Origin of the sequence: Gulosibacter molinativorax, from assembly GCF_003010915.2 — a bacterium.
Classification (GTDB): domain Bacteria; phylum Actinomycetota; class Actinomycetes; order Actinomycetales; family Microbacteriaceae; genus Gulosibacter; species Gulosibacter molinativorax.
Map to the genome: position 1 here is coordinate 3,377,735 of NZ_CP028426.1, position 56,662 is coordinate 3,434,396.

Genomic DNA, 56,662 nt, shown 5'->3' on the forward strand with positions numbered 1-56,662 from the left:
GCCGGGTGCGATGGCCTCGGCCACGAGGTCGCGTATTTCGCCGTCAAGCGGCGCCGCCGACTGCGACAGGATTCGGGTGCTCTCCGGTACGATCGCCGCGGCTTGCGCGAATGGTGCGACGGTGGCTCGGCACCGGACCGCCGTCGAGGTGACGAGAGCCACAGGGGCGTAGGACTCGAGGATGGGAACGATCTGCGCCGACTGTGCCTGGCCACGCGCGGTCAACGGCCGGGTCTCATCCTCGCCGGTCCACGCGTGGCTCGCGACCGCCTTAGCGTGCCGAAGCAGAATCACGGGAAAGGTGCGTGCCCGGCCAAGGCGGGCGAGCTCGCGAAACTCGCCGATAAGTTCACGATCGCGCACATAGGTGAGCTCTTGTTCGGCACGATCAAGCGACATCCATTCGAGCCGATCGACCTCGTCATTCGGCTCGAACTTGTGGCCTTCCCACTGGTCGCGAGTTACCTCGCAGGCCCAGTAGTGGACCTCCTTTGGTCGGCCGCCCGGAAGCTCGTATTCGACGAGGCTCAGCGGCACGCCGAGTGCCACGCGGAAGCCGGTCTCCTCCCACACCTCCCGGGCCGCTGTCTCCGGGAGCGTTTCATCGTCATCCACCTTCCCCTTTGGCAGCGAGTAGTCGCCGTGGAAGGAGCGGTGGATGACGAGCGTTTCGATCTCATCCCCGTCTTGCCGCCAGACGAGCGCGCCGGCGGCGTAGACGGGGGAGTCGTGGGTCTGCGAGGAAGTCACCCTGTGATTATTGCAGCGCGGTGACTAGCGGAGCGTGTACCGGCGCGGACGTGCGGCGGTGCGGCGCATGACCTCGTTGTGGACGTCGGTGAGCGGCTCGCCCTGGTCGCTGACGTGGTGACGCGTCCAAGTCTCGTCCGAGTTGAGGTGCCAGGTCGCGGAATCATCGGACATACCGAGGTCGAACAGCTCCGTGACGGTCCGGAGGTGGTCCGGGTCCGTCAGCCGGACGAGGGCCTCGATACGACGGTCGAGGTTGCGGTGCATCATGTCCGCCGAGCCGATGTAGATCTGCGTGTCGCCGCCGTTGTGAAAGCTGAACAGGCGCGAGTGCTCGAGGTTGCGACCAACGACGGAGCGGACGCGGATGTTCTCGCTCAGGCCAGGGACGCCGGGGCGCACGCTGCAGATACCGCGGACCCAGATGTCGACCGGCACGCCCGCCTGGCTTGCTTCGTAGAGCGCGTCCGTCAGCTCCTCATCCACCATCGAGTTGACCTTGATGCGGATGCGGCTGGGCTCTCCCCGAAGCGCGGCGTCGCGTTCGTTGCGGATGAGTTGGAGCAGGCCCGGGCGCAGGTGCAGGGGCGCGACGAGGAGGCGCTTGAAGTCGCGCTCGATCGCATACCCCGAGAGCTGGTTGAACAGGCGGGTGATGTCGCCCGAGACCTCTTCGTCATCGGTGAAGAGCCCGAGGTCCTCGTAGATGCGCGAGGTCTTCGGGTTGTAGTTACCCGTGCCGATGTGGTTGTAGATGTGGAGGTGGCCTTCCTCCTTGCGAATCACCTGCAGCAGCTTGCAGTGCGTCTTGAGCCCGACGAGACCGTAGACAACGTGCACGCCAGCCTTTTCGAGCTTGCGCGCCCAGACGATGTTGTTCTGCTCGTCGAAGCGGGCCTTGATCTCGACGAGGGCGAGGACCTGCTTGCCCGACTCCGCTGCCTTGATCAGCGACGCGATGATCGGGGAGTCACCCGATGTGCGGTACAGCGTCTGCTTGATCGCGAGCACGTCGGGGTCGTTGGCGGCCTGCTCGATGAATGCCTGCACGCTCGTCGAGAACGATTCGTACGGGTGGTGCACAAGGACGTCACGCTCGGCGATCGCGCGGAAGATGTCGGGCTCTTCGTCGGAGTCCGAGGTGCGGAACTCCGCGACGGTAACGGGGATCTGCGGCGTGTACTTCAGGTCGGGGCGGTTGACCTTCCCCAGCGCGAAGAGCGCGCTGAGGTCGAGCGGGCCGGGGAGGATCGTGACCTCGTCATTGGTGATGTCGAGCTCGGCCTTGAGGATCTCGAGCGTCTCGTCGTCCATGTCGTCCGAGGCCTCGAGCCGGATTGGCGGACCAAAGCGGCGGCGCAGGAGCTCCTTCTCGAGCGCCTGCAGCAGGTTCTCCGTCTCGTCCTCTTCGATCAGCATGTCCTCGTTACGGGTCACGCGGAAGGCGTGGTGGTCCACGACCTCCATGCCGGGGAACAGCGAGTCGAGGTGCTGGGCGATGAGGTCCTCGAGCAGGATGTACCAGGTCTCACCATCGGGCGCGTCGAGCTCGTAGAGACGGGGGAGCACCGGCGGCACCTTGAGGCGGGCGAATTCGATCTTGCCGCTGAGCGGGTTCTTCACCCGCACGGAGAAGTTGAGCGACAGGCCCGAAATATAGGGGAACGGGTGGGCGGGGTCGACCGCGAGCGGCATGAGGACCGGGAAGATCTGCGTCGAGAAGATATCGGTCAGACGCTCCTGCTGGCTGCCGTCGAGCTCATCCCAACCGAGGATGTGGATTCCCTCGTTCGCGAGCGCCGGGCGAACCTCGTTGCTGAACACCCGCGCGTGACGCAGTTGCAGGTCGCGTGCCTTGGATCGAATCTGGCGCAGGATCTCGCGTGCGGGCACACCCGCGGGAGTGGGCTGGTCGAGCCCGGTGTCAATGCGGCGCTTGAGGCCCGCGACACGCACCATGAACCACTCGTCGAGGTTCGAGGGGAAGATGGCGAGGAAGTTGGTTCGTTCGAGCAGAGGTACCTCCGCCGCTTCACCGAGCTCGAGGACGCGCTGGTTGAAGGCGAGCCAGCTGAGCTCGCGGTCAATGTAGCGGTCTAGCCCAAATTCGGTGACGGGGGTGATCGAGGCCTGGTCCATGGCGGGGATCCTTTCAAGCACGCGACGAGTTGGCGTGAAGGTTGGCAATGACACGAATGCGGACCCTATTCTCGACTAAGTCGCGAGTAGTTCACAGACTCTGGAATAGCGGATGCAGATTAACGGTTGGCGCGGTACTGCACGTCGACCGTTCGCTCGGAATAGCCGAGACGGCGGTAGAGGGCGACGGCGCGTTCATTCTCACCGTCCACGTAGAGCGCGACTGTCGCTACACCGCGCTCGCGAAGGCGGCGCTCACCAGCCTGCATGAGCGCCGTACCGTAGCCGTGACCCGCTGCCTTTGCAGCGACACCGATGACGTAAATCTCGCCCTCCTCCGGAGTGACCTTGAGCCAGTTGTAGCCCAGCATCTCGCCGCGCTCCGATTCGAGGATGAGAAAGTTCTCCGTGTCGAACCAGTCTTGAGCGATGCGCGCGTCGAGATCTGCCAACTGCAGTGCGCCCTGCTCGGGGTGAGTCGCGAATACCTGTGCGTTCAGCGCGATCCAGTCTTCGCCGTCCCGCGCCCGCTCGAAGGGGCGGATGCGTTCGCCGTTTTCGAGCGTTGGCTCGGCGATGTCCTCGTTGAGCGGTTTCTCGAGCTGGTACAGCGTTCGGACATTCGCGAAGCCCTGCGCGCCCGCGAGCTGTTGAGCGCCGGGGAGGTTGCCGTGCGCCCAAAGCTGGAGCGCGCCATTGCCGCTTTCGCGCGCGTAATTGCGGAGAGTCTGCAGCAACTGGCTGCCGAGGCCGCGGCCGCGAAGTTGAGGATGCACGGCCAGCTCGCTCTCGAGTGTCCCGTCCTCGAGTCGGTGGCTCAGTGCCAATGCGGCAAGCTGGTCTTCGATCTCGATCGTGTGGGCCTCGCGCTTGTCGAGGTTGAGCGCCGTGTCCTCGTTAAACGCGGCCACGCCATCCGTCAGCTCGACCGCTCGGGCGAATTCCGGGAACTCGCGGGTGATCGTTCCGCCGTCTACTGCTTTTACAGGCATTGCCGCATCCTCTCGTCGACATCCCTGCGCTGGGACGTTCGCTCCCAACCTTACAAAGGAGCGCATCCACAATGGCTCCGATGCGGCATACTGGTCGAATGACCCGCGAACGGCTGAGCATTGGTGTGATCTGGCTCGCGGCAGCGGTCGCTGCTGTGGGCATCGGGTTGCTCGCGGATCCGGATCGCCAACTCGCGTGGGTGCCGATCGCCATGCTGATGCTCGTATTCGCCACGGCACTCATTCAGCTCGGGAGCGCCGAGCCGCGAGGATTCATCCACCGTATGTCGCTGAGCCTGAGCGGTGCCGCAGTGATTCTCGCCATCGCGTCACTCGTGTTTTTCCTCCTCGGCGGGCACGCGGTCATTACGCTCTAGCGCTCGAGCTGCCGCGCGGGCTACGGCACGGGCACGCGCAAACCTTCCGCGAAATCCGGGTAAGGTGGTGGCCATGGAAATGTTTTTCGAGATCCTGTTCATGGGCCTTCTCGGTGCCGCCATGGTTGGCATCCTCGGTACGGCCGTCGTCGTTCTTCGCCGACTCTTCAAGGGCCAGGCCTAGCCTCACTGCCCGGGGAGTTTCCCTTGGTATTCGCCTCGCATGATTGAGATCCCGGTCGGCCTGCAGCCCGAACTCGTGCCGATGTATTGGCTCATCGGTACGTGGGAGGGCACGGGCATGGTCGAATACGCCGTCGATGGCGAGATGCGCAAGCATCCCTTTCGCCAGCGAGTCACGTTCCGGCATGACGACCTTCCGTTCCTCGAGTACCAGTCCAACGTCTGGCTGCTTGACGAAGAGACGGACGAGGCGTCGCCGCTGACTTCCGAGACGGGGTTCTGGCGACTGTCGCGTCCGCGAGACGCGGGCGACGTTGGGCCGGGCTTCTTGCCACCGACCGAGCCGCCGACGTTTAATAATGCGGATGCCGTCGAAACGCTTCGCAATGATCAAGACGGCTTCGATCTTGAGGTCTCGCTCGTCCATCCGACCGGGGTGGCCGAGCACTACTACGGCGTTATTCGCGGGCCGCGCGTCGATCTGGCCACCGATGGCATCCTGAGCTCGAAGAACGCGGAAGACTATCGGGCCGCGACGCGCATGTATGGTCTTGTCAACGGCAAGATGTTCTGGCTCTGGAACATTAAGGCGCTCGGCCAGGAGCTCGCGACGCACGCATCCGCTGAGCTCGCGCGCGTCGAGCCAGCAGCGAGCTGAGCGTAGTGTCGAGCCCACAGCGAGCTGAGCGCAAGTAGGCGCCCGCGGGTCGGGCGCAGATTGAGAGTGTGGCTGTGAAGATTTCCGAATCCCCCTTCCTCGGGCTGCCTGGCGCGGTTGCCGCGGCCGCACCAGATGCGGGCGTCGCCGCACACTACGGCGGAACACCGCTTCGCGAACAGCGACAGCTTGCCCGCGGGCTCGCGATCGTCGACTGCTCGCACCTCGGCATCATCGAGGTGTCGGGCGAAGACCGGCTCACGTGGATCGACTCGCTCACGACCCAGTCGATCGCGAACATCCAGCCCGGCGAAAGCGCGGAAAACCTGCTCTTGAGCCCCCAAGGGCGGATCGAGTTCGCCTTCGGCATGCTTGACGATGGCGCCTCCACGTGGCTCATTTCCGAGCCCGATCTCGCTGCGGGGCTCGCCGAATGGCTGCACAAGATGCGCTTCCGGATGCGCGTGGTCGTCACGGATCGCTCGGCGGATCTCTTCGCGATCGGGACGCTTGGCGCGCAGGACCTCGGGGCAGTCGCCCCGGGTGGCGTGCCGCTCGTGTGGCACGACCCGTGGACCACCGGAGTCGAGGGTGCCGTGAGCTACGCCGCGATCGACCCGGCCGAGCATCCCGGTCACGATTTCGGGCTGTCGCTGCACCTTGTGGATGCGGCAGGTCGCGAGGCGCTCGTCGAACGGGTGCGATCGGGCGAGCTCGAGGCCGCCGGAGCGATGGCGCTCAACGGCCTGCGGGTTGCAGCATGGCGGCCGCGGCAGGCGTACGAGTTCGACGATCGGATCATCCCACACGAGCTCGACCTCTTGCGCTCTGCCGTGCATCTGAATAAGGGCTGCTATCGCGGCCAGGAAACCATCGCGAAGGTCCACAACCTCGGCCACCCGCCACGTCGGCTCGTGCAGCTCGACCTCGAGGGCACGGACGGGCGGCTGCCCGCGAAGGGCGCGCTCGTGCACCTCGGGAGCGACCCCGATGGGAAGCCGGTCGGGCGGGTGACGAGCGCCGTCATGCACTACGAGTCGGGGCCAATTGCGCTCGCGCTGCTAAAGCGCGCCGTGGACCCGACGGCCGAGCTCGTCGTTGAACTCAGCGAAAACGTTTCGCCCGTCGAGGACGTGCAGCCGGATGCGGTCGAGGAGTCACCGATCGAGCGGCTCGCGGCCTTCCAGACCGTGATCGTGAGCCCCGAATCGGGGCGCGCCGTGAGCATCCCGCGAGGCCTGCGCCGCAAGTAGCGTCGGCGCCGCCTTTCGATACGTCGCTTCGCGACTACTCAAGGCGCGTGCGCGCTTTCGCTCGTTGAGTAGCGCCCGCAGGGCGCGCATCGAAATGAGCAAAGTGCGGGCCAAATGTCATGCGGTTTCCATGACATTTGGCCGAGGCAAACATGGCATCCGCGGGCCATGCTTGAGGTATGAACACGCCAGTCGTCCAAGTCACCTCAGTCGAGAAGGCGTTCAACGGCACGGGGCCAAACCCCGTCCACGCCGTTGCCGGTGTCGACCTCACAATCCACCGCGGCGAAATTATCGCGCTCCTGGGCAGCAATGGCGCGGGCAAGACCACGCTGCTCGACATGATCCTGGGCCTCACCACACCGACAAAGGGCGAAATCTCGCTCTTCGGCGCCTCGCCGGGCGACGCCGTGGCCGCGGGCCAGATCGCCGCGGTGCTGCAATCGGGCGGCCTCCTCGGCGACCTCACGGTGGGGGAGACGGTCCGGATGATTTCGCACCTCTACCCACACTCCCTCGCGCCCGAAGAGGCCATGAAACGGGCGGGAATCCGCGAGCTCGCGAATCGCCGAGTGTCCAAGTGCTCGGGCGGCGAGCAGCAGCGCCTGCGCTTCGCGCTCGCGCTCTTGCCCGAACCGGAACTGCTCGTGCTCGACGAACCAACCGCCGGGATGGACGTCAACGCGCGGCGGGACTTCTGGGCCACCATGAGCAAAGAGGCGCGCGACGGTCGCACGATCATCTTCGCGACGCACTATCTCCAAGAAGCGGATGACTTCGCCGAGCGAATCGTGATGGTGCACCACGGGGTCATCGTCGCCGACGGCCCGGTCGCACAGATCCGCGCGCTGACGGGAAGAAAGCATGTCTCCGTCGAGTGGCCGGATGCCTCCGACGCCGATCTCGCGGGAATTCCGGGCACCGAGGAACTGAAGCGCTCCGGGTCGCGCATCCAATTTGTGACGAGTGACTCGGACACTGCCGCGCGATTCCTCCTGAACACCAGCGCCCGAAACCTCGAAATCACCGCGGCAGGCCTCGACAGCGTATTCACCAACCTCACCACGGAAGAAGCACGATCATGAGCAGCGCACCCACAACGAGCCGCGCATCCACGCCGAACAATCTCTCACGGACGGTGAACCTGGCCTACACCGGGTTCGATTTACGGCGAAACGTACGCATGTACGGCAACCTCGTTTTCATCGTCGGCCTCCCGGTCGCGATGTTCGTGATCTTCGGCGGCATGCAGTCCTACTCGGAAATTGAGCTGTGGAATGGTCGCGGTAACGTTTCGGCCCAGATCATGGTGGCGATGGCGGCCTACGGCGCGGTTATGGCGACCTCGGGACTGGCAGGCACCGCGGCCGTCGAGCTCCAACAGGGCTGGGGGCGGCAGCTCGGGCTCACGCCATTTACTCGTGGCGGTTACGTGCTGAGCAAGACGATCGTCGCGCTCGCGCTCGCGGTCCTCCCCATCCTGTCGGTCTACCTTGCGGGCGTTCTGCTTAACGCGCGGATGGACGGCTGGCTGTGGCCTGCCACCGCCCCGCTCATCCTCGTGGGCGGCATCGTATTTGCCCTCTACGGACTCGCGTTCGGGCTCTTCTTCCGCAGTGAAAGTGCGGTTGGCGCGTCAAGCGGGCTGATTGTCATCCTGATGTTCCTCGGAAACGCGTTCGTGCCGCTGTCGGGCTTCCTCCTCGATCTTGCGCCGTTCACCCCGGTTTGGGGCGTCATGCAGCTCGCTCTGTGGCCGCTCAACGAGGGGATGGGGATGGACCCGGATGCGGCCAGCGGCGTGATCGAATACGCGCTGTGGCAGCCACTGCTGAATATCGCGGTGTGGTCGGCGATCTTTGGTGTCGTCGCCCTGATCGGGGCGCGTCGGGGCACCTCGCGACGTTAGATTGGCGATATGGGCACGACACCGGGCATGACACCGGGCGCAACACGCGGTGCGACAGCCGGCGCGACACGGGTCACGGAGACTGAGCGGGGTGAGCAGCGCAATGCTCGCCTCGCCAGCCTTCGTTATTCGAGCGTCTGGCTCGTCTTTCTTGCTATCCCGGCCATTCTTGTCGCTCTCACCTCCGATGCGGGGCCGTTCTGGGACTGGATCGCATACGGAGCGCTTGCTGCCTTCGGCGCGGTCTACCTCTGCGGCTTCGTGTTCGTTCCCCGCGAGGAAATGCTGAGCGAGTCGAATCCTTGGCCGCGCTGGGGATGGTTCGTGTTGATTCTGCTGGCGCTTGTCGCACTGGCGGCGCTGATGCTGCCCGCTCTGGGCCTCAACGTGTTTGCGCTCTCGCCCTATTTCGCGGGATACGGCCTGTTCCTCTTACCGCTGCGGCCGGGGTTGGTCTGGTTCGCGCTGGTGGCCGTGGTGACAGGGGGGCTCGTATGGCTCATCCTCGGACATGTCGACTTCGGTGCTGTGACGGGGCCCGTGATCGCGAATAGCTTCGTCGTGATCGTGCGCCTGGTGTTCGCGTGGACCGCGACGGAAGAACGCACTCGGGTCGAGCTCGCCGCGGTGCAGGAGCGCGCAGAGGTGTCTCGCGACGTGCACGACATCCTGGGCCACACGCTCACCGTGATCGCGCTGAAAACGCAGCTCGCGAGACGCACCCTTCGCGAAGATCCGGCGCGGGCGGAAACCGAACTGGATGAGGTGCTCGCGCACACCCAGACCGCGCTCGACGAGGTGCGGGCCACCGTCGGCCGACTGCGTACTCCCGAGCTCGCAGCGCAGCTGGCCGCGGCCAAGACGGCACTCGCGACGAAGGACATCCGCCTCGTCGTTCGCGGCAGCAGCGACGACGTGGCGGTCGAACACCGAGCGCTCTTCGCGTGGGCGATTCGCGAGGGCGTGACCAATATCGTGCGGCATTCCGGGGCAACCACGTGCACCGTGACGCTGTCGCGACATGCGCTCGTGGTTCACGACGATGGCATCGGCATGGCGGCGGCCGAGGGTAACGGGCTCTCGGGGCTCCGACGGAGGACCGAAGATGCGGGAGGGAAACTGACGCTCGAGGGCGTGGATGGCCGGGGAACGACGCTGGAGGTGAGGTTCGCGTGACCGATACCATTCGCATTCTGATTGCTGACGACCAGGACCTCGTGCGAGGAGCGCTCGCCGCCCTCCTGTCGATGGAGCCCGATCTCGAGGTGGTAGCGCAAGCGGGGCGCGGGGACGAGGTGCTCGCGCTCGTGCGCGAATTTGACGTCGATGTTGCGCTGCTCGATATCGAGATGCCGGGGGCGAACGGTATCGACGTTGCCGAGGCGCTCCGTGACGCGGGGATCCCCACCCGTGCCCTCATCGTCACCACGTTCGGTCGGCCCGGGTACCTCCGGCGTGCCATGGCGGCCGGGGCGGCGGGATTCGTGGTCAAGGACACTCCCGCCGAACAGCTCGCGGATGCGGTGCGTGCCGTCTTCCGGGGAGAGCGCGTGGTCGATCCCGCGCTCGCCGCCGAGACACTTGATTTCGGGGTGAATCCGCTGACGGGCAGGGAGATGGATGTGCTGAACGCTGCGCGCGACGGCAGCTCGGTGCGAGAGATCGCCAAGAAGCTCATGCTCTCGGGCGGAACCGTGCGCAATCACCTCTCCTCGGCGATGGGCAAGACCGGGGCGGCGAACCGCGCGGAGGCCGTCCACATCGCGCTCGAACGCGGCTGGCTGCTCGAATAGGGCCGGGGAGTTCGGCCCTCGCTTCCGAGGAATTCATTTACCTAGTGCCGTCTAAGCTGGTGGCATGAACGCACCGCTGACGCTCATCCTGGTTCGCCACGGCCAGAGCGAATGGAATGAAAAGAACCTGTTCACCGGATGGGTGGACGTAGACCTGACTGAAAAGGGCCGTGCCGAAGCGGTTCGTGCTGGGGAGCTCCTGCGCGAAGCGGGTCTCGCCCCGGACATCCTCTACACCTCCCGACTCACCCGCGCGATTGATACCGCGAACATCGCGCTCAAGACCGCAGGCCGCGGCTGGATCGACGTCAAGCGCGACTGGCGACTCAACGAACGCCACTACGGCGCCCTGCAGGGCAAGGACAAGGCCCAGATCCGCGATGAGTTCGGCGAAGAGCAATTCATGACCTGGCGCCGTTCCTACGACACACCGCCGCCGCAGCTCGCCGATGACAGCGAGTGGTCGCAGGTGAACGACCCGCGCTACGCCGGCCTTGGCGACGAGCTGCCCCGCACCGAGTGCCTCAAGGACGTGCTCGAGCGCCTGCTGCCGTACTGGGAGTCTGACATTTCGCAGGATCTTCGCGCTGGCAAGACCGTCCTCGTGGCGGCGCACGGCAACTCGCTGCGCGCACTCGTGAAGCACCTCGACGGCATTTCAGACGACGACATCTCGAGCCTCAACATCCCTACCGGTATTCCGCTCGTGTACAAGCTCGACGCGGAGACGCTCCAGCCGGTCGAGCCTGCAGCGTACCTCGACCCCGAGGCTGCCGCGGCCGGCGCCGCAGCCGTCGCGAGCCAGGGCGAGAAGAAGTAGCCACTGAAGTACAAGCACCACCCTAGCTAGCAACGTAGAACGCCCCAGCCAATTGGCTGGGGCGTTCTACGTGTGTCGACGGAGCGTCGAGTGACTACTCGCCCGGCTCGATGTCCTCGATTGAGCCTTCCTGCATGTAGCGCATGCGGCGGGCGATGCTCACCGCGTGGTCCGAGAAGCGCTCGAAGTAGCGGTTCGCGAGGGTCGCGTCAACGATCTGGGATGCGGGGATGTCGCCAGCCTGCTCGTGCTGGGTGAGAAACTCGAGCACCTCCTTGTGGATGGCGTCGACCGCGTCGTCTGCTTCGATGATTTCGTCGATGAGGTCCGACTCTTCGGTCTCGAGCAGGCGGACAACGCGCTCGGCCTGAGCGACGTCGAGCTCGCCGACGCGGGTGAACCGGTCGCGGAGGTCCGCGGGTGCCGAGGCCTCGGGGTAGCGGAGGCGGGCGAGCTGAGCGATGTGGGCGGCGAGGTCACCCATACGCTCGAGGGCAGCGGTGATTCGCATGGTCGCGACGATGAAGCGCAGGTCGCGCGCTACGGGCGACTGCATGAGGAGGATCTCCACGCCGAGGTCGTCGACTCGGAGCGTCGACTCGTCGATCTTGAGGTCATCACTGATGACCTGGTCGGCGAGCCCCACATCCGAGTGGTTGAAAGCCGCGGTCGCACGCGTAATTGCCGAGTGCACATCCTTTGAAATTGCAACGAGGCCGGACTGAACGTCGGCAAGTTCTTGCTGGAATACTTCGCGCATTGGCATCCTTTAGATATTTGCTGGGTGGAACTTAACAGCTTCCTTGAACCCTAGCGGTGAAGAACCGGGAATGTATCAGTGTGAGAACGTACGCGCGGGAGCTTTCCTCACGGTGTCCGGGCGGTAACCACTCGTTAACCTTCGTACGGCAATCGGCGGGCGTGGCCCTCATCTAGAGTTGCGTTATGACTTCGACAGCGGCCATTTATGCAAGTGTTGGTCTGGGCATTGTGGTCGGTCTCGTCATCGCGACGTTGGTCTATGTCATTCAACGTGCGCGCTCGGAGGCGGCCGCGAGCTCCCAGCCCGCGCTATCCAAAGACGTCGAAGAGGTTCTCGCCGCACTCCCGCAGATCGCGATCGTGTCCGATCCCTCGCATCAGGTGATCCGGGCGAGTTTTGGCGCGACTAACGCGGGGCTTGTGACCCGCAACGGGCGGCTCGCCTCGACCATCGTGCCGGTTGCGGCGAAAGCCTGGGAGAGTGAGCATCCGGTCGAGGCGACGAAGAAAGTGCCGCGCGGACCGTTCGGTTCAGCGGGGCTCGAGTACCGCCTCCGCTCGACGCGTCTCGCGCCCAGATTCATCCTGACGTTGGCCCAGGACGTGACCGAGTCGGTTCGGGTCGAGGCCGTTCGCCGCGATTTCGTGGCCAACGTATCGCACGAGCTGAAGACCCCGATCGGAGCGATCACGCTGCTCGCCGAGGCGGTGCAGGAAGCGGCGGACGACACCGAGCAGGTGCGCTATTTCGCGGGCCGGATGCTCATCGAAAGCGATCGACTGGGTCGCCTGACGCGTGAGCTCATCGACCTGAGCCGCTTGCAAGCCATGGACACCCTCGAAAACGCTGAGGTCGTGGACATGTCCGACGTCGTGCAGCAGGCGATCGACCTGACTCAGGTCCCCGCAAATGCCAAGAACATCCGGGTGCGTGCCAAGACGGTGTCGAACGCGCAGGTCTGGGGCGATGAGTCGTTCCTGCTGATGTGTGTGCAGAACCTGATCACGAATGCCATTACCTACTCTCCCGAGAATTCGAGCGTGGGCCTCGGGATGCGCATCGCCGACGACGCCATCGAAATCTCGGTGGCCGACCAGGGGATCGGCATCAGCCAGGAAGATCAACAGCGGATCTTCGAGCGCTTCTACCGGGTGGATGCTGCGCGCTCGCGCAATACCGGCGGCACGGGTCTCGGACTGAGCATCGTGCGGCACATCGTCGAGAACCACGGCGGCGAGATTCAGGTGTGGTCGAAGCCCGGTCAGGGATCGACCTTCACCGTCCGGCTGCCGCTACTCGAACCGACCCGGCAGGCGAGTGCGCTGCATGAATCGCAACAGACCGCGGCGATTCAGCTCCCGAAGAATTCGTCTGATCGGCGCTAAAGACTCCGTCCGTTCACCATTCGTTAGCCGTTCGTATGCACAATGGAATGGTGACCCGAATCTTGATTGTTGAGGATGAGTCCTCGCTCCACGAACCACTGGCCTTCCTCCTGAACCGTGAAGGGTACGAGACTGCGGTTGCGGAAAATGGCAACGACGCGGTTGAGCTATTTGAACGCGACGGCGCTGATTTGATCCTCCTCGACCTGATGCTTCCGGGTATGCCGGGCACCGAGGTCTGCAAACGAATCCGCGCGATCTCGGCCGTGCCGATCATCATGCTGACGGCGAAGGACTCGGAGGTCGACATCATTGTCGGGCTTGAACTTGGGGCGGACGATTACGTCACCAAGCCCTATTCGACCCGGGAACTGTTGGCGCGCATCCGGGCGGTGCTTCGTCGGGCCGAACAGGTCGAAGAAGACGAGGACGACGGCATCGTCGAGGTAAATGACATCCGGATGGATGTCGACCGGCACACCGTAGTGGTCCGTGGCCAGCTCACCCAGATGCCGCTGAAGGAATTCGAACTGCTCGAGTTTCTGATGCGCAACTCGGGCCGCGTGCTCACGCGCGGGCAGCTCATCGATCGGGTCTGGGGACCGGACTACTACGGGGACACGAAGACCCTCGACGTGCACATTAAGCGCATCCGCTCGCGCATCGAGGTCGCGCCGTCATCGCCGAAGCTGCTCGTGACCGTACGCGGGCTCGGGTACCGCTTCGAGGGTTAGCCGGATCCGCCGGTGCTGGCGCGTTTCAGGCGCTGGCACCGGATGCACACCTTGAGTTCGGTCAGGAGAACCGGGTGTGCGGAAACGAAAGCGGGCGGACATCCAATTGGAAGCCCGCCCGCCTGCTTACTAAACCTATTCCGCTGGCTGTGCGGGGTCGCCCTCGACAGTACCTTCGTCGACACCGGCATCCGGCGTTGCGACCGGAGTTTCGGTTGCGTTCTCCGCGGGGGCGGGCTCAGGCATCAGGGTTGCGTACTCCTCGAGCACACCGTCCTGCTGGTCAGAGCCGAGGACGGGAACCATCACGACTTCCTCGGCCGTCTGCGACGCGCCTTCGGAGTCGGTGTAGGTCGACGAGAACGTCACTGCGACGGTCGTACCGCTGACGAACTCAGTGCCGGAGACGAGTTCGGGGCCCGCATCGCCGTAGCCAACCTTGAGGACGTTCTTGTCCATGTTGGCGCTGATCGGGTTCTCCACGGTCGAGGAGCCGACCTGTGCGGTGACGGTGGCGTCCTCGGTGCTGCGGTTCACCGCTGTGAAGACCAGGTTGGCGTCCGATGCTTCGTCGGTGGTGAAGAGCATGGCGTTCTGCACGCTGACGCCGCCGAGGTCAGCGCTGATGCCGTCGCTCGCGTCGTACTTCAACTCGGTGCGCTGGGGGCTAATCATGTTGCAACCAGTCAGCCCAACGCCGATGGCGAGGGCAATCGCGGCTGCGGCAACGGCGCGGATCTTCACTGCAGGGGCCTCCTGGTCACGGTGCGAATTGCCTGTGAAAACAATTCGCGGTTACAAACCTGGGTCAAGCCTAGCCGATTGCATTCGTTGCATTCGCACATCGGGCCGATTTCGCGGAGCGATTCTCGAGCGGCGCGAAATCCTAGCACTGATCCGTGCTAAAATAGACAAATCTGCGTAAGTGAGGGGAACTATTTATGAAGCTTGAGGTCGGAGAGACCGTCGTTTACCCACACCACGGTGCGGCAACGATCGAAGAGGTCAAGACCCGGGTGATTCGGGGCGAAGAGAAAATGTACCTGAAGCTCAACGTGGCTCAGGGCGACCTCACCATTGAAGTTCCGGCTGACAACGTCGAACTCGTCGGTGTACGCGACGTTATTGATGAGAAGGGCCTCGAAGAGGTATTCGACGTGCTACGTGCGCCGATCACCGAAGAGCCGACCAACTGGTCGCGCCGTTACAAGTCCAACATGGAGAAGCTCGCGTCGGGTGACGTCATCAAGGTGTCGGAAGTCGTCCGCGACCTGTGGCGTCGTGACCAGGACAAGGGCCTCTCGGCCGGCGAGAAGCGGATGCTCTCGAAGGCCCGCCAGGTGCTCGTCTCGGAGCTCGCGCTCGCGGAAGAAACCAGCGAAGACGCTGCCAACGAACACCTCGATCAGGTTCTCGCGTCTTAGTCACGCAAGCCGGATCGATCCACCCTCGAAGCCCGTCCCAATGTCGCCCTGCGCGACGGGGACGGGCTTCGTCGTTTCCCAGGGCAGGTCAGGGCCTTGGCGCGCGCCACGTGTGCCAAGCTTGCCGTCATGAGTGAGCGCGTACCCTGCACCGGGGTGGTCATCGTGGCGGCAGGTTCCGGCACCAGACTCGGGATGGGGATTCCGAAGGCCTTCGTGCCAGTCGCGGGGGCGTCGATACTGACCCACGCATTGCGCGGGCTTGTTGATCTTCCTGGACGGGTCGCCGTGGTGATCGTCGGCCCACCGGGCGACGACGAACGGCGCGCAATTGCCGAGGATGCGCTCGATCACGAGCTGTGGATATTCGGGGAACGGCTCGTCGGCGCGACCGTAGTGGACGGCGGGGCGAGCCGCCACGCCTCGGTCCGTGCCGGTCTCGGGGCGCTGCCGGCGGCGTGCGACGTCGTGCTCGTGCATGACGCGGCCCGCGCGCTCACCCCGCCCGAGCAATTCACTCGCGTCGCGGGGGCCGTGCGCGCAACCGGGCACGGTGTGGTCCCCGGGCTGCCAGTGGTCGACACCATCAAGCGGGTGGATGCATCCGCATATGTCCTCGACACCGTCGACCGCGAGGCGCTTCGTGCGATGCAAACGCCCCAGGGGTTCCCGTTCGCCGGTCTCGTGCGGGCATACGACAGCGGGGCGGGTGAGGCGACCGACGATGCGGGGACGTTCGCGGCGGGCGGCGGCGTGGTCGAGGTCATCGCGGGGGATCCGGATGCGTTCAAGATCACGACGCTGGAGGACCTGGCGGCGGCCGAGCGACTCATCGCGCGCCGTGCCTTATGCGCAGATCCAGCGCCGCGCCAGCACGAGCTGCGCGTGGGTGTGGGCACCGACGTCCACGCCTTCGACGAGATCTCCCCGTGCTGGCTCGCGGGAATTCACTTCCCGGGAGAGCGGGGCCTGTCGGGGCACAGCGACGGCGATGCGGCGAGCCACGCGATCGTGGATGCCCTGCTCGGCGCCGCGGGGCTCGGCAGCATCGGCTCGGTGTTCGGTACCGCGGACCCGCGCTATCGGAATGCCCACGGCGCCGAGTTCCTGCGCGGGACGCGGCAGTTGCTCGCCGACCGCGGCTGCACTGTGCAGAACGTGAGCGTGCAGGTGGTGTGTCGACGTCCGCGGTTCGGCGATCGCGCTCTCGAAGCGGGCGAGGTGCTCAGCGAGGCGCTCGGTGCCCCCGTCTCCGTCTCGGCGACGACCTCGGACGGGCTCGGATTCACCGGCGACGCGAACGAGGGCGTGTTCGCGGTCGCGACGGCGCTGGTCGCGGTGCCCGCCACCGCAATTTGAGGGCGGCGGCTCTCGGGAAGAAGTAGCGAGGGATCAGCACCTGCGCCGCGCACGACCCTAGAATGAGACGCGTGACTCAGCGCCTCTACGACACTCGCCAGCAGACGAACGTCGATTTCACCCCGCTCCGTGCTGGTGAGATCTCCATGTACGTGTGCGGGCCGACCGTGCAATCCTCACCTCACGTGGGGCATCTTCGTTCCGCGCTCGTCTATGACCAGATCCGCCGCTGGTTCACTCACGAGGGGTACCGGGTCACGCTCGTTCGCAATGTGACCGACATCGACGACAAGACGCTCGCGAACGCCACCGAGCACGAGCCATGGTGGGCGCTCGCGTATCGCATCGAACGCGAGTTCAACGCGGCTTACGCGACCCTGCGCATCCAGCCGCCGACCTATGAGCCTCGCGCGACCGGTGCGATCCCCGAGATGCAGGCGATCATCGCCCGGCTCATTGACCGGGGCCATGCTTATGTGGCCGACGATGGCGTGTACTTCGACACCGCATCCTGGGCCGACTACGGCGAGCTGACCCATCAGCAGCCGAGAGACATGGTTGCGGCCGAGGACGGCGCCCCGCGCGCGAAGCGATCGGCGCAGGACTTCGCGCTGTGGAAGGGCAAGAAAACGGTCGAGCCCGAATCGGCGGCGTGGGATTCGCCGTGGGGCCCGGGTCGCCCGGGCTGGCACATCGAGTGCTCGGCGATGTCGACGAAATACCTCGGCACCGAGTTCGATATCCACGGTGGCGGCCGCGATCTTCGATTCCCGCACCACGAGAACGAACTCGCGCAATCGCGCGCGGCGGGGGATGCATTTGCTCGCCACTGGCTGCACAACGGCCTGGTCTCGCTCGGCGGCACGAAAATGTCGAAATCAATCGGCAACGTCGTCTCGGCGGGGGAGCTGCTCGAGAACCGGCGCGCGATTGTGGTGCGCTACCTCTTCGGCTCGGCGCACTACCGCTCGACGATCGAGCTGAGCGATGAGGCCTACGCCGAGTCGGCCGCGGCCTTCGAGCGCATTGAGAACTTCCTCGAGCGCGCCGCTCGGCTGGTCGGGGAGCCGGCGAGCCCGGCGGTCGAATTGCCCGATGCGTTCGTTGCCGCGATGCGCGACGACTTCGGCGTGCCGCAAGCGCTCGCGGTCGTGCACGAGAGCGTCACCGCCGGAAACCAGGCGCTCGAGGCGGCGGATGCGACTGTGGTCGGGGAGATCGCCTCGTCGGTTCGCGGAATGCTCGGTATCCTTGGGGTAGACCCGCAGGCCGATGAATGGGCAGATTCTTCCGCGAGCGATTCGGCGCTCGAACCCGCCCTGGATTCCCTCATCACCGGACTCCTCGAACAGCGAGCCGCCGCACGAGCAGCTCGCGATTGGGAAGCCGCCGACCGCATCCGCGACGCACTGGCCGCAGCGGGAATTTCGATTGAAGATACCCCGCAGGGGTCGCACTGGAGTGTATGAGTATGAGTACTGGTGGAAAGCGCCCCTCGGGCAACCGCAAGAAGAAGGGCGCGCTTAAGGGCACTGGCGGCCACGGGCGCAAGGCGCTTGAGGGCAAGGGGCCGACCCCGAAGGCGGCCGATCGGCACTGGGCCAAGGATCGTCGTCGCCGCGCGGCAGCCGCAGCCGACGCCGCCGGGAAGCCGGCGCCGCAGCGCCGCTCCCCGTCGCGCCGACCCTCGCAGATCAGCGATGTCGAGCTCGTCACCGGCCGGAACTCGGCGCTCGAGGCGCTGCGTGCCGGCATCCCCGCGACGACGGTCTATGTCGCCCAGGGCGCCGACCTCGACGATCGGATGCGCGAGATCATCCAGCTGGCCGCGAAGCGGAACATCCCGATGCTCGAGGTGACGCGCCAGGAGCTCGACCGCATGGTGCCGTTCGACGCGGTGCACCAGGGCATCGCGCTCAAGGTCCCGGCCTACGAATACGCTGACCCGATCGAGCTGCTCGAGAAGACGATTTCGCGCGCACAGGTGCCCCTGTTCGTGGCGCTCGACGGCATCACCGACCCGCGCAACCTCGGCGCGATCGTGCGCTCGGTTGCCGCGTTTGGCGGCCACGGCGTGATCGTGCCGCAGCGTCGCGCGGCTGGGATGACCGCATCCGCGTGGAAGACTTCGGCGGGCGCCGCCGCACGCCTGCCGGTCGCGCTGGCGACCAACCTCACCAACACCGTCAAGGCATTCAAGGATGCGGGGGTGTTCGTGATCGGGCTCGACGGCGACGGCGACGTGTCGCTTCCCGGGCTCGAACTCGCGACCTCGCCGCTGCTGGTGGTCGTTGGGTCGGAGGGAAAGGGGTTGTCTCGCCTGGTCGCTGAGCACTGCGACGCGATCGTGTCGATCCCGATCGACTCGGCAACCGAGTCGCTCAACGCTGGAATCGCCGCGTCGGTCACGCTCTACGAGGTCTCTAAGCTCCGCGCCGAGGCCGACGCGAGCTAGCCCTAGAAACCGGACCTTGAGTAGCGCCGAAGGCGCGTATCGAAAGGCCTCGTGCCTCTTTTCGATCCTTTCGATACACGGTGCTTCGCACCGCACTCAAGGATCGAAACGAGGCACTAGCTGAGGCGGTCGCCGGTAGCGGGGTCGAAGGCGTGCAGACGCTGGGTGTCGGCGCGCACCGTGACGGTATCGCCGATCTGCGCGTGATGCCGTCCGTCGACGCGAACCGTGAGCTGCAGCTCTTGGCCCGCGATCGGCGCGCGCCCGTAGAGGTAGCCGTCGCTGCCGAGCTCCTCGACGAGGTCGACGTGCATCCGCAGACCCGGCTCGCCGTTCTTGGCGATCGAGAAATCCTCGGCCCGCAGCCCAACGCGAACCTCGCGTTCGCCCGCGAGTGACGCGACCGACTCGGGAACCGGCACCTTCGCATCGCCCAGGTCGAGCATCCCGGCGTCGAGACGGGTCGACCAGATCGTCATCGCGGGTGAGCCAATGAAGCTCGCGACAAACTCGTTCGCGGGCGCGTCGTAAAGCTCCTGCGGCGCCCCGACTTGCTGCAGCTTGCCGTGGTTGAGTACGGCGATCCGGTCGCCCATCGTCATCGCCTCGGTCTGATCGTGTGTGACGTAGACGGTTGTCACACCCAAGCGATTCTGCAGGGATGCGATCTGGGTGCGGGTCTGGACACGCAGTTTCGCATCGAGGTTCGAGAGCGGCTCGTCCATGAGGAACACCTCGGGCTCGCGCACGATCGCGCGGCCCATCGCGACGCGCTGCCGCTGCCCTCCAGAGAGCTCACCCGGACGGCGGTGCAGGAGCTCGCGCAGGTCGAGGAGGTCGACCGCCTCGCGCACCTTCGCGGCGCGCTCGCGCTTCGGCACGCCGCTCGTTCGCAGCGGGAAGCCAATGTTCTGCTCCACCGTCATGTGAGGGTAGAGCCCGTAGCTCTGGAACACCATCGCCATGTCACGATCCTTCGAGGGCACGTTGGTGACGTCCCGCTCGCCGATGAGGATCTGGCCTTCGTCCACGGGCTCGAGCCCCGCGAGCATCCGCAGCGTCGTCGTCTTGCCGCATCCCGAGGGCCCCACGAGGACGAGGAACTCGCCATCACCGATTTCGAGATCGAAGTGGTCGACGGCATTGCGCGTTGCGCCGTGGAAACGACGGGTCACGCCTCGGAAGGTCACTGCAGCCATGGTGTTCCATCGTAGTCCGCGGCCAGGCTGGCGCTTGCCGCGCCACGGGCCGGGAATCGATGCCCGACGGATTGGAACTCGGTCGGGGTTTGCCCGTAGGATGGTCGTCGCGCCGCCTTAGCTCAGCTGGTAGAGCATCTGTCTTGTAAACAGAAGGTCATCGGTTCGAACCCGATAGGCGGCTCCAAGAAAACACCTGGTCATAGGCGCATTCACGAAAATGCAAACCTTCTGTTTTTCCGCACTGGGATTCCAGTGGGATTTCAGGATTTCGTTGGTGTGGGATTCCGGGGCGGGATTTCACCCCCAGAACCCCGCCCCGAAATCCCACACTCTCGCTATGCGCGGCAGTCTGACGCAGACACCCCGCCGAGCGCATCGCAACGGGACGAACCGCAGGCGTCGCGCGAGCAGCCGTGCTGTGGGAGGGACCCTAAGCCTCCGCTGCGGCTCAGGCGCGCGAGAAAAACGCCCACGAAACCCCATTTTGGGATTCCGCGGGCGTTTTGTGCTGTGGGAGCGATCCTAAGCGCGAATCGGGAACCTCACCGGGGCGATTCCCCGCCCCGGTCGAGGGCAATCACTGCATCTACCACGGCCTGGCGCGCCTCGGTCAGCCGTTCCGCCTCCTGCCAATTCTCCGCCGCCGCGTCTTCCCACCCCGGCAGTCGCTCCGCCTCGATGCGTTCACGGGCTGCCGCAAGCCGGCCAAGCACGGCACACGCAGAGTCGCCGTGCGTCGCGATCGCCTCGCGGTCTCCGCTGCAGATACGCGCAAGCGTCCGCGCAATCTCGCGCCGAAGCTCGGAGGCATCCGTGAGCCATTCGCCGGGCCGCTCATGCCCGGCGTCCACCAGTGCGGCGGCGATCGCGAATACCGCGATATTTTTGCTCGCACCATGCCAGCCGGGCGGCGATTGCGCGAGCGTGACGGCCACGGCCCGGATCAGCGCATCGAGCGCGTCACCCTCGCCAAGCTCCGCCTCGACCCGCCGCATCGCGAGGTCTACCGGCGCCCAAACTTGCGGGTCCGGGATGCAGGATCGCGTCCAATCGCGGTGCGTGTCAGTCACGCCCTTGGTGCCATTGTGGAGCACTACCGGCAACACATGCGCCGCGGATGGGCCGTCATGCACGAGCTCGAACCCAGGGTCCCGTAAGCTCCATGTGTGCAGCCGGGCGAGGCTGGCTGGAGTGGTGCGCATGTGAGGGAATTCGGGATCATCTTGCCTGAGGGTCACACGGCCGGGGTCTACGGGCTCGGACCGGCTAAGGGTGAGCGAGAACCCATCCTCGCTGTGGTGCATGCTGTAAATCGGCACGTCGTTAGCCTCGCGCAATCTCTGCGAGCGCGGCCATATCTGCGGCGGTGAGCCCTTCCCCGGGGTGCGGTGACAGTGTGAGGACCCCGGCCGCTTCAGCTGCGGCGCGGGTGCCAGGGGAGAGTTCGAGTTGATCGTCAATCCACACGACTGGCTCGCCGTGGATCGCCCCGGGTTAAATAGAGAGTAGGAAACAGGAAAACGAGGAACTCTCTCTCATACCCACGAAATACTCCGACGGACTGAAAGCCCGCGCGGTCGAACTCGTCCTTCACGCCCAATCCGATCCCGCGACCTCGCCGGGCGCGGTGCGCCGCATCGCGGAAGAACTCGGCCTCAACAGTGAGACCCTGCGCGGATGGGTCGGTGCTCATAAACGCGCCAGCGGCGGTACCCCAGCCGATACCGTGGACCTCGCTGCCGAGAACCGCAGGCTTCGGGCAGAGCTTGCAGAAACCAAACGCGCGAACGAGATCCTGAAGAAGGCTTCAGCTTTTTTCGCAGCGGAGCCAGGCCGCCCTTCGAAGTGATCGTCCGCTTCATCGACGAACACCGCCCGGAATATGGTGTCGAGCCAATCGTCCGCGCGCTTCAGGCCACGCCCGCGCGTATTGCCGCCAGCTCCTACTACGCGTTCAAACAACGCCCCGATAGTGCCCGCAAACAGCGTGACGCGCGATTGAAAGTGAACCTGCAGCGGATCTGGGAAGAGAACTATTCCTGCTACGGCGCCCGCAAGCTCTGGCACGCGATCAACCGCGAACCCGGCATGGAGCCCGTCGCGCGCTGCACCGTGGAACGACTGATGCGCGAGATGGGAATCCGAGGAATACAACGCCGCAGCAAACGGCCGGCGACGAAGTCTGCTGATCCGGAGGCGTGCCCGACAGTTCTGGTGGAACGGGAGTTCACCGCGACCGAGCCGAATACCCTCTGGGTCGCCGGCATTACGTATGTTCAGACGATCGCGGGCTGGGTCTACGCCGCATTCGTCTTGGACGTGTGCACCCGCGAGATCGTGGGCTGGCAAGTCACGAACCACCTACGAGCATCGTTGGCTGCGGACGCGCTGCACATGGCGTTAGCGGCGCGGTTACGTGCCGGAGAATCCGTGACCGGCCTCACCCATCACAGCGATCGCGGAGTGCATTATCGTGCGATTCGCTACGCCGAAACCCTCGCGGAAAATGACGTGGTCGCGTCCGTGGGATCGAAAGGTGATTCCTACGATAACGCGATGGCCGAGGCCCTAAACTCGGTGTTCAAGGCCGAACTCATCGACCGGCAGCAATGGTCAGGCCTGATCGACGTCATGGCAGCGACTTCAGAATGGGTGGGCTGGTACAACCAGCGCCGCCTCCACTCCAGCATCGACTACCTCACCCCGAACGAAGTCCACGCACAGCACCAACCAATGGTGCTTGCCGCATAGAAAACCAAGAAAAGAACTCTCTACCAAACCCGGGGCTTGACACCAGCGAGGTCGACTCGTCTGCCCGCCGCGCGGGACCAGAAACACCCGCCTCCAGAAACGACACCAAATCCCCGGTCGCGAACCGGCCATACGTGGCCGCCTCGCCAAGCGCCTCATCAACCCTGGCCACCCCACTGATCTTCGCGAGGGCCACAGCCTCGGCCATCTTCTGCCGCATCCGGGAGGTGCCCACCGCGGCGGCTTCCAACAGCCACGCCTCCGCGCCCGCGCCGATCCCGAGGAACTCGACCTCAGCCGCAGTACGCGGCCGAACCGTGTAGTCACCCGGCGTTTTCTGTGGCTGGTCAGGGAAATGCGCATCATCAACCCGCGGGCTGCCCGGCGTGGCCCGCTCATGCCGAGCGACTTCCACAGGTCCCCGGTCACTGACATGCACCACGATGACCTGCTCGCCCTCGCCGGCACCATGGCTGCGGACGAACACCTCCGCACCCAGTAACCCCGCGGGCACCGAGTATTGACCATTCTCGAACGTGATCATCGGCGTGTTCGCTGGCACCCGGCGCGATACCCCGAACGCGACCGTGTGCGCCCGATCCGGAACCCGATGCAACCGCGCCTGTTCCTCACCAAGCATGTCCACCGGCCGCCTACGCGTGGCTCGATGCTCGCGCTGATTGACCTCGGCCATGAACCGGTCACAGGCCGCTTCGACCTCACCGAACGACGCGTACTCGGGCAGCAGGTTCGTGTCCTTCGGCACGATATCGGCCTTCGCGAGTTTCACCGATGCTTCCACCCCGCCCTTGGACGCGGGATCCGCGGGCTGACACGTCAACACCGTGACCCCGTAATGCCGCGCGAACTCCACCGTCTGCACGTTCCGGACCGGCACGCCCGCGATATGCGACACCGTCACTGTTTTCTCGTTATCCGTCAGCACATACGTCGGCGCGCCACCCAGAATCCGAAACGTCCGATCCAACGCCGCGAACACCGACGACGCGGTACGATCCCGCAACGCGATCACGATCCGGAACCGGCTCCACGCCAGCCACGCCACGAACAAGACCGTCTTCACCTTGTCGATCACCGGCCCATCGCCGAAGTCGTACTGCAACCACATGCCGGGTTCCGTGATCCACGGCCGATGCACCCGTACGCGGCCCGCGCGATACGCGGCACGAACCTCAGCGACCGCGCGCCGGGTCGAGCGTTCCGATCCCGCATAGCCAAGCGCGACCAGTTTCGCGTGGGCCTTATCGGCGCGGATCTTGCCCTGGGACGCCTCGACCCATTCCTCGATCTTCGGCAGGAATGGATCAGTCACGCGTTCTCGCGGTTCGACCGCGCCCACGGGACGGCCAGCGTCCCTCGCGGCGACGTGGTGCGCGACGGTGTGATGCGAACAGCCCGCCAACTCGGCGGCAGCACGCAACGATCCCGTCAGATCATATGCAGCAAGCATTTCCATAATTTCTCCGTCAGACTTCATACGAGCCTCTTCCCGGGTAACAGTGATGCGACTTCAACATCGCCATCCAACCCGGGAAGGGGCTCCCCGCGATTACGTCACCGCGGGGATTCACTATTCGAAGTGGGCAGATCTTGTGGCCACCAGTGGGCAGTCCGGTTGGCCGTCAGCGGGCAATTCCCTGGCCGCCTATGGGCAGTTTTCCATGGCCGCTAACAATGCGCTCAACACTGCCCCAAGACATACGCTGCTGTTGTCCACAAAGTGTTGAGACATCGTGTGTCCACGAAGCGATGAGACATAACATGCGAAGTCGTGAGACTCATTGTCTACGAAGTCCCGAGCTTCAGTGTCCACGAAGTGACGAGATTACACGCCCGGTCGACCCACACGTGCTATGGAATATTCGTAGGTTTGGGGACCACTCAGTGTTGCCTTCGGGGGCCACCGATATTGCCGTTGGGGGCCAGCGACCGTTGACGCTCGGGGCCACTGACCCCCACCGGCGATTCCTTACTGAACTATCGCGGTATGTTCACGCATATTGTGCGTGCCTGTATCAATCCAGATCGTGTTGTGCACGATCCGGTCCATGATCGCGTCGGCGTGCACCCCAGAGCCCAGCCGTTGATGCCAGTCCTTCTTCAGGTACTGCGTACAGAACACCGTCGACGTACTGCCGCACCGGCGCTCGAGTAATTCCAGCAGCATGCTGCGCATCGCCTCATCCGGGTGATCAAGCAGCCATTCATCGATCACCAACAGCGTGAACGCCGCATACTTCTTCAAGAACTTCGTCGTGCCCTGCGGCTTGTCCTTCGCCAACGCCCAAGCCTCTTCCAGATCGGGCATCCGAATATAGTGCGCACGGATCCGATGCTGACAGGCCTGCTTCGCCAGCGCGCACCCCAGAAACGATTTCCCCGACCCCGTGAACCCTTGGAACACGATATTCTGTTGTCGATCGATAAACGAACACGTCGCCAGCTGCGCCAACACTGCCGGGTCCAGGCCACGTTCCTCGACCCGATCAATCCGGCGCAGGTCCGCGTCGGGATAGCGCAGTCCGGCACGCCGGATCAGCCCCTCGACCTTGCCATGGTTGAACACCGAGTGCGCCTCGTCGACCACGAGCTGGAGTCGTTGCTCGAACGTCATCCCGAACGTGAGGTCCTCGTCCTGCACCTCGATCGCTTCCAACAGTGCGCCCGCGCCCATCTCCCGCAGCTTCCGCTTCGTCTCAATATCGATACCGCTCACTTCGCACCACCCGAATAGTAGGTCGCACCGCGCACGTAGCCGCCATGCTCCACCGGCTCTTCCCGCTGCTGAATATTCGCCTGGTTGGGGCCCACCGATCGTGTGGACGGGAGCCACTTCAGTGATTGGCTGATTTTGCGCTTGGGAGCCACATGTGACGTGAGCGGGCCCCATGCTGGCTCGGTGTTCTTCCCACTGACGTTGTGCTCACCCTCGATGTGAACGAGCACTGCACGGGTGAGCAGTGCGACAGGATCGCAGCTCGCTCATCAGCGCAAGACAATTGATCAAGAAATTACTTGACATGCCGTTCTGAAAGTCAGATGCCGAGTTCCTTTCCTAATCAGTTTGCTGGCTCAAGGTCGTACGTTACCCAAGGAGTCTGGCGCGCCACCCGTTCGTATAGTCCCCTCGCCGTCGCGTTGTCAGCTGCGGTGATCCAGCGAACGAGCGTGGCGCGTTCGTCGCGGGCGATCTCAGCGAGGCGCTTCAGCATGACTTCAGCTACACCTTTGCCTCTAGATTCGGGTGCCGTGAATAAATCATCAAGATAGAGTCCACGCGCGGCATCGATGGGGCGCGCAAAGGTGCGATAGTGACCAAGCCCGACAGGCTCACCATTGCGAATTGCGAGAAGACCGCGGGTTTCGTGACGCGAATCCAAGAGCCATGACCACACGATATCGAGCACCGCGGGATCGTGTGGTTTCCCGTAGAAATCCCGATACCCCCGGTAGAGAATCGACCACGCGTCTCGATCATTCGCCTCAACCGAACGTACCTCGACTGATCGGCTCATGTAAGTCGCTCGATCTCGATGAAGACGATTTCGGAGTCGGAGTTCCGATTTTCTACTTGGTGTTCGGAGCCCGCGGGTCTCGTATAACTTTGGCCCTCGACTAGGTCGTTGACAAGCTCGCTGCCATTAGCCTGCACCACATGCATGCGCTGCGTTATCATCGGCACGACGACGTATGCGTGCTCGTGGCGGTGCATGGGTATAGCGCCATTGGGCTCGATCGTCCATTTCACTGCTCGAAAGTGTTCGTTCTCGAATTGCAGCTCGCTCTGAGATCCAGCGTTCATGATCCTCCTCGATCATTCCTGTGCCGCTGAGGGAAAGTCAGCTCACACGATGCTCACTGTATCGGACGGTGCGGGGATGATTAGCATGACCCATTGGGCTGACGGCGAAATCCTGTCCCTGAGCCATCAGACTGAGGATTGCACAAAACGTATGAATTGCGACACTCGTCCAGTACTGGAGACCCAATTCAATGACACCTGTCGCCTTCTCATGCGGTTAACGCGGCTGATCAGCCAACACCTCGCGAAAACACTGGCCATTGTCGACAGCGAGGAATGTGGCAAGGCAGCAACTCGCCGCAACACGGCTGTCGACTAGCGGTTGGCTCACATTGCCCTCTGTAACTCGGGAAGCTGAAGCGGCTACGTCGGCGCTTCCCCGTCCGGCTTTGTTACGACGTTGCCAATGAGTGCCGGGTAGAGCGCGAGGATTAGGTTGGCGGTCGCGGATGCTGAAGCCAGGGGTTCACCAATTGAGTCTTCGACGCGGGCGAGGCGATACCTCACGGTGTTTGGGTGGACGAATAGAGCTTCGGCTGTACGAGAAATGCTTTGGTCAGAGGCGAAATAAGCAAGTAGCGTCTCACGAATTTGGTGTGAATCTATTGGTGAGAGTGTGCGTTCAATACGGGCCTTGAGTTGGTGCCGGTCGGCCTGAGAAAGGAGCCAGGTTGAGAGATCGATACGGTCAATGAACGCTGGGGCTGGTCGTACTAGCGGATCACTGGAGGCAGACCAGGAGCGAGCAATATCGAGCGCGGTTTCTGCCTCGCGAACACTTTGCGGAATTTGCGAGAGAGCGGTTGTTGGCTCGGAAACACCGACGAGGAAGGACTCAGCGGCTTGCTTCAGCCATTGCTCTCCAGCTGGTGAATCGGAGATGAGCGCCGAGACCGTGGCCGGGGCATCAATCGTGGCGCGGCGCAGCATTGCGAGCAGAGGGAGATTCTCGGTTCGGGCTCGTCCGACAAGCTCTGAGATGTGATCTTCCGTAGCGCTACTGGTATCAAACGGGTCGAGCTCGACCGAGCGAACAGGCGCGTATGCGGGAAAGCGGAACTGGGAAATTCTGCCCCAGAATCGATGTTCGCGCGCGGGGACCATGCCGTCGTGGAGCGCGGCGAGGAGTTGCTCGTTGTCGCGACGGTCGCGCTGACTGGCCCCATAGCGAATTCCGTGCACCGCCCCCAACAGGCGCTCGGAGGAATCGAGAAGCAGTTCTCCAATGCGGGCCAGGGTCTCAGGGCCACGACTCGAGATAGCGATTACATGGACGCTGTCCTGGAGGGAGACTCGCCTTGTCAGTACGTGCCAGCGGCCGACTTCAAATTCGAGGTCGTTGAGATTGGTGTTCGTGACTTCCTGCCAGATTAGGTGTGTCGGGGCCTCACCGGAACTTGCGACGATGGCGCCTTCGGAGCTGTAAATCGTGGCAGAACCCTGGCAAAGGACGCTGAGGCGGGAAGCGAGTGCTGGGAGCGGGTCCGTTGAGGAGATTGCAGAGATCAACGAATGGGTGATGTCGAGTGCAGAACGGAGACGTTCGAACTCTGCGCTGGGGGGCAGGGGGACGGTCATCGTGATCCAAGGTTCAGGTAGTCGGTAGCGTGCCGGTAGGTGGTTGAAGAATGCTCGCACTTTGTGGGAACAGAGGGAAAACTTCCCTGAATCTGACCCGCGGTTGTAGATACTACAAATCGTAGCGTGGAAACCTTCGATATCTCTATTGCTCGTAGCCATGGGAGCGCCGAGTCTGGGATGCATTCCGAAGCTCAATGACGATTTTTTTGGAGGACTTATGAGCAACATTCGTGTTGCAGTGGACGTCGGCGGGACGTTCACCGACGTGTGCATTTTCGACGATGCAACGCAACAAATGCGGGTAACTAAAGTGCCCTCGACACCGAGCGATCCGATGATCGCAGTGATGAACGGAGTCGAGCGCGGCGAGATTGATCTCAATGAAGTCGCGCAGTTCTCGCATGGCACTACGGTGGCCACGAACGCCCTCATCACCCGAAACTTCCCGGCCGCGGCTCTCGTGACCACACGTGGATTCCGCGATGTACTCGAGATCCGTGACGGAACGAAGGACGACCTATGGGACGCGTACAACGATGTCTCAGAACCCTATATTCGCCGTCGGGACCGATTCGAAGTGACCGAGCGTATTGACTACGCAGGGAATACCGTCACTCCACTAGATGAGGCGGAAGCGCGCAAGCTTGCGGATCTAATCAAACGCCGTGGTGTGAAGACCATTGCGGTGTGCTTTCTCAACTCTTATGCGAATGCAGCGCACGAAACACGCATGCGTGAGATCCTCGAAGAGGTGATACCCGACGCTACAGTCTCAACATCGGCGGAAGTACTCCCAGAGATCTTCGAGTACCCGAGGTTCAACACAGCAGTATCGAACGCGGTGCTCGCGCCACTGGTTTCTGGATACGTGAACCGGCTCTCGGATCAATTGCGGGATGGTGGATATCAAGGCGACCTCCTCCTATTGCATTCGGGTGGTGGCTCAATGACCCCGCGTCTGGTCGAGAAGTTTCCGGTACGACTCGCAGCCTCGGGCATCGCGGCTGGTGCTATCTCGGCAAGGCACATCGCACAGCAATGCGGTTATGACAATGCCGTCAGTCTTGATATGGGAGGGACTTCGACTGACATTTCGCTCGTGGCCAACGGAGAACTCCGGGTCACACAATCATGGGAGGTCGAGTTTGGTCACCCGATCATTTTCCCGTCAATCGAGGTGCTTACGATCGGCGCCGGTGGCGGATCGCTCGCCCACATCGACATCGCCGGATCGCTACGCAACGGGCCCCAGTCCGCTGGTGCTGACCCTGGACCGGCCTGCTACGACACCGGCGGTGTGCAGCCAACGAATACCGATGCGAACGTCGTCCTTGGACGCCTCGGGACCTCGCTTGCGGGGGGCGTGAAACAGCTCGATAAGACACGTGCCGAAGACGCAATCAACAGTGTCATCGCTGGGCCACTCGGTATGGAGACCGCAGAGGCAGCGCAAGCGATTATCTCGGTTGCCAACGCCAACATGGCCGATGCGGTGCGGCTCGTCTCAATCCGTCGGGGGTACGACCCTCGAGACTTCGCCCTTCTCGCATTCGGCGGTGCTGGCGCCCTGCATGGAGCAGATGTGGCTCGAGAATTGGGTATCCCGAGTGTGGTCGTGCCTCCGAACCCGGGCGTCACATCCGCGATGGGTTGCCTACTCGTTGATATCCAGCATGACTTCGCTCAAATGTATACAGGCCTGGCTTCGAATGCTGACGAAGAAGCAATCGAGCAGGTATTCGTCGAACTTGAGACAGAAGCCTCGGCGAGGCTCCGCCACGAAGGTGTCGCTGATTCGGATGGGATTTTGCAACGAAAGATTTCGATGCGATACCGGGGGCAGTGGCGGTCGCTGCAAGTCTCGATCGGTTCGGGCCCAGGAGCACTAGAAGATGCCGTGCAGACGTTCCACGAGCAGTATGAGCGGGAGTTCGCATTTCGCCAGGATGACGCGCCTGTCGAGGTCTACCAGCTGCACTTGAGCGCTGTGGGCAAGATTCCGAAGCCCTCGTTCAAACCTAGTGTTCCCGTGCCTCAGGCGCCTGGCGTTCCAGATTCACGACGCCCCGTTTACTTTGGAGCCGACGGATGGCTCGACACGCCGGTTTACGACCGCGACTCACTGGCCGCGGGCACGGCATTCGTTGGTCCGGCCATCATCAATCAGCTCGACTCGACCACAGTCGTTCCGCCACATACTCGGGCGGAGATCGATGAATGGCTTAATATCCGCATCCACCTCGAGGAGGTTAACTGATGAATGTAACACTTACTCCCAGTACCACTGTTGATCGTCATACGTCCCTAGACCCAGTCACGTTTGAGGTGCTGAAAAACGCATTTGCGACGAGCGTTGACCTCATGAGCGAGCAGATCCTGCGCACCTGCTATTCATTCGTCATCTACTCACGTGATTTCTCGTCGGCCTTGTGCGATGCTCAGGGCAATACCGTCATGCAGGGCTCGGGTGACATCGCTGTGCATGTTGGTACCTTGCATTTTCAGTGCAAGGCCGTGATCGAGGAATTCGGCGACGATATTCACCCAGGTGATGTGTTCGCGGTAAACGACCCATACAAGGGCGGCACTCACATTAACGATGTGTCATTCATCCGCCCGATTTTCTCTGAGGGAAGGATTATTGCGTACGCCCAGAATAAGGGGCACTGGGCCGACATCGGCGGGCCTGTACCTGGATCTTTCAATGTCGCAGCTACCGAGCATTTTGGCGAGGGATTGCGTATCACTCCGATCCGCATCTGGTCCAAGGGCGTTTACTTGCAGGACATCGCGAAACTGCTCGTCGGCAATACCAGAGCCCCCGAGCAAGCCATGGGAGACCTCCACGCCCAGTCGGAGGCAACCGCTGTATGTGAGCGCGAGATCCTTCGGCTTGCAGAGCGATACGGCACCGACACGGTTGAGAACGCTATGCAAGAGACCCAGAACTATGTCGAGCGCACGGTGCTTCGTCGGCTGAAAGGGTTACCCCAAGGTACTTGGGAGACCACGGACTACTTGGACCTCGATCCCGGTGCGCCAGAAGGCCTCGTGCCGATTAATATCAAGATGACACTTGACGGTGAGGGTATTCATTACACTCTTGAGGGTGGGCCTGCGATTAAGGCGTTCTTGAACTCGGGCTATGGTACGACGTTCTCGGCGATCTACGCGGGGACGAAGACGTTCTTCCCCGATGTGCCGCTTAACTCTGGTTTTTATGCGGCAGTGACTGCGGAGATCGGTCCTGAGGGAACGGTGATTAACGCGGGCTGGCCACTTGCTGTCACCGGCACGGTCTCCGGCCCCTACGAGAAGATCATGAATGGCATTTTCGAGATTTGGTCGAAAGTGATGCCCGAACGTGCAATGGCTTGTGCCTTCAATCTTGAGTACCTGCTTGTCGGCGGGCGAGACGCCCGGGGCGCGGACGCACCGTACTTCATGTGGTACGACTGGATGGCCGGTGGGTGGGGCGGCAGAGTCTCCAAGGACGGGTCGAGTGCTACTGCGCCCGTATTCGGTGTCGGACTTGCAGTGCAAGCTTGCGAGGGGCAGGAACGGCTGACCCCGGTGCTGACCACCATGCACCAAATTGGCACCGATTCTGGAGGCCCTGGCCGATACCGAGGCGGCTGTGGTGTCGAGAAGGGTGGCCTACTCACCGATGCTGATTCTTCAGTCATGAGCTACTGTTGCGACCGCGCACGATCAATCACTTGGGGGATCGAAGGTGGGCTGCCCTCGATACCCCACGGAGTCTGGTTGAACCGCGACACCGAAGAGGAGCGATTCCTTGGTTCAATCTTCTCTTCGGTGCCCGTTCAGCCAGGTGATTCCTTCTTCCGCCCGTCAGCGGGCGGTGGCGGGCTCGGTGATCCGCTTGAGCGCACGCCTGAGGAAGTGCTTGAGGATGTGATTGACGACTATGTCTCCGTAGCGCGCGCCGCTGAGGACTACGGCGTAGTGATCCATTCAATCGATCCTGACCTCGACGAGTACAAGATTGACGTTCAGGCCACTAGTGCGAAGCGTGACTGGATCCGAGAGCGCCGCGCTGACTGGCTACTGGTAGATCCGCGCGAAGTGGCGGAGAAATACCAGTCAGGAGAGATTGACCTTCTTGATGTTATCCGGCGCTACGGTGTGATCCTTGACTGGGGAACGGGAGAACTCTTTGAGGAAACCACGCGCCAGCATCGCGAACAAATGATGCGACGCTCCGCTGGCCACTGGAAGTCGTAGTCGGTATCCACGTGAGCTCGGGCACGGCATGCGTCAAGTCCGAGCTCACGGCCGGCGTGCAATTCCTCGGCCCCAACTTTGGGACCGATGTTCATCTGAATCCCGAAGGCCCTCGATCCCAGAGTTTATGCAAATGACAAAGATGTCAGTGTAAATTCCGGCGATTGCACAGTACGCATTAGTGGTTGAAGTCACAAAAATGAGTACTCGACGCGCTCATTTTTCGCGTCGCCCAAGGTTTTGCCGGATCTCCCGGCATTAACGGAACCTTGCAAAGGGAAAAGCCGCGCAATGCAGTTTGCGCTGGCGGCCAAGCAGGTCGATTTCTATACCAATGGAGGTATGAAAAGTGAGTTTCAATCTCACCGGCAGTAATTCAGACGTTGAAGCAACAGACGCTTTAGCTCGGGAGGGTAACGACGAAGACCAGATGTCGCGGGGGTCTCTCGCCCTCGCCTGGTCTGGTGTGGCGAGTGCGTTTTTCTTCGTTTACATTGGCGCAGCCATGGCGAGCGCATATGGCACCGCTAACGCAATTATCGGGATCATTCTGACTATCCTCGCTTACGGCGCAATCAACGCAGTCCTCTCGAAATACGCGCTGGAAAACCGAACGACTGTTGCCCAATTCTCGCGTACTATCTTGGGCACGGCGGGTTCTTCGATTGCCACCGTCATATTCGCGCTGGTGGCAATTTACTACGCGGTGTTTGAAGGATCCATCGTCGCTTACGCATTCATGGCGGCCTTCGGCGGCGAGATGTGGATGTGGAGCCTCATAGTCGTCATCTACTCAACCCCGTTGATTCTCGGTGGTGTTCGTCGTTTTCTTGATAAACTCAACGGCTGGCTGATGCCGCTCTACTTCTTCGGGCTCATCGCAGCCGTGATCTGGGCAGGAGCCGTGTACGGCTTCAGTGATGCCTGGCTGACACACGCCCCCGAGGTTGAATTGCCCTTTACCGCAGGCGGGCCTGGCTGGCTGGCAACGTTCGCCGGCTACATGGGCGTCTGGATCATGATGATGTTCACAATGGACTACGCAGCGCTCGGCAAGCGGAAGGACGTGAAGTTTCACCAGCGCATCACATTCGGTCCGCTCTTCTACGTGCTCGCGTACGGTTTCTCGGCATTCGTGGGAATCTTTCTCACCTTTACGATTCCTGGCGTCGAAGTAACCGAGACCGGTCTCGCTGGCGGCATCGTGAGCCTCATGGGTGTCCTTGGGCTCATCGTGATCATTGCGTCGCAAACTCGCATTAATACGGCGAACTATTACCTTGCGGCTGCAAACCTGCGGGCCTTTGGCGAACGGGTATTTCGAGTCCAGATGCCCAACATCGCGTGGGTTCTCATCTCTTCGGTGATTATCTACCTATTGATGCTTCTGCCGATTGTGGAGTACCTCCTGTTGGCGCTTGCTTGGCAGGGTGTGCTGGTGACGGCCTGGGTCGCTATCGCACTGACCCACATATTGTTGGCCCGCGGCAAGAACCAGGAGCACGCGGCCATCGCCGACGAACACTATCGCGCGTTCAATAACAACGGACTGATTGCTTGGTTGGTCGGTACCGTGATCGGTTTCGTGATGATGATCCTCGGCGCTATAAACCCCGAACTTGCTGGTATCGGATCGACTTGGGGTCCAATCCTTACAGCTGTTGCTTCTTCCGTGGTATACGCGATTTTGTGGAAGACCAACCCGGTGAGTCGGACCGCCCTTGTAAAGGTGGATGCTCGATAGCAATGTGCGCCTGCCGCGAGCCCGAGCTTCATGCTTTGATGTTCGGGCTCGCTGTCGGCCACGCGCGAGAACGATCGGCCAAACTAGTACGGTTCAAGTTCAACGAGTCGAAGAGCCATGAGGCAAGTTGCCTTACCGTCTAATGTGTCGAGAGGGATGCCAAGGATTTCCTCGATGCGGTGTAGGCGATAGCTCAGCGAATTTCTGTGTATGAATAGTTGCTCACAGGTGCGTGAAGGCTGTGCGTCGTGCCTGAGCCATGTCCGGAGTGTGGGGAGCAGCTCGGTGCTACGTTGCTCATCTTGCTCGATGAGCGGTTGAAGAAACTTCTTCGCCGACTCTCGTGCTCCTCGACCGGCCGCAGCGGCGACTACGGCGCTAAGCCCGAGTGCAGGGGCTATGACAGGTCCTTCTGTGTGCCCTATGAGGTCAAGTGCATGTACGAGCGCGATCCGGAGTTCATCGATAGTGTGTGTGGGTCCGCGAAACACTAGTGGCAGATTCGGATCAACTTGTAGTAAGTGCTCTGTGTCGGTGGGGAGATCGTGACGCGGAATCTGCATGAGTGCGATGAGCCGGTCCTCGACTTCGATTACACGAACCTCATAGAACGCGTCATGGAGAGCGACTCGAAGTTTCCAGACTGAGGCCGCGTTCTTACCGCCTAGATCAGCGACTAATAGCGAGGTTTCGGCCGTCCGGTTCAGCCCAAGTTCCTGGAAAGCGCTCGCCACTTCGCTGCGCGTGGAATCCGACCATGACGTTGAGCGGTTGAGAAAGCGGAGCATGTCAGTGTGACTGCTGGCGTCCACCCTTGCTGCTCTATTGAGCTGCAATGCGAGGATTGAGCTAACGGGGGCCAGAAGAGCTTCGAACTCGTGAGGAGATCGGTGCCGCTGTACGGCTAATTGACATGGCTTATTGAGTCCCATTGGCAGGGCCATGAGAAATGCTTGAGACTTACCGTTGTGATCGATGCCCGTCTGCCACGTGGCTGAAGAGGGATATTTCGCGATCAGGAGGTCATGCGCGTCGTATACCGCAACGGGTACCTCAAGGACCGCATAGATTGCGGCGAGTAGAGTCGAAATCTCTGCGCCGTTATTTGCGAGCCTCGCGCACTCGTCAGCCAGCTGCCAGCCTCGGTCGGTGAGCTCGATCCGTTCGGTCTGAAGCATGTATTCAACGTATTGGTTGACTTTGAAAAGAGGTACTTCATTTGGTGCCTCGATTAGGGGAACGTCATAGCGCGCACAAGCGTCAATCAATCCGGCGGGCAGTGTTTGGTGAGCGATGCCGACCGCGAACACGAGTGCGGAAATTGGCACTCGCTTGAGACGTTCGACGTAGGCATCCCAAATTAGTGGTTCAGTAAAATTCATGCCGATTCCCGATGTGAGGACCAGTGCATTCGGTTCAAGGTACGGCGTCGGGTCTAGGTATTCTGCGGGGGCGCAACGAGCTACCTCGCGACTTAGCCGCTTTTTGGACGAAGGTGTCTCCAGGCGCAACTGCAAGGAGGGCTCGGCGAGCAGGTCCGAAATCAGCATCGTTTTCTTTCTTGCAGTTGCACAAATAGCATAGGAACATTCTTGCGCATGCATAGTAACGCTTTCTGCCTCGAACGCGTAATTTCGTGCCTATGGCTACACAACGACGTGAATCAGTAACAGTCAATTCGGATCTGGGCGAGGCCTTCGGATTGCACACCTTCGGCAACGATTCTGCCCTTATGGGCTTGATCGACATCGCAAATGTCGCGTGTGGATTCCACGCTGGTGACCCTGGCGTAATGGAAGAGACCGTCTCGTTCGCCAAGCAGCAAGGAGTGCGCGTGGGTGCCCACCCTGGCCTACCAGACCTTGTTGGGTTTGGTCGTCGTGAGATGAAACTGACGCCGGAGGAAGTCGAGAATCTCATTCGCTATCAGGTCGGTGCGCTAAATGGCTTCCTGGCGAAGTACGGGATTCCCTTAAACCACATCAAACCGCACGGGTCGCTCTATGGAATGCTCGCTCGCGACGAAGGACTAATGCTTTCGGCCGTGCGAGTCGCTCAGGACTACCAAGTTCCCGTGTTCGGAATCCCTGGATCAGCACATCAGAGAGTCGCTGAGCGCGAAGGCGTCCGGTTTGTGGGTGAGCTGTATGTGGATCTCGACTACAACGATGACGGCGGACTAATTATTCTGAGACAACCACACGCAACTGATCCCGAGCGAGCCGCAGAGAAGGCGCAGCGGGCAATTGAGGACGGAACTATCGTCACAGTTGGCGGCCACGAGCTACCCATCGAATTTGACAGTATCTGCATCCATTCGGATACACCCAATGCTGCAGATGTCGCTGTCGCAGTGCGCGCTGTGATCGCGTAGCTGATCGAACTTTATTTTCACCCAAACCATTTCATTTACGGAGAGGAACCACCCATATGAGCGCAGAGATCATCGCCCCTATTCCAGGAATATTTTACCGTCGCCCCGCGCCAGACAAGAGTCCGTTTGCCGAGGTTGGTGATGAGGTCGAGGCAGGTCAGACCATTGGCGTCATCGAGATCATGAAGCAATTCACCGAAGTGCGTAGTGACGTGGCGGGCGTGATCGCGTCATTCGATATCGAGGACAACGGCATGGTAGGGCCCGGCGACATCGTCGCAAGGATCAGCTAAGTCACCCATAACGATAGAGCTGAAAGGAGCAAATAGTGAAGAAACTGCTAGTCGCCAACCGTGGCGAGATAGCGGTTCGAGTGATTCGTGCCGCGCGAGAGATGGGAATCGCCACTGTCGCGGTGGTGAGTGAGGCCGACAGAAACTCGAACTTTGGCCGACTTGCTGATGAATCAGTAGAGATTGGTCCTGCAGCGGCAAGCCTTAGTTATCTCAACCAAGACGCAGTCATGGCCGCTGCCGCGCAGACCGGGGCTGACGCAGTGCATCCGGGTTACGGCTTCCTCTCGGAGAATGCAGAGTTTGCGCAGAAGGTCATCGACGCGAACCTCATTTGGGTGGGGCCGATGCCCGAGACCATTATTCTAATGGGTGACAAGTCGCGCGCACGACAAGCCGCGATCGAGGCTGGTGTGCCCGTCCTCGCAGGAACCAATGGCTGGTTGGATACTGCTGAGGACATTGAAGCGATCGCTGATGATATCGGCTATCCGTTGGTGGTGAAGGCCGCGGCGGGCGGTGGAGGCCGCGGGATTCGGCGGATAAACAAACGTGAACACGTTCGCCGCACAGTGGAAGTTGCGCAGTCAGAGGCACTCGCGGCATTCAACTCGAGCGAGGTTTATTTCGAACGATTTGTTACCCGAGCACGTCATGTGGAGGTGCAAGTCCTCGGTGATGGGGAGACCTGGGTGCATCTGGGGGACCGCGACTGCTCGATGCAACGCAGACAGCAGAAGATCATCGAGGAAGCTCCTGCGCCGGGGATTCCAGATGAGCTGCGGCAGCGGATGCGGGAGACAGCTGTTGAATTGGCTCGACAATCAAAATACTCGGGTGCCGGCACTGTTGAATTTCTCTATGACCCGGACCGGCAAGAGATCGCGTTTATTGAGATGAATACGCGCCTGCAAGTAGAACACCCGATCAGCGAGGTGATCACTGGTATCGATCTGGTCCGTGAACAGCTGCGTATTGCCGCAGGCGAGAAGCTTGGATACTCGCAGAGGGACGTTCATTTCGAGGGCCACGCATTCGAATTTCGAATCAATGCCGAAGACCCGAGCAACAACTTCATGCCGAGTCCAGGACTCATCGAGACACTTGATCTTTCGGGCGGACCCGGTGTCCGTTCTGATTTCGGTTTCTCCGTGGGGCAGACCGTGATGCCGTTCTACGACTCGATGCTCGGCAAACTCATCGTCTGGGACAGCAATCGTGAGCGCGCACTCTCTCGAGCAGGGCGTGCGCTTAACGAAGTACAGATCACAGGTATCAAAACCACAGTGCCGCTTATGCGGGAACTTGTTGCACTCAAGGAGTTTGCCGAGGCGCAGCATCACACGACCCTTCTTGAATCAATATCCGAAAAGTTGGGAATGACTTTATGACCCTTCCAGAACACGCCCGTTATACCTGGGGCGGTGACGAATTCCTCGTCGTAGAGATCGCCCCAGACATGTCGCTGGAGGCGAACTTCGTCGCTAACTCGATCGCGACACGTATCGAGGAACGAGAGCTGCCAGGGATAGTGGATATTTGCCCTGCGAACGCGTCGCTGCTTATTCGCTTCAACCCAGATGAGCTGCCCTACATGGACCTCGAGCGCCACGTTCGCGATGTCGATGTCGAGGTTCGAAAAGCAACCGAAGGTGTCCTTGAGACCCGGGTGTTCGAAGTCCCAGTCTGGTACGACGACCCCTATACCCGGGCGACCGGAGCGAAGTTTCGAGAGGGCTACCATCAAGATCCCTCGGGCACCGACCTTGAGTATGCGGCACATGTAAATGGGCTTGCGGACGCGCAGGAGTTCGTTCGCCGTCACCACGAGCGGCCCTGGATCGTCTCCATGGTGGGCTTTGTCGCCGGACTCCCGTTTCTGTACCAGCTGGCCCCGTTGAGTGAGCAGCTCGAGGTGCCGAAATACCTGAGCCCGCGCACAGACACTCCTCCGCTGACGGTGGGCATCGGAGGCTGCTTCACCGCGCATTATTCAGTTCGCGGCGCGGGCGGATATCAGATGTTGGGAATCGCCCCGGCGCCTATATACGATCCAGAGCAGAAGCTCGCCGACTTCACTGATTTCTCAGTCTTGTTCAAGACTGGAGATATTGTGAAGTACCGTCCGGTCAATGAAGCTGAGTACCGTGAAATTGAGGAGCAAGTGCAAGCGGGCACTTATCGCTACAAGCAGGCGTCCGTCACATTTTCGCTCACGGAAGCTCTCGACGATATCGACGGTCACAATCGCAAACTTTTGGAGGCACTAAATGTCGCTTGAGATAATCAAGCCCGGGCTATCGACAACGGTTCAGGACCGGGGTCGCTTCGGCTATTATCGGTATGGGATTCCTCAGGGCGGCGCAATGGATCAGTACGCTGCGGCACTGGCGAATCGCATCGTTGGCAACACGGCCGATGACGCGTTGCTTGAGTGCTCCTATCTTGGTCCCAAGATCAGTATAGATTCCGATGCCCTCATTTCCGTCACTGGAGCACCGATCGATGTGCTCGTCAATGGTGTGGAGGTCGAGCAGAATGCGCGCCTTGAACTCGAAGCGGGAGACGAACTTTCCTTTGGTGTGATCAAGGGCGGAACGAAATTTTTCATCGCTGTGGCGGGAGGTATCGATGTCCCGGAAGCGCTCGGCTCTCGCTCAACCTATCCCATCGGCCGGATCGGCGGACTTGAGGGACGCGCGCTTATTGCCGGCGATACATTACCGGTGGGCTTACCTCACCCGGAGTCGTTGCCTCGACTTGAACGAGTGCCCAAGGACATGCTGCCCGAATATAGTAGGAGCATGCGCGTGCGTGTGATGGTTGGCCTCTACGATCACAAGCTCACCGACGAGGGACTCAGGAACCTCACCGAAGCCGAGTGGACGCTCACGCCCGTCGCAGACCGCATGGGACTGCGGTTCGACGGGCCGGGAGTCGAGTGGAAAGACGAACCCCAGCCCTTCGGAGCAGGCCAGGACCCTTCGAATATCACGGACGCCGGGTACCCGGTGGGTTCCATCCAAATCCCTGGCGGCACCCAACCGATCGTGCTGCACTACGACGCGGTGTCAGGTGGTGGGTACGCTCAAGCGGGCACAGTCATCAGCGCAGATATGGATCTTTTTGCTCGCATGTCTCCCGGAACGAAAGTCCGCTTCGTGCCAGTAGATATGGAAGAAGCACTGGCAGCACGCGCTGAGGCTCGAGCCCGTTTTGATCGAATCTGGTCGTAGAAGGGAATATTATGCCATTCGTGAATGTCAAGTTATTTGAGCACCGGTTGCAGCAGGATCCGGAACTCTCGAAGCGGCTTGCAATCGCCATCGACAAGGTTGTGGCCGAGTATTGCACCGGTTCCGACGGTAGACGACCAGAAACCTGGGTGACTGTCGAAGGTGTCCCTCGAGAGCAATGGACCTTCAATGGGGAGCTTCGATAGCTTGATTGATTGAGGCCTTGAGTGGTCACGGTCACTTTGATGGCGGTGACCACTCCTGGGGCTCGGGCTGTCACCTATTGGAGTCGTCTTGACCGTTGCTCGCGTGACGTTACTCGCTGACCCCAGACCGGTTGACCTCGGTTTCGCTGACCACCCACAGCAACACACTTGGTCCTTGATGCGCTTCGTGTGAATTCTGCGGTTCATCGCAAGACTGCGTCGTTGGGTGTGCTGAAGGATTGACTGAGATCGGAGGTTCAGCGGGCAGATCGGCTTCGTCGCACCCTTTGAACTCTAAGCGCTGCTATCGCGTCGTCAGCAGATAGTAGGGCCAGAGTTCTCAACAACTTTTCGCCACCGGTTATTTGACTGCATGAACGTACGTGGCCGGTCGCCGCTGAACCTGGTCCATATACGGGGCTCGTATTCACTTCGGGGATGCGTTCCGCTCACGCGATTCGATTCGCCGGTCGTGCCGGAATTGGACTGATTTGGTATGACGTCTATGGAGGAACTCTCGAAGGTGTGGAGGAGCAAAGGAACTGCTTTCGCGAGTACGGGTGTCGAGGAAACGGCGGCAATCCGCATAGATGCCTCGCCTCATGATCGGGGATCTGCATGGTGAATACCAGGCGCCGCTTGTCTAAATGGATGGAGATATTGACCGCTGGAGATTCTGCGGACATCGAGCGTGACGAGGAATTGGAATCTCGACACCGCGCATAGCCCCGCAATGACCCACATTCTGCACCCTGATGGAATCTCGCGCATAGGGGCATCCATGACAGCCCACAGCAAGACACCCGCGCCCATACCCGCCTCGCTCCTCACGATCGAGCAAGCCGCAGACTTCCTACAGGTGAGCACGAAGACGATCCGCCGCTGGATTGCTACCGGCGACTTGCCCGCCCGCCGCTTCGGGGGCCGCGCTATCCGCATCCGCCGCGCTGACATCGAGGCGATGGGCGAACCGCTGACGGCTCGTTCCGCCTGACCGTGAATGAAAACCCCGCCTTTGCCCGGGTGGGGTTTTCTCAGGCCTCCTTGCGGACCTCGGTGATCTGCACCACCTCGCCGCCCTCGGTCTTCTTCTTCTCCTTCTCTTTGGCGGGCACCTCGGGAAGCGCCGGCATGCGGTCGGCCAACTCCGCCTCCCGCCCGGTCAATGCCTGATAGGTCATCGCCGCGGCCACCGTCGAATGTCCCAGAAACGCTTGCGTTTCCTTGAGCGTGGCGCCACTCTGCGCAAACGCGGTGGCCGCGAAGGCCCTTAGGTCGTGCTCTCGGACTTCACCGCGCACGCCGACCGCGTCCCGGGCTTCATTCCAGGGTCTGTTGAATCGCTGATCATCAATGAATTCAGCGTCACCTCCGGGCTGGAAGAGGAGCCCGTCGGGGCCGGCTGCGGCGTGCGCATCAAGGTGCGCCTGAATCATCGGCGCGAGATGTGCGGGAAGAGTCACCACCCGCCGGCCTTCTCTGGATTTCGGATCGCCGACCTCCCATGAGGACCTCACGAGGCGCTCAAGCCGCGCGGGGCGGCCTTCCATCTCAGCGGCGGCGGTCTCCTTTGCGTTCCGGGCATCTAACTCTGCCGCTTCCTGTGTGAGGTCGTCGGAGTCTTTCGTCACTCGCTGCGCCTGCCGGTTCACGCTGATCTCAAACCGCCCCGCCTCTGCATCGAATCGCAAGTCGCTCCGCCGCAGCGCCCGCCATTCGCTAAGCCGAAGCCCGCCATAGGCGGCGATTACGACGGCCGCCCGCCACAGCTCAGGCATTGCCTGCACGAGCTGCGCAAGCTCCTCGAGGGTCGGCGGTCGATGCTCGACCCCGGCGGAGGTTTTCGTTTGCTTGCCTTGAACCGGGTTCTTTTCAATAACCCCGTCTTCAATCGCAGTGCTGAGCACAGATCGCAAGAACGCGACCTCGCGTGCCGCACCGGTTGGGGCCTCCTTGGCGCGTTTCGTGTGCCAGGCCCGCACCCGGGCCGGGGTAATTCCCGCGATCGGGTCGGCGGTGAATTCGTGCAAGCTCTTATCGAGATACCGGCGGTACTCGCTCCGCGTCTTCGCTCGGAGTGGCGCGCCGTCGGCGGTGGTACGTTGCTCGATCCAGGTTGCGGCGTATGCGCCGAAAATCTCCGACTTCTGCTGCTTGGGGGATTTCCATTTCCCCGATTCGATCGCGCCGCGCTGTTTGGAAAGCCAGCCGTCGGCGTCGGTCTTCGTCGTGAATGTCGTAGGTGCGGTGTACGTCTGCCCGTCTGGACCGACGTACCGAGCACGAAACCGTTTGCCGCGCTTCTCGATCGCGCCGAACGAGCGGCGACCGGCGCGATACGCGCGCTTTTCGGTGTCCCCTGTAGTCTCATCCTCAGGCATTGCGGTTGCCCCTCTCGGTTTGAAATCCCATGGGATTTGAGTGGGATTTCGCACTGTCAATTCTTGTCCATTAGTGTCTATTTGTGGAATTCGTCACATACGGCGTGTTCCGCACCAAATCAACGACGTAGCCCGAAATCCCAAGGGAGTGGAAACCCTAGTGATTTCCTAGTGTTTCTGTCTTGTAAACAGAAGGTCATCGGTTCGAACCCGATAGGCGGCTCCACTTGTCTGAGCCGAAGCGGGGTGGTCGACGTGATCGTGATCGTCGACAACCGCGACTCGTACACGTTCAACCTCGCGCAGCTGTTTGCAGTCGTCTCGGGTACCGAACCGCTCGGGGTGCCCGCCGACGAAGTGTTTGCGCAGCGACTTCCGGCTCGTCTCGCGGCGGGGGAGTTCAGCCACCTCGTAATCTCGCCGGGGCCCGGCACACCCGCAGAACACGGCGACTTCGCCGGCTCGCGGGCCGCGCTCGAGGCCGCCGGGGATGTGCCGACGCTCGGCGTGTGCCTGGGCCATCAGGGGCTCGGGATGTTCGCGGGCGCCACCGTGGATCGGGCACCTCGCGCGCGCCACGGATTCGTCAGCCGCGTAGCGCACTCAGGAGCCGGGATTTTTCGGGATGTGCCGCAGGAGTTCGCGGTGGTCCGCTACCACTCGCTGCACGTGCGGGACGTCGACGAGGTGAGCCTGCGCATCCACGCCCGTGCCGAGGACGGCGTGATCATGGGCCTCGAGGTGCGCGACCGGCCGCACTGGGGCGTGCAGTTTCATCCGGAATCGATCCTGACCGAGCACGGCGCGACGCTCGTGCGAAACTTCCTCGACCTCGCGCGGGTGCAAGTGCCGCAGCGCGCTGACCTACAGGCCGCGGGCCAGCGCAGCACGGGGCAGTGGACACGAGGGCAGCAACTTGCCGGGCAGCAGTTTGCCGGGCACCAAGGCCCTGCGCCGCGTCGGCGGCGTGCTCGGGCCGCATCTGCGCTGCCAAGGCCGCAAGTCACCGTCGAGACGATCGAGCGCGAGATTGATTGCGCCGCGACCTTTGCACACGTGGATGCGGGCGCCACGGCAGCGTTCTGGCTCGATTCGGCCTCGCGCGTGAGCGACTCCGGCCGCTACAGCGTGCTGGGCACGAACGAGGGGAGCCGCGCGCGAACCGTCCGCTCGCGCGTCGGCGGGGCGACCGAAATCCAAACGGGTGATCGCACCGAGGTGCTCGAGCAGGACATCCTGACGTTTCTCGAGGATGCGCTCGCCGAGACCGCAGGAGACTGGCCCGACATTCCGTTCACCGACGGGTTCTTCGGCTATCTCGGTTACGAGTGCCGGACGCTGACCACGCCCGGTAAACCGTCGCGGTTCCGCTCCGAGCAGCCCGACGCGTACTTCGTCGAACCGCAGGCGCACATCGTCGTCGACCACGACCTCGGCCACACGCATCTCGTCGTGAGAGAAGGGGAGGACGCCGACCAGCTTCGGCAGCAACTTCGCGAGGCACTGCGGTTTGAGGCGCCCTCCGCAGCTCCGACCGGCCAGGCAGACCCAGCCGAGCGCGCAGACGCGGTCGATCTCCCAGGCACGGTCGAGCGACCAAGCACGGTCGATCGCCCAGTTTCGGCTGAACGCGCCGTGCCGGCGACACGGCAAGTCTCCGGCGGGCACCGCACACCGACCCCGCGCGGTCGCTGGCGGCTCACCGACACGGAGTACGCATCCCGAATCACCGACATCACGGCGGCCCTCCTGCGCGGCGATTCCTACGAGGTGTGCCTCACTGACGCATACGAAGTGACGGCCGAAGTCGATGGGCTCACGCTGTACCGCGAGCTGCGCGGCCAGAGCCGCGCCCCGTATGCCGGGTACTTCCGGTTCAACACCTTTGGCGACAACCTCGAGGTGCTGTCGGCCTCACCCGAGCGGTTTTTGCGGGTCACCGCCGATCGCACGGTCGAGTCGAAGCCGATCAAGGGCACGGCACGACGCTCGGCAGACCCTGGCGAAGACATCGGGCTCGCGAACGCACTCCGCGACGACCCGAAGACGCGCGCTGAGAACCTCATGATCGTGGACCTCCTGCGCAACGACCTCGGTCGGGTGTGCGAGGTCGGCTCGGTTGCGGTGCCGTCCCTCATGCAGATCGAGAGCTACTCGAACGTCCACCAGCTCGTGTCGACGATCCGGGGCAGGCTGAGGGCCGACCACTCGCTCGTGGACCTGCTGCGCGCGACGTTCCCCGGTGGGTCGATGACCGGCGCTCCGAAGGCGCGAACGCTCGAGATCATCGACGCGCTCGAGGCCGGGCCGCGCGGCATCTACTCGGGCACCCTCGGCTACCTCGGACACGACGGCACCGCCGACCTCAACATCGTGATCCGCACGATCGTGAAGGCTGGTTCAAAGATGCAGATTGGCGCGGGCGGCGCGATCGTGCTCGACTCTGACGTCGCGGCCGAGATCGAGGAGAAGAACCTCAAGGCCGCGGCGCTCGTGCGCGCGATCGGTCGGGTCGCGGCACACGCCACGGCAGACGACTCGGAGGCCCACAATGACCGTTGAATATCGCTGGCAGGGCGACGCCTTCGTGCGCGTGGCGCGGGATGCCCCAGGCGAACTCCTCGTGGCCGACTCGTGGCGCAGCGAGGGCGGCCGCGTTGCCGCGTTCGAGTATCACGTCGCTCGGTTCGAGGATGCGTGCCGTCGCGTCTCGCACGTCGACTATGGCTGGCGCGCGGTGTGGGCCTCGCTCATCCGCGTGATCGAGGCCGAGGGCGACGCGTCGCTCTTCCCGCGGATCAGCCTCGAGGCGGTCGGCGCGGTTGCCGGGCGCGATTCTGGTCCGTCACCCGACCTCATCCTCGCGATCCGGCCGTGCCCGACCGCGCGCGACGAGACAACGCTGCTGGTCTATGACGCTCCTGACCCGCGGCTCGATCCGCGCACCAAGGGCCCCGATATTCCGCGCCTCGCGAGGGCCAAGGCCGCAGCGCTCGCGGCTGACGACGCGACGGATGCGCGGGCCGCGGACGACATCATCCTGACCGATGCCGATGGCGCCCTGCTTGAGGCCTCGACGGGGTCGCTCGTGCACTGGCGCGACGGCGGGATTGTGCTCTCGAATCGCTTCGAGCGGCAACTGCCAAGCGTCACGATGCGGCAAGTGACCGACCGGGCTGAACAACTTGGGATTCCCGTCGATTACCGGTCGATCTACGCCACCGAGCTGGGCGACGGCCCGCTGTGGTTCGTGAACGCCGACCACGGCGTGAGTCCCGTCTCCGAAGTGCGGGCTGGCAGGCAGGCCATCGCCATCCCGGCGCATCCCGATGCGCACGAGTGGCGAGACTGGTGGTGGGCGACGTTCGAGCAGCCCGACGCGAATACGGCGACCGGCAGGCCCGCACTCAACTTCCCGTAATGCCGCGTCGGTAGCCTCCAGTCAGGAACGCGCCCGGATGGAGGCCACCCATGACTGATCTCGCCGCCGAGACTCGAGGGCTCGTGAAGCAGTTCGGCTCGCTTCGAGCGCTCGATGACTTCAACCTGCGCGTGCCGACCGGGCAGATCACCGGCTTTCTCGGGCCGAACGGTGCCGGGAAATCGACCGCGATCCGCGTCATCCTGGGGCTGCTGCGCGCCACGTCCGGCACGTGCCAGGTCTTCGGGCAGGATGCGTGGCGAGACTCGGTCGCGATCCACCGTCGCGTCGCATACGTTCCCGGCGACACGAGCCTGTGGCCCAACCTCACCGGTGGCGAGGCGATCGACCTGTTGCTGCGCATCCGCGGCACCACCCATAGCAAGAAACGACTCGCGCGGCTCGTGGAGCGCTTCGAGCTCGACACGAAGAAGAAGGCGCGCACCTACTCGAAGGGCAACCGGCAAAAGGTCGCGCTCGTCGCGGCGCTCGCGGCTGACGCGGAGCTGTTTGTCTTCGACGAACCGACGAGCGGGCTCGACCCCCTCATGGAGGCGATCTTCACGGATGAGGCCCGGGCGCTGCGGGCCGATGGGCGCACGATCCTGCTGTCGAGTCACATCCTCGCGGAGGTGGAGAAGCTGTGCGATTCGGTGACGATCATCCGCGCGGGCAAGGATGTCGAGACCGGCACGCTCGCGGAGCTGCGGCACCTGACCCGTTCGACGGTTCGGGTGACCACGGCGAGACCTGCCGAGGATTTCCAGCGCATCGAGGGCGTGCACGATTTCGAGGTCCGGGACGGCACGCTGCACTTCGACATTGACGGCGCGCACCTCGCCAAGGTGCTCAACGTCCTTGCCGAGGGCGGCGTCGAAAACGTCACCATCACCCCGCCGTCGCTCGAGGATCTCTTTCTCCGACACTATGGCGACGACATTCGAGAAGTCGCGGCCGCAGAATGAACCGGCCGTTCGCGGGAACAGGCGCGCTCATCCGCTTCAATCTGCGCCTCGACCGGGTGCGCATCCTAATCTGGACACTCGCGATCGGTCTCGGGGTATGGGCCTCTGTCGTTGCGCTCGACGAGGCGTATCCGACACCGGAGTCGCTCGCGGCGCGCGGGCAGCTCATGGACAACCCCGCGACGGTCATCATGACCGGCCCCGCATTTTCGCTCGACCACTACACCTTCGGCGCGATGGTCGCGAATGAGCTCTACCTTTACGTGCTTATTCCGGCCGCGATCATGTCCATCCTGCTCACGGTGCGGCACACGCGTGCCGATGAGGAATCCGGGCGACTCGAGCTCGTCCGAGCCCTCCCGGTCGGGCACTTCGCGCACTCGACCGCCGCGATCGTCACGGTCGCGATCGCTAATGTGCTGGTCGGGGGCGCGACCGCCGGGGCTCTCATCGCATCCAATATGGCCGCGCCGGATTCGCTCGCGTTCGGGCTCGGCACGGCGCTGACCGGGATGGTGTTTGCGAGCATCGCGATGACGGCGGCGCAGGTCACCGAGCACGCGCGCAACGTCACGGGCGTCGCGTCCGGCGCGCTCGCGGTCGCATTTCTCGTTCGCGGCATCGGCGACGCTCTCGAGACTGGCGGCTCCTGGCTCTCGTGGTTTTCGCCGTTCGCGTGGGCGCAGCAAACGAAGGTCTACGTCGACCTGCGCTGGTGGCCTCTCGCGGTCTCGGTCGCGGTGATCGTGGTGCTCTTCGCCGTGTCCTTTTCGCTCGCGCGTAGGCGAGACCTCGGCGCCGGGTTGCGCGCGCCGCGCCCTGGCAGGGCACGCGCAACCCGGTATCTGCTGCAGCCTTGGGGACTCGCGGATCACCTCATCCGTGGAACCTGGATCGTCACGACGCTCGGCATCATGTTCTTCGGCGTCGCAATGGGCACGCTGGTGTCGAACATCGGCGACATGCTCGACGCGAATCCGTCGCTGCGAGACTGGGTTGCGCTCAGCGGCACCGATCTGTCGGGGGAGTTCGCGGGGCTCATCCTCCAGTATGTGCTCCTCGCGCCGATTATCGTCGCGACCTCCTCCGTGCTCAGGATGCGTCAGGAAGAGGGTTCGGGGCGGCTTGCGCAATTGCTCGTGGCGGGTCGGTCGCGCAGCGGATTCCTCGCGAGCTGGCTCGGGACGGTGTTGGTCTACACCGTGATCTCGACCGTCTTGCTCGGGATCAGCGTCGGGGCTGGCGTGGCAATTGGTACTCGGGAGCCCGACCGCATCGACGACCTCCAACTTGCGTCCCTGACGTACCTCCCCGCGATCCTGCTCATCGCATCCGTCGCGGTCGCCCTCTATGGACTCATCCCTCGCTTCGCCTCGCTGGCCTGGGCGCTCGTGACTTGGGTTGTCATTGTCTTGTTCCTCGGCGGGCTGCTGAAGCTGCCAGACTGGGCGATGAATATCTCGCCGCTGACCAACACCCCGGCGTACCCGACGGACGGCTTCGACGCCCTGCCGCTATTCATCATGGGCGGGATTACGGCAGTGTTGGTCGTTGTGGGATTCCTTGGGTTTAGGAGCCGGGACCTTCACGCCTAGCCCGACGTACCCGCGGCGTGGTGCTCGCCTCCGGAAAAGGGACATCTGCCGTAGCGGACGCACAGGCATGCTCGTCTGAAGCGACACACCGTTGTCCCAAGCGCACAGCGATTCCCTAGGTAATCGGTTGCGCGATACCCTGGACGTATTGGGAGCACGATGTTGCGACCGAGTCGCGACATCCCACGAAGAGTGATCAAGGCTGATCGGTGGGAACGATGGCCGAGCCACTCTTGAGGTCAAGGGGGACTACGGGCTATGTCGAATATTGATCACCAGGGCGAACCGCGAACCCGCTCGGCAGCGAGGCCGAGTCCAGCGGGCCCGACGAAACGGCGCACGACGCAATCGCCCGCGGAGCCCCGGCTGCGCGAACCGCTCACGAAAGAGCAGAGCGCAGCCCTCGCGAGAATCCAATCGTCGTGGAACGAACGGCCGAGGGATGTGCCCAAGGTCGAGCGTTTTCTCGCTCGCACAATCGTGGCCCACCGCATCCCGCTCGAGCTCGTGAGTGCCGCAATCAACGTGCCCTACGTCCGTGTCGTGAGGATTGTGAAGCGCGTGACCGGGAAGGTCCCGAGCGCGCTCGCGATCACCGAGGCCCGGGCGGCGAATCACATCTCGCATCAGGAGATGATCGCGCTGCTGTCGAATCGCGAGTACGACCCGCCGATCGGGGGTAATTCCGGGCTCGTGGATGTGCGGCAGCAGCCCAACAGCGTGACGGTGTTGCAGCAGGCTTACTTGCGGGGGATCGTCACGCAAGGGGAGCTGTGGTCGATCGGCGACAGTATTTCGGTGCGCAAGGCGCCTGAGAAATAACGCCGGGCGTCCACGCGTCAACTGCTTGACACGTGAACGGCCCGGCGCACGAACGACTGCGAGTTCGAACTACTGCGAGTTCGGTCTACTCCGCATTCGGGGTGAACTGCAGGCTCACCGAGTTCATGCAGTAGCGGTCGCCGGTCGGCGTCCCGAAACCGTCGGGGAAAACGTGGCCAAGGTGCGAACCGCACTTTGCGCACAAAACCTCGACTCGGCGCATCCCGAGCGAGTCGTCCTCGAGATACTTCACCGACTCGGGGCGCAGCGGCTCCCAGAAGCTCGGCCAACCGCAGCCTGCGTCAAACTTCGTCTCCGCCTTGAACAGTTCGTTGCCGCACGCGCGGCACGAGTACACGCCCGGGCGTGCCTCTTCCAGCAACTCACCAGTCCACGGACGTTCAGTCGCGGCCTGACGGAGGACCTGGAATTCCTGGGGGTTCAGGATCTCGCGCCACTGCTCATCGGTGCGTTCGATCTCATAAGTCATTGGAACTCCTCTCGCGATCCGGTCAGTCTACGCGCGTCGAGTGGGAGCCTCAGAGAATCAGGCATATCATCTCTAGACCTGCCTGCAATCACGCGGGCCAACACTCTGGAAGGGTTCGGATGAGTTTGTCGCCGTCGCCGATTGGCGAATCTTCGCTCTCCGAACTCGAGCGTCGCATCCTGGATTTTGAGGATGCGCATCCGCAGCACTCGCGCGCCAAAGAGGACTCGATCCGGGCCGACTTCGGTTATTCCTCAACTCGCTACTATCAAATTCTCGGTACGCTCATGGAATCCCCGGACGCACTCAGGGAGAATCCGTTGTTGATCAAACGACTGCACCGGATTCGCGACCGTAAGCGCGCGCGCCGGTATCGGTCGGCGTAGATTTGTGAGTCGAACTAGACTTCTCACGTCGAATAGCACCAACTGCACCAGGAAAGAACTACCCACGTGAAGTACCCCCATGATCGTTTCGACGATTTCCCCGCCAGCCTGAAGCGGCGCGGGGCGCACCGTGCGCCACGTGGGCGAGGCTCGAAGCTGGCTTCCTGGCTCATCGCGGTGGCCTCGTTCGTGCTCCTCGTCGGGATCGGCGTTGGCGTGATGTGGATGATTGATCGGCAGGTGCAGTTCACCTCGCAGGTCGCGGAATCGACCGCCCCTGAAACGACGGCGGCGGAAACCGCGCAGCCGGAGACAACCCCGACTCCCGAGGCACCGGTCGCGACGCAGGATCCGAACATCAACGTGACGGTGCTCAACGGCGCTGGCGTGAGCGGCCTCGCCGGCACTGTCGCGGATACGCTGACTGCTGATTCGTGGAACGTCGGCACCGTGACGGATGCGGACAACACCGACTACGGAACGACGATCGTTGCCGTGAACAGCGAAGCGGACATGGGCGCCGCGCTCGGCGTCGTTGAGGCGCTCGGAATCGGTGAGGCCGTCGTCGACCCCGCGGTGGCACAGCCCGGTGAACTCGTCGTGATCGTCGGCGCCGACGGCACTTCGCTCTTGGGTTAGGCGCGTCGGCCCGCCGCCGCAGCCTGCCAACACCCTGCCCGTTGCGCCGCGCAGGGTGGGGCCACGCGGTGTTTCCCGTGCGTTCAATCTCCGTTCTCGTCGCGGCTGATCTGCCGCACCCGGGCGTTTCCGGGGGTCGGTAGCTTCCTCGTGTTGATTCATGAGGGCGCCGCAGCGCCGAGGGAGAGATTCTTATGACCACTGGAACCGTGAAGTGGTTCAACGCCGAAAAGGGCTTCGGCTTCATCACCGTCGATGGTGAGGGTGGGGATGTGTTCGTGCACTACCGCTCCATCGAGATGAAGGGCTTTCGGACGCTCGAAGAGGGCCAGGCCGTCGAGTTCGAGGTTGTGCAGGGCGAAAAGGGCCCGCAGGCCGAGCACGTTCGTCCCGCCGGCGCCTAACGACGGGCCGCAGCCTGATCCAAGGCTGGCTGTCTGAAATCGTTCGCCACCAGCGGACCGGCGGGGCTCTGCTTGCACTCTCAGGTTGAGAGTGCCAACATTGTCTTTAGCACTCGAGTTAGCTGAGTGCTAATTTGTTGAACCGCCAATGGACGTCCTGAAAGGACGAAGAATTTATGTCGAAGATGATCGCCTTTGATGAAGAGGCTCGTCGCGGTCTTGAGCGTGGACTGAACATCCTCGCCGACACCGTGAAGGTTACCCTTGGCCCGCGCGGCCGCAACGTTGTTCTCGAGAAGAAGTGGGGCGCTCCCACCATCACGAACGACGGTGTCTCGATCGCCAAGGAAATCGAACTCGAAGACCCATACGAGAAGATCGGTGCCGAGCTCGTCAAGGAGGTCGCGAAGAAGACCGACGACGTCGCTGGTGACGGTACGACCACCGCAACCGTGCTTGCTCAGGCGCTCGTCAAGGAAGGCCTCCGCAACGTTGCTGCCGGCGCCGACCCCATCTCGGTCCGCCGTGGAATTGACAAGGCTGTTGACGCCGTTGTCGCCTCGCTCCTCGAGGGCGCGCAGGATGTCGAGACCAAGGAGCACATCGCTGCTACCGCCTCGATCTCGGCTGCTGACCCGCAGATCGGTGAGATCATCGCTGAGGCAATCGACAAGGTCGGTCGCGAAGGCGTCGTGACCGTCGAAGAGTCGAACACCTTCGGCACCACCCTCGAACTGACCGAGGGTATGCGCTTCGACAAGGGCTACCTCTCGCAGTACTTCGTGACTGACGCGGAGCGCCAGGAAGCGGTCTTCGAGGACCCATACATCCTCATCGTCAACAGCAAGATCTCGAACGTCAAGGACCTCCTCCCGGTCGTTGACAAGGTCATGCAGGCTGGCAAGCAGCTCCTCATCATCGCGGAAGACGTCGACGGTGAAGCACTCGCGACCCTCGTTGTGAACAAGATCCGCGGCATCTTCAAGTCGGCTGCCGTCAAGGCTCCGGGCTTCGGCGACCGCCGCAAGGCAATGCTGCAGGACATCGCGATCCTCACCGGCGGCCAGGTCATCTCGGAAGAGGTTGGCCTCAAGCTCGAGAACACCGAGCTCGACATGCTCGGCCGCGCACGCAAGGTCGTCATCACCAAGGACGAGACCACGATCATCGAGGGCGCTGGCGCCGCCGAGCAGATCGAGGGTCGCGTCTCGCAGATCAAGGCTGAGATCGCGAACACCGACTCAGACTACGACCGTGAGAAGCTCCAGGAGCGCCTCGCGAAGCTCGCCGGTGGCGTTGCCGTCATCAAGGCTGGTGCCGCAACCGAGGTTGAGCTCAAGGAGCGCAAGCACCGCATTGAGGACGCAGTCCGCAACGCAAAGGCTGCTGTTGAAGAAGGTATCGTCGCCGGTGGTGGCGTTGCCCTCGCACAGTCCGGCGCGGCTGTTGACGGCCTCGAGCTCTCGGGCGATGAGGCGACCGGTGCGAAGATCGTGAAGTGGGCGCTCGACGCTCCGCTCAAGCAGATCGCACTCAACGCTGGTCTTGAAGCAGGCGTCGTCGCAGAGCGAGTCCGCAACCTCGAGGCAGGCCACGGCCTGAACGCCGCGAACGGCGAGTACGTCGACATGGTTGCTACCGGCATCCTCGACCCCGTAAAGGTGACCCGCTCGGCGCTGCAGAACGCGGCTTCGATCGCTGGCCTCTTCCTCACCACCGAGGCTGTTGTTGCAGACAAGCCGGTTCCGGCAAGCGCAGCTCCGGCGGCTGACCCCACCGGCGGGATGGACTTCTAAGTCTGACTAACGGTTCACACAGTGGGCGGTACCCCTTCGGGTGCCGCCCACTGGTGCATTAACCGGACCGCTCGCGTCGGGCGTGACGGCTGCTAGACGGCGAAGAGACGGATGATGTCGCTCTCGGTCGTGCCGTAGTAATCTGCTGCGGCACCAAGCGCCTGGTTGATGCTCTGGATGGCCTCCTCAACCTGGCTCTGGGCGCCGCGCCACTGCTCGACGGCACCCTGAAACGCGACGGAGGCCTGACCCGACCAGCTTGATTCGAGCGTGGTCAGCGTCGTCGTGAGCTGGCTCGTATGGGTCTGGACGGCATCGATATCGCTGTATGCGGTGGCCATGGTCGTGGCCATGAAATCTGAGTCAACGGTGAACTTTGCCACGGCGGGCTCCTTCTGCTCCGTCCCCGCGCGCATTGGTCGCGGGTGACGAGACCAAGGTAGGCCGCGCATCCGCGCCGCGAGTGGCCACGCCCGCGACCTGTGGAGGAGAGCGCATCCACAGGCGGATACGCGACCGGGTAACGCCGAAGCGGAGGCGAGAGCTGTGCGCGATTACGCGGAAAGCTGTGCGCGATTACGCGGAGTAGTCGTCCTCGACGGGCGGTGCGGTCAGCAGCGGGAACTTGAGGCGGAAGGTAGCCCCGCCACCGGGCGTGTCCACGACGTCCACGGTACCTTCGTGGGCCTGCATGATGGCCGACACGATCGCGAGCCCGAGGCCCGTGCCGCCGGTGTCGCGCGCGCGGGACTTGTCGGCTCGCCAGAAGCGCTGGAAGATCTTCTGTTGTTCTTCCTCCGTGACGCCTTCGCCGTGGTCGATGACCTCGATGATGGCGAGCTTGCGCGGCTCATCGACGACTACGCCGAGCTCGAGCGGGCTGCCCTCGGGCGTGTACCGCAGGGCGTTGCCGACGATGTTCTGGATGGCCTGGCGAACCTTGTCGCTGTTGCCGTAGATCATCGCCGGGATGTCGCCCTCGTCCTCGTCGTAGGAGTCGGTCTGCGCCATCGCCGCGGGCTCCACGATTTCAGGGGTGGGGGCAGAGGCGGGGGCCTGGCTGGCGTCGCGCTGGTCATCAACCGCGAGGTCATCGTCGGTTGCCGCCGCGTTGCGGCGCATCCGAGGCATGCGCGGGGTCAGCGCTTGTACGAGCCGACGACGGCGGGCGCCGCGCTCTCGCGGCGCCTGTTCTTCGGGCTCTGCGGTCGCCACGTCTTCATCACTTGACTCGAGCAACGGATTCGCGGACAAGGGCTCGGAAGCACCAGCATGCCCGAATGCGCTCTGACCGGGGTCGTATTCGGTATCGTCGGCGGTTACCACGTACACGGGCCTCACACTGACGGTGCGCTCGGGAGCCTGCGCCATCGTGTCCATCGCCGCATCCTCGGCGAGTGGCTCGAGGTCGATGACGTCCTTGGGCACCTCGCGGTCCTCGTCGAGCCTGGCGAGCTGGAGGAGGTCCTCGACGAGGCCCCCCATGCGCTTCGCCTCGCCCTCGATTCGGTCCATCGCGCTATCAACCTTTTCCTCGCTGTCGAGCGCGCCCATGCGGTAAAGCTCGGCGTAGCCTCGCACGGTCACGAGCGGGGTACGCAACTCGTGGGATGCATCCCCGACGAACCGGCGCATCTGCGAGATCGTGCGATCACGCTCAATCAGCGCGGAATCGATGCGGCCAAGCATCGAGTTGAGGGCGCGCGAGAGCCTGCCGACCTCAGTATTCGGTGTCGATTCGGGCAATCGCTGGTCATAATCGCCCGCCGCAAAGGCCATCGCGGTGGCCTCCACTTTTCGGAGCGGTTGGAGGGTCGCGGACACCATGAGGCGCGTGAGCGCCGCGGCAAAGATCAGGACGGAGAGCCCGAAGCCGAAGAAGATCGCGAGGAAGCTGGCCATCGTGGCGTTCACGCTCGATAGGGGCATCGCGACCACGAGGGTGCCGTAAACTTGGTCGGCCTGGTACTGATCCTCGCGAACCGTCACGACACGCCAGGGCGCGCCGAGCCCGTCGTGAATCTCGCCGATTGGGTAGGAAGGCCCGTCCGGATCCGCGGGCAAGTCGAACGGGATCGTGCTCGTGTCTGGCGCGATGGATCGCGGCCGGCCTGTCCAGTTGTCGACGAGCAGGCGTCCCGACTCGTCGACGATGGCGACGTAGTAGGGCTGGGGCGCGTTACGGATGTGTTCGAACGTGAACTGGCCCGTGTTCGCCTCACTACCGACGACGAGCGAGGGATCCGCCGCGATCGAGCGGAGATTTGCATCCATCTGCCCAACGAGCGTTGGGCGCAACAACAACGTGGTGCCGGTGCCTGCCACGATCAGTGAGAAGGCAAGCAGCACCACATTGACGATGGTGAGCTGGTTGCGGAGGGAGAACTGGTCCCAGCGCGGAAAGCGCTTGGCCACGTTCGATTAGACCTTGGTGCCCGGAACCTTGAGCATGTAGCCGAAGCCTCGCTTGGTCTGGATGAGCGACTCGCTCGTGTGCGCATCCAACTTGCGACGCAGGTACGAGATATAGGACTCGACGATGCCGGCGTCGCCGTTGAAGTCGTACTCCCAGACGTGGTCGAGGATCTGCGCCTTCGAGAGCACGCGGTTCGGGTTCAGCATGAGGTAGCGCAGCAGCTTGAATTCGGTCGGGCTGAGGTCGATTGGTTCATCGTTAATGAACACCTCGTGCGTGTCCTGATCCATCGTGAGCTCGCCCACGCGGATGACGGCCTCTTCCTCGGTCTGCATAGTGCGCCGGAGGATTGCCTTGATTCGCGCGACGATCTCGTCGAGGCTGAACGGCTTCGTGACGTAGTCGTCGCCACCCGAGTTCAGGCCCTCGATCTTGTCGTCGGTCGAGTCCTTCGCCGTGAGGAACAGGATGGGGGAGACATAACCGGATGCGCGCAGGCGCTTCGTGACGCCGAAGCCCGACATGTCGGGCAGCATGACGTCGAGCACGATTAGGTCGGGTTCCTCGTCAATTACCGCGGCGATTGCGCCTGCACCGTTCCCGACGGTGCGAACCATGAATCCGGCGAAGCGCAGGCTCGTCGAGAGCAGCTCGCGGATGTTCGGTTCGTCATCAACAACAAGGATCTTAGGTCCGTCACTCATACTGACCAGTATCGACCCACTAGGCTGAAGGCCCGCTGGTGATCGTTCCCAGGTTCCCTGATCGGAGCGGGATTTTTGGGATATACGACGGACCCGGAGTTGTCGCGGAGCGACGTATCGAAAGGCCTTTCGACAGGCTCAAGGACCTACGCAACCGCCGTGAGCGATTCCGCGTCGAGGATCGAGTACGCGTA

At 62.7% G+C, this 56,662-nt stretch carries 55 protein-coding genes and 1 tRNA gene (2 of these 56 cut by a window edge); 36 read left to right on the forward strand and 20 right to left on the reverse strand.

All coding sequences use genetic code 11. The annotated features are described in order from the left end of the window. The 3 genes from GMOLON4_RS15670 to mshD all read right to left on the reverse strand — a co-directional run. A protein-coding gene (locus GMOLON4_RS15670; RefSeq protein ID WP_026935851.1) for an NUDIX hydrolase crosses the window boundary here: on the reverse strand, window positions 1–750 show its 5' portion. The gene continues 198 nt to the left of window position 1, outside the view; 750 of the gene's 948 nt are visible here — the first part of the coding sequence; it begins with the start codon at window positions 748–750; its stop codon lies off the left edge, out of view. 24 nt (window positions 751–774) lie between these two features. Further along, complete coding sequence (locus GMOLON4_RS15675; RefSeq protein ID WP_051266019.1) at window positions 775–2,889, reverse strand: RNA degradosome polyphosphate kinase; 2,115 nt, start codon at window positions 2,887–2,889, stop codon at window positions 775–777. Window positions 2,890–3,008: 119 nt separating this feature from the next. Beyond that, window positions 3,009–3,881: a mycothiol synthase gene (mshD, locus tag GMOLON4_RS15680; protein WP_051266017.1), complete on the reverse strand. Its 873-nt coding sequence runs from the start codon at window positions 3,879–3,881 to the stop codon at window positions 3,009–3,011. Window positions 3,882–3,979: 98 nt separating this feature from the next. Here mshD and GMOLON4_RS15685 point away from each other — a divergent pair, with 98 nt between their 5' ends. The 8 genes from GMOLON4_RS15685 (at window position 3,980) to GMOLON4_RS15720 (ending at window position 10,874) form a co-directional block, all read left to right on the forward strand. Further along, window positions 3,980–4,258, forward strand: coding sequence for a hypothetical protein (locus tag GMOLON4_RS15685; protein ID WP_146137429.1), 279 nt, complete (start codon window positions 3,980–3,982; stop codon window positions 4,256–4,258). A 223-nt stretch (window positions 4,259–4,481) separates the two neighbouring features. Continuing rightward, on the forward strand, window positions 4,482–5,099 hold the full coding sequence (locus GMOLON4_RS15690; protein WP_026935849.1) for an FABP family protein: 618 nt from the start codon (window positions 4,482–4,484) through the stop codon (window positions 5,097–5,099). 74 nt (window positions 5,100–5,173) lie between these two features. Beyond that, complete coding sequence (ygfZ, locus tag GMOLON4_RS15695; protein ID WP_245575337.1) at window positions 5,174–6,352, forward strand: CAF17-like 4Fe-4S cluster assembly/insertion protein YgfZ; 1,179 nt, start codon at window positions 5,174–5,176, stop codon at window positions 6,350–6,352. A 179-nt stretch (window positions 6,353–6,531) separates the two neighbouring features. Beyond that, complete coding sequence (locus GMOLON4_RS15700) at window positions 6,532–7,437, forward strand: ABC transporter ATP-binding protein (RefSeq protein ID WP_026935847.1); 906 nt, start codon at window positions 6,532–6,534, stop codon at window positions 7,435–7,437. Continuing rightward, the gene (locus GMOLON4_RS15705) at window positions 7,434–8,261 is read left to right on the forward strand and encodes an ABC transporter permease (protein WP_245575336.1); all 828 of its coding nucleotides are present in this window, start codon (window positions 7,434–7,436) and stop codon (window positions 8,259–8,261) included. The genes GMOLON4_RS15700 and GMOLON4_RS15705 overlap by 4 nt, the downstream gene beginning before the upstream one ends. A 9-nt stretch (window positions 8,262–8,270) precedes the next feature. Continuing rightward, window positions 8,271–9,437, forward strand: a complete 1,167-nt coding sequence (locus tag GMOLON4_RS15710; RefSeq protein WP_051266014.1) for a sensor histidine kinase — start codon at window positions 8,271–8,273, stop codon at window positions 9,435–9,437. Continuing rightward, complete coding sequence (locus GMOLON4_RS15715) at window positions 9,434–10,054, forward strand: response regulator transcription factor (RefSeq protein WP_026935845.1); 621 nt, start codon at window positions 9,434–9,436, stop codon at window positions 10,052–10,054. The genes GMOLON4_RS15710 and GMOLON4_RS15715 overlap by 4 nt, the downstream gene beginning before the upstream one ends. 64 nt (window positions 10,055–10,118) lie before the next feature. Beyond that, a complete protein-coding gene (locus tag GMOLON4_RS15720) occupies window positions 10,119–10,874 on the forward strand; it encodes a phosphoglyceromutase (RefSeq protein ID WP_026935844.1) in 756 nt (251 codons plus the stop codon). Window positions 10,875–10,968: 94 nt separating this feature from the next. Here the strand turns inward: GMOLON4_RS15720 and phoU are convergent, their stop codons facing one another. Beyond that, window positions 10,969–11,634 (reverse strand): phosphate signaling complex protein PhoU, encoded by a 666-nt coding sequence (phoU, locus tag GMOLON4_RS15725; protein WP_026935843.1) that lies wholly within the window; start codon window positions 11,632–11,634, stop codon window positions 10,969–10,971. 185 nt (window positions 11,635–11,819) lie between these two features. Between phoU and GMOLON4_RS15730 the strand changes: the two genes are divergently transcribed. After that, complete coding sequence (locus GMOLON4_RS15730) at window positions 11,820–13,022, forward strand: sensor histidine kinase (protein WP_084147298.1); 1,203 nt, start codon at window positions 11,820–11,822, stop codon at window positions 13,020–13,022. 50 nt (window positions 13,023–13,072) lie between these two features. Beyond that, entirely contained in the window at window positions 13,073–13,756 is a 684-nt protein-coding gene (locus GMOLON4_RS15735; RefSeq protein WP_026935842.1) for a response regulator transcription factor, read from the forward strand. Window positions 13,757–13,891: 135 nt separating this feature from the next. On the opposite strand, the gene GMOLON4_RS15740 is transcribed toward GMOLON4_RS15735, so the two are convergent. Further along, complete coding sequence (locus GMOLON4_RS15740) at window positions 13,892–14,500, reverse strand: hypothetical protein (RefSeq protein WP_051266006.1); 609 nt, start codon at window positions 14,498–14,500, stop codon at window positions 13,892–13,894. A gap of 197 nt (window positions 14,501–14,697) precedes the next feature. Between GMOLON4_RS15740 and GMOLON4_RS15745 the strand changes: the two genes are divergently transcribed. The 4 genes from GMOLON4_RS15745 (at window position 14,698) to rlmB (ending at window position 18,994) form a co-directional block, all read left to right on the forward strand. Further along, on the forward strand, window positions 14,698–15,180 hold the full coding sequence (locus tag GMOLON4_RS15745; protein ID WP_026935841.1) for a CarD family transcriptional regulator: 483 nt from the start codon (window positions 14,698–14,700) through the stop codon (window positions 15,178–15,180). Window positions 15,181–15,309: 129 nt separating this feature from the next. Beyond that, window positions 15,310–16,539, forward strand: a complete 1,230-nt coding sequence (ispD, locus tag GMOLON4_RS15750; RefSeq protein WP_026935840.1) for a 2-C-methyl-D-erythritol 4-phosphate cytidylyltransferase — start codon at window positions 15,310–15,312, stop codon at window positions 16,537–16,539. Between the two features lie 71 nt (window positions 16,540–16,610). Continuing rightward, window positions 16,611–18,008 (forward strand): cysteine--tRNA ligase, encoded by a 1,398-nt coding sequence (gene cysS, locus GMOLON4_RS15755; protein WP_026935839.1) that lies wholly within the window; start codon window positions 16,611–16,613, stop codon window positions 18,006–18,008. A 2-nt stretch (window positions 18,009–18,010) separates the two neighbouring features. Continuing rightward, window positions 18,011–18,994 carry a 23S rRNA (guanosine(2251)-2'-O)-methyltransferase RlmB gene (rlmB, locus tag GMOLON4_RS15760; RefSeq protein WP_026935838.1) on the forward strand — a complete coding sequence of 328 codons (984 nt, stop codon included), beginning with the start codon at window positions 18,011–18,013 and terminating at the stop codon, window positions 18,992–18,994. A gap of 116 nt (window positions 18,995–19,110) precedes the next feature. Here rlmB and GMOLON4_RS15765 read toward each other — a convergent pair whose 3' ends face one another. Continuing rightward, window positions 19,111–20,193 carry an ABC transporter ATP-binding protein gene (locus GMOLON4_RS15765; RefSeq protein WP_026935837.1) on the reverse strand — a complete coding sequence of 361 codons (1,083 nt, stop codon included), beginning with the start codon at window positions 20,191–20,193 and terminating at the stop codon, window positions 19,111–19,113. A gap of 111 nt (window positions 20,194–20,304) precedes the next feature. Here GMOLON4_RS15765 and GMOLON4_RS15770 point away from each other — a divergent pair. Next, window positions 20,305–20,380: transfer RNA gene (locus tag GMOLON4_RS15770), tRNA-Thr, on the forward strand. A gap of 358 nt (window positions 20,381–20,738) precedes the next feature. On the opposite strand, the gene GMOLON4_RS15775 is transcribed toward GMOLON4_RS15770, so the two are convergent. Together GMOLON4_RS15775 and GMOLON4_RS15780 are read right to left on the reverse strand one after the other, a co-directional pair. Continuing rightward, the gene (locus GMOLON4_RS15775) at window positions 20,739–21,266 is read right to left on the reverse strand and encodes a hypothetical protein (protein ID WP_169516443.1); all 528 of its coding nucleotides are present in this window, start codon (window positions 21,264–21,266) and stop codon (window positions 20,739–20,741) included. Between the two features lie 253 nt (window positions 21,267–21,519). Then, window positions 21,520–21,663 (reverse strand): hypothetical protein, encoded by a 144-nt coding sequence (locus tag GMOLON4_RS15780; RefSeq protein WP_181244084.1) that lies wholly within the window; start codon window positions 21,661–21,663, stop codon window positions 21,520–21,522. 94 nt (window positions 21,664–21,757) lie between these two features. Between GMOLON4_RS15780 and GMOLON4_RS15785 the strand changes: the two genes are divergently transcribed. After that, window positions 21,758–22,045, forward strand: coding sequence for a transposase (locus GMOLON4_RS15785; RefSeq protein WP_265576782.1), 288 nt, complete (start codon window positions 21,758–21,760; stop codon window positions 22,043–22,045). Continuing rightward, window positions 22,042–22,947: an IS3 family transposase gene (locus GMOLON4_RS15790; protein WP_026935834.1), complete on the forward strand. Its 906-nt coding sequence runs from the start codon at window positions 22,042–22,044 to the stop codon at window positions 22,945–22,947. Before GMOLON4_RS15785 ends, GMOLON4_RS15790 begins: the two co-directional genes overlap by 4 nt. Here GMOLON4_RS15790 and istA read toward each other — a convergent pair. The 4 genes from istA to GMOLON4_RS15810 form a co-directional block, all read right to left on the reverse strand. Then, a complete protein-coding gene (istA, locus tag GMOLON4_RS15795; protein WP_322745124.1) occupies window positions 22,895–24,445 on the reverse strand; it encodes an IS21 family transposase in 1,551 nt (516 codons plus the stop codon). The two genes, GMOLON4_RS15790 and istA, sit on opposite strands and share 53 nt — an antisense overlap. A gap of 492 nt (window positions 24,446–24,937) precedes the next feature. Further along, a complete protein-coding gene (locus GMOLON4_RS15800) occupies window positions 24,938–25,684 on the reverse strand; it encodes an ATP-binding protein (protein WP_026937244.1) in 747 nt (248 codons plus the stop codon). Window positions 25,685–26,027: 343 nt separating this feature from the next. Then, window positions 26,028–26,483, reverse strand: a complete 456-nt coding sequence (locus GMOLON4_RS15805) for a GNAT family N-acetyltransferase (RefSeq protein ID WP_026937246.1) — start codon at window positions 26,481–26,483, stop codon at window positions 26,028–26,030. Continuing rightward, the gene (locus tag GMOLON4_RS15810; RefSeq protein WP_026937247.1) at window positions 26,480–26,770 is read right to left on the reverse strand and encodes a cupin domain-containing protein; all 291 of its coding nucleotides are present in this window, start codon (window positions 26,768–26,770) and stop codon (window positions 26,480–26,482) included. Before GMOLON4_RS15810 ends, GMOLON4_RS15805 begins: the two co-directional genes overlap by 4 nt. On the opposite strand from GMOLON4_RS15810, the gene GMOLON4_RS15815 reads away from it, so the two are divergent. Beyond that, window positions 26,769–27,089 (forward strand): hypothetical protein, encoded by a 321-nt coding sequence (locus tag GMOLON4_RS15815; RefSeq protein WP_026937248.1) that lies wholly within the window; start codon window positions 26,769–26,771, stop codon window positions 27,087–27,089. The genes GMOLON4_RS15810 and GMOLON4_RS15815 overlap by 2 nt on opposite strands. A gap of 44 nt (window positions 27,090–27,133) precedes the next feature. On the opposite strand, the gene GMOLON4_RS15820 is transcribed toward GMOLON4_RS15815, so the two are convergent. After that, window positions 27,134–28,348 (reverse strand): PucR family transcriptional regulator, encoded by a 1,215-nt coding sequence (locus GMOLON4_RS15820; protein ID WP_051267010.1) that lies wholly within the window; start codon window positions 28,346–28,348, stop codon window positions 27,134–27,136. Between the two features lie 220 nt (window positions 28,349–28,568). Between GMOLON4_RS15820 and GMOLON4_RS15825 the strand changes: the two genes are divergently transcribed. The 3 genes from GMOLON4_RS15825 to GMOLON4_RS15835 all read left to right on the forward strand — a co-directional run bounded on the left by GMOLON4_RS15825 (window position 28,569) and on the right by GMOLON4_RS15835 (window position 34,340). Then, entirely contained in the window at window positions 28,569–30,608 is a 2,040-nt protein-coding gene (locus tag GMOLON4_RS15825; RefSeq protein WP_026937249.1) for a hydantoinase/oxoprolinase family protein, read from the forward strand. Then, the gene (locus GMOLON4_RS15830) at window positions 30,608–32,596 is read left to right on the forward strand and encodes a hydantoinase B/oxoprolinase family protein (protein ID WP_026937250.1); all 1,989 of its coding nucleotides are present in this window, start codon (window positions 30,608–30,610) and stop codon (window positions 32,594–32,596) included. The genes GMOLON4_RS15825 and GMOLON4_RS15830 overlap by 1 nt, the downstream gene beginning before the upstream one ends. A gap of 349 nt (window positions 32,597–32,945) precedes the next feature. Further along, window positions 32,946–34,340, forward strand: a complete 1,395-nt coding sequence (locus GMOLON4_RS15835; RefSeq protein ID WP_026937251.1) for a purine-cytosine permease family protein — start codon at window positions 32,946–32,948, stop codon at window positions 34,338–34,340. An 83-nt stretch (window positions 34,341–34,423) separates the two neighbouring features. Here GMOLON4_RS15835 and GMOLON4_RS15840 read toward each other — a convergent pair whose 3' ends face one another. Continuing rightward, window positions 34,424–35,890 carry a PucR family transcriptional regulator gene (locus GMOLON4_RS15840; protein ID WP_026937252.1) on the reverse strand — a complete coding sequence of 489 codons (1,467 nt, stop codon included), beginning with the start codon at window positions 35,888–35,890 and terminating at the stop codon, window positions 34,424–34,426. 92 nt (window positions 35,891–35,982) lie between these two features. Between GMOLON4_RS15840 and pxpA the strand changes: the two genes are divergently transcribed. From pxpA to GMOLON4_RS15870, 6 genes are all read left to right on the forward strand, one after another. Then, window positions 35,983–36,714 (forward strand): 5-oxoprolinase subunit PxpA, encoded by a 732-nt coding sequence (gene pxpA / locus GMOLON4_RS15845; RefSeq protein ID WP_035733079.1) that lies wholly within the window; start codon window positions 35,983–35,985, stop codon window positions 36,712–36,714. 56 nt (window positions 36,715–36,770) lie between these two features. Then, window positions 36,771–37,007, forward strand: coding sequence for an acetyl-CoA carboxylase (locus tag GMOLON4_RS15850; RefSeq protein ID WP_026937254.1), 237 nt, complete (start codon window positions 36,771–36,773; stop codon window positions 37,005–37,007). Between the two features lie 35 nt (window positions 37,008–37,042). Further along, the gene (locus tag GMOLON4_RS15855; protein ID WP_035733086.1) at window positions 37,043–38,398 is read left to right on the forward strand and encodes an acetyl-CoA carboxylase biotin carboxylase subunit; all 1,356 of its coding nucleotides are present in this window, start codon (window positions 37,043–37,045) and stop codon (window positions 38,396–38,398) included. Continuing rightward, window positions 38,395–39,288, forward strand: coding sequence for a 5-oxoprolinase subunit B family protein (locus GMOLON4_RS15860; RefSeq protein ID WP_026937256.1), 894 nt, complete (start codon window positions 38,395–38,397; stop codon window positions 39,286–39,288). Before GMOLON4_RS15855 ends, GMOLON4_RS15860 begins: the two co-directional genes overlap by 4 nt. Continuing rightward, complete coding sequence (locus GMOLON4_RS15865) at window positions 39,278–40,243, forward strand: 5-oxoprolinase subunit C family protein (RefSeq protein WP_026937257.1); 966 nt, start codon at window positions 39,278–39,280, stop codon at window positions 40,241–40,243. The genes GMOLON4_RS15860 and GMOLON4_RS15865 overlap by 11 nt, the downstream gene beginning before the upstream one ends. A gap of 987 nt (window positions 40,244–41,230) precedes the next feature. After that, the gene (locus GMOLON4_RS15870) at window positions 41,231–41,443 is read left to right on the forward strand and encodes a helix-turn-helix domain-containing protein (RefSeq protein WP_051267032.1); all 213 of its coding nucleotides are present in this window, start codon (window positions 41,231–41,233) and stop codon (window positions 41,441–41,443) included. A gap of 40 nt (window positions 41,444–41,483) precedes the next feature. Here GMOLON4_RS15870 and GMOLON4_RS15875 read toward each other — a convergent pair whose 3' ends face one another. After that, on the reverse strand, window positions 41,484–42,830 hold the full coding sequence (locus GMOLON4_RS15875) for a tyrosine-type recombinase/integrase (RefSeq protein ID WP_026937260.1): 1,347 nt from the start codon (window positions 42,828–42,830) through the stop codon (window positions 41,484–41,486). Window positions 42,831–43,076: 246 nt separating this feature from the next. Between GMOLON4_RS15875 and pabB the strand changes: the two genes are divergently transcribed. The 5 genes from pabB to GMOLON4_RS15900 all read left to right on the forward strand — a co-directional run bounded on the left by pabB (window position 43,077) and on the right by GMOLON4_RS15900 (window position 49,633). Next, on the forward strand, window positions 43,077–45,392 hold the full coding sequence (gene pabB / locus GMOLON4_RS15880; RefSeq protein ID WP_051267012.1) for an aminodeoxychorismate synthase component I: 2,316 nt from the start codon (window positions 43,077–43,079) through the stop codon (window positions 45,390–45,392). Continuing rightward, complete coding sequence (locus GMOLON4_RS15885; protein ID WP_026937261.1) at window positions 45,382–46,251, forward strand: aminotransferase class IV; 870 nt, start codon at window positions 45,382–45,384, stop codon at window positions 46,249–46,251. Before pabB ends, GMOLON4_RS15885 begins: the two co-directional genes overlap by 11 nt. A gap of 50 nt (window positions 46,252–46,301) precedes the next feature. Further along, window positions 46,302–47,216: an ABC transporter ATP-binding protein gene (locus GMOLON4_RS15890; protein ID WP_026937262.1), complete on the forward strand. Its 915-nt coding sequence runs from the start codon at window positions 46,302–46,304 to the stop codon at window positions 47,214–47,216. After that, entirely contained in the window at window positions 47,213–48,811 is a 1,599-nt protein-coding gene (locus GMOLON4_RS15895) for an ABC transporter permease (protein WP_026937263.1), read from the forward strand. Before GMOLON4_RS15890 ends, GMOLON4_RS15895 begins: the two co-directional genes overlap by 4 nt. A 258-nt stretch (window positions 48,812–49,069) precedes the next feature. Then, on the forward strand, window positions 49,070–49,633 hold the full coding sequence (locus GMOLON4_RS15900; protein WP_026937264.1) for a hypothetical protein: 564 nt from the start codon (window positions 49,070–49,072) through the stop codon (window positions 49,631–49,633). An 85-nt stretch (window positions 49,634–49,718) separates the two neighbouring features. On the opposite strand, the gene msrB is transcribed toward GMOLON4_RS15900, so the two are convergent. Then, window positions 49,719–50,123, reverse strand: a complete 405-nt coding sequence (gene msrB / locus GMOLON4_RS15905; protein WP_026937265.1) for a peptide-methionine (R)-S-oxide reductase MsrB — start codon at window positions 50,121–50,123, stop codon at window positions 49,719–49,721. Between the two features lie 119 nt (window positions 50,124–50,242). Here msrB and GMOLON4_RS15910 point away from each other — a divergent pair, with 119 nt between their 5' ends. From GMOLON4_RS15910 to groL, 4 genes are all read left to right on the forward strand, one after another. Continuing rightward, window positions 50,243–50,509, forward strand: a complete 267-nt coding sequence (locus GMOLON4_RS15910) for a DUF3263 domain-containing protein (protein WP_035733089.1) — start codon at window positions 50,243–50,245, stop codon at window positions 50,507–50,509. Window positions 50,510–50,575: 66 nt separating this feature from the next. Then, entirely contained in the window at window positions 50,576–51,148 is a 573-nt protein-coding gene (locus tag GMOLON4_RS15915) for a LytR C-terminal domain-containing protein (RefSeq protein ID WP_051267014.1), read from the forward strand. 194 nt (window positions 51,149–51,342) lie between these two features. Further along, window positions 51,343–51,552 (forward strand): cold-shock protein, encoded by a 210-nt coding sequence (locus GMOLON4_RS15920; protein ID WP_026937267.1) that lies wholly within the window; start codon window positions 51,343–51,345, stop codon window positions 51,550–51,552. 176 nt (window positions 51,553–51,728) lie between these two features. Beyond that, a complete protein-coding gene (gene groL, locus GMOLON4_RS15925; protein WP_026937268.1) occupies window positions 51,729–53,348 on the forward strand; it encodes a chaperonin GroEL in 1,620 nt (539 codons plus the stop codon). 92 nt (window positions 53,349–53,440) lie between these two features. Here groL and GMOLON4_RS15930 read toward each other — a convergent pair whose 3' ends face one another. From GMOLON4_RS15930 to GMOLON4_RS15945, 4 genes are all read right to left on the reverse strand, one after another. Beyond that, a complete protein-coding gene (locus GMOLON4_RS15930; protein WP_026937269.1) occupies window positions 53,441–53,731 on the reverse strand; it encodes a WXG100 family type VII secretion target in 291 nt (96 codons plus the stop codon). 193 nt (window positions 53,732–53,924) lie between these two features. Further along, complete coding sequence (locus tag GMOLON4_RS15935) at window positions 53,925–55,763, reverse strand: sensor histidine kinase (RefSeq protein ID WP_026937270.1); 1,839 nt, start codon at window positions 55,761–55,763, stop codon at window positions 53,925–53,927. Window positions 55,764–55,769: 6 nt separating this feature from the next. After that, window positions 55,770–56,468, reverse strand: a complete 699-nt coding sequence (locus GMOLON4_RS15940; RefSeq protein ID WP_026937271.1) for a response regulator transcription factor — start codon at window positions 56,466–56,468, stop codon at window positions 55,770–55,772. A gap of 146 nt (window positions 56,469–56,614) precedes the next feature. Then, window positions 56,615–56,662, reverse strand: partial view of a DNA repair helicase XPB gene (locus tag GMOLON4_RS15945; RefSeq protein ID WP_026937272.1) — the 3' portion only. Its footprint extends 1,593 nt past the window's final position; only the last 48 of its 1,641 coding nucleotides appear in the window; its start codon lies off the right edge, out of view; the stop codon is at window positions 56,615–56,617.

What these genes read in the sequence shown, in the direction of transcription:
- GMOLON4_RS15675 (WP_051266019.1), bottom strand. Translation starts at nt 2,889, where the DNA reads ATGGACCAGGCCTCGATCACCCCCGTCACCGAATTTGGGCTAGACCGC.
- mshD (WP_051266017.1), bottom strand. Translation starts at nt 3,881, where the DNA reads ATGCCTGTAAAAGCAGTAGACGGCGGAACGATCACCCGCGAGTTCCCG.
- GMOLON4_RS15685 (WP_146137429.1), top strand. Translation starts at nt 3,980, where the DNA reads ATGACCCGCGAACGGCTGAGCATTGGTGTGATCTGGCTCGCGGCAGCG.
- GMOLON4_RS15690 (WP_026935849.1), top strand. Translation starts at nt 4,482, where the DNA reads ATGATTGAGATCCCGGTCGGCCTGCAGCCCGAACTCGTGCCGATGTAT.
- GMOLON4_RS15700 (WP_026935847.1), top strand. Translation starts at nt 6,532, where the DNA reads ATGAACACGCCAGTCGTCCAAGTCACCTCAGTCGAGAAGGCGTTCAAC.
- GMOLON4_RS15705 (WP_245575336.1), top strand. Translation starts at nt 7,434, where the DNA reads ATGAGCAGCGCACCCACAACGAGCCGCGCATCCACGCCGAACAATCTC.
- GMOLON4_RS15710 (WP_051266014.1), top strand. Translation starts at nt 8,271, where the DNA reads ATGGGCACGACACCGGGCATGACACCGGGCGCAACACGCGGTGCGACA.
- GMOLON4_RS15720 (WP_026935844.1), top strand. Translation starts at nt 10,119, where the DNA reads ATGAACGCACCGCTGACGCTCATCCTGGTTCGCCACGGCCAGAGCGAA.
- phoU (WP_026935843.1), bottom strand. Translation starts at nt 11,634, where the DNA reads ATGCGCGAAGTATTCCAGCAAGAACTTGCCGACGTTCAGTCCGGCCTC.
- GMOLON4_RS15730 (WP_084147298.1), top strand. Translation starts at nt 11,820, where the DNA reads ATGACTTCGACAGCGGCCATTTATGCAAGTGTTGGTCTGGGCATTGTG.
- GMOLON4_RS15745 (WP_026935841.1), top strand. Translation starts at nt 14,698, where the DNA reads ATGAAGCTTGAGGTCGGAGAGACCGTCGTTTACCCACACCACGGTGCG.
- ispD (WP_026935840.1), top strand. Translation starts at nt 15,310, where the DNA reads ATGAGTGAGCGCGTACCCTGCACCGGGGTGGTCATCGTGGCGGCAGGT.
- rlmB (WP_026935838.1), top strand. Translation starts at nt 18,011, where the DNA reads ATGAGTACTGGTGGAAAGCGCCCCTCGGGCAACCGCAAGAAGAAGGGC.
- GMOLON4_RS15765 (WP_026935837.1), bottom strand. Translation starts at nt 20,193, where the DNA reads ATGGCTGCAGTGACCTTCCGAGGCGTGACCCGTCGTTTCCACGGCGCA.
- istA (WP_322745124.1), bottom strand. Translation starts at nt 24,445, where the DNA reads ATGAAGTCTGACGGAGAAATTATGGAAATGCTTGCTGCATATGATCTG.
- GMOLON4_RS15805 (WP_026937246.1), bottom strand. Translation starts at nt 26,483, where the DNA reads ATGAGCCGATCAGTCGAGGTACGTTCGGTTGAGGCGAATGATCGAGAC.
- GMOLON4_RS15815 (WP_026937248.1), top strand. Translation starts at nt 26,769, where the DNA reads ATGATCCTCCTCGATCATTCCTGTGCCGCTGAGGGAAAGTCAGCTCAC.
- GMOLON4_RS15810 (WP_026937247.1), bottom strand. Translation starts at nt 26,770, where the DNA reads ATGAACGCTGGATCTCAGAGCGAGCTGCAATTCGAGAACGAACACTTT.
- GMOLON4_RS15820 (WP_051267010.1), bottom strand. Translation starts at nt 28,348, where the DNA reads ATGACCGTCCCCCTGCCCCCCAGCGCAGAGTTCGAACGTCTCCGTTCT.
- GMOLON4_RS15825 (WP_026937249.1), top strand. Translation starts at nt 28,569, where the DNA reads ATGAGCAACATTCGTGTTGCAGTGGACGTCGGCGGGACGTTCACCGAC.
- GMOLON4_RS15830 (WP_026937250.1), top strand. Translation starts at nt 30,608, where the DNA reads ATGAATGTAACACTTACTCCCAGTACCACTGTTGATCGTCATACGTCC.
- GMOLON4_RS15840 (WP_026937252.1), bottom strand. Translation starts at nt 35,890, where the DNA reads ATGCTGATTTCGGACCTGCTCGCCGAGCCCTCCTTGCAGTTGCGCCTG.
- pxpA (WP_035733079.1), top strand. Translation starts at nt 35,983, where the DNA reads ATGGCTACACAACGACGTGAATCAGTAACAGTCAATTCGGATCTGGGC.
- GMOLON4_RS15850 (WP_026937254.1), top strand. Translation starts at nt 36,771, where the DNA reads ATGAGCGCAGAGATCATCGCCCCTATTCCAGGAATATTTTACCGTCGC.
- GMOLON4_RS15860 (WP_026937256.1), top strand. Translation starts at nt 38,395, where the DNA reads ATGACCCTTCCAGAACACGCCCGTTATACCTGGGGCGGTGACGAATTC.
- GMOLON4_RS15865 (WP_026937257.1), top strand. Translation starts at nt 39,278, where the DNA reads ATGTCGCTTGAGATAATCAAGCCCGGGCTATCGACAACGGTTCAGGAC.
- GMOLON4_RS15870 (WP_051267032.1), top strand. Translation starts at nt 41,231, where the DNA reads ATGACAGCCCACAGCAAGACACCCGCGCCCATACCCGCCTCGCTCCTC.
- GMOLON4_RS15875 (WP_026937260.1), bottom strand. Translation starts at nt 42,830, where the DNA reads ATGCCTGAGGATGAGACTACAGGGGACACCGAAAAGCGCGCGTATCGC.
- GMOLON4_RS15885 (WP_026937261.1), top strand. Translation starts at nt 45,382, where the DNA reads ATGACCGTTGAATATCGCTGGCAGGGCGACGCCTTCGTGCGCGTGGCG.
- GMOLON4_RS15890 (WP_026937262.1), top strand. Translation starts at nt 46,302, where the DNA reads ATGACTGATCTCGCCGCCGAGACTCGAGGGCTCGTGAAGCAGTTCGGC.
- GMOLON4_RS15895 (WP_026937263.1), top strand. Translation starts at nt 47,213, where the DNA reads ATGAACCGGCCGTTCGCGGGAACAGGCGCGCTCATCCGCTTCAATCTG.
- GMOLON4_RS15900 (WP_026937264.1), top strand. Translation starts at nt 49,070, where the DNA reads ATGTCGAATATTGATCACCAGGGCGAACCGCGAACCCGCTCGGCAGCG.
- msrB (WP_026937265.1), bottom strand. Translation starts at nt 50,123, where the DNA reads ATGACTTATGAGATCGAACGCACCGATGAGCAGTGGCGCGAGATCCTG.
- GMOLON4_RS15910 (WP_035733089.1), top strand. Translation starts at nt 50,243, where the DNA reads ATGAGTTTGTCGCCGTCGCCGATTGGCGAATCTTCGCTCTCCGAACTC.
- GMOLON4_RS15920 (WP_026937267.1), top strand. Translation starts at nt 51,343, where the DNA reads ATGACCACTGGAACCGTGAAGTGGTTCAACGCCGAAAAGGGCTTCGGC.
- groL (WP_026937268.1), top strand. Translation starts at nt 51,729, where the DNA reads ATGTCGAAGATGATCGCCTTTGATGAAGAGGCTCGTCGCGGTCTTGAG.
- GMOLON4_RS15940 (WP_026937271.1), bottom strand. Translation starts at nt 56,468, where the DNA reads ATGAGTGACGGACCTAAGATCCTTGTTGTTGATGACGAACCGAACATC.